The sequence below is a fragment of the Minwuia thermotolerans genome, assembly GCF_002924445.1.
Taxonomy (GTDB): domain Bacteria; phylum Pseudomonadota; class Alphaproteobacteria; order Minwuiales; family Minwuiaceae; genus Minwuia; species Minwuia thermotolerans.
The window spans coordinates 1-56,150 of the sequence record NZ_PIGG01000065.1 but is presented as its reverse complement, the minus strand read 5'-3'; the positions used below and the strand labels follow the sequence as shown (position 1 = coordinate 56,150).

52 protein-coding genes (1 of these 52 running past the window's edge) are annotated in these 56,150 nt (G+C 67.5%); 29 read left to right on the top strand and 23 right to left on the bottom strand.

Annotation, left to right across the window (positions count from 1 at the left end; all coding sequences use genetic code 11):
- The 3 genes from CWC60_RS18525 to CWC60_RS18515 form a co-directional block, all read right to left on the bottom strand.
- Nucleotides 1–669, bottom strand: the 5' portion of a protein-coding gene (locus CWC60_RS18525) for an ABC transporter permease (protein WP_109795413.1). The gene continues 405 nt to the left of window position 1, outside the view; only the first 669 of its 1,074 coding nucleotides appear in the window; it begins with the start codon at nucleotides 667–669; its stop codon lies beyond the left edge, outside the window.
- Entirely contained in the window at nucleotides 666–2,198 is a 1,533-nt protein-coding gene (locus tag CWC60_RS18520; RefSeq protein WP_109795412.1) for an ABC transporter ATP-binding protein, read from the bottom strand. Before CWC60_RS18520 ends, CWC60_RS18525 begins: the two co-directional genes overlap by 4 nt.
- 74 nt (nucleotides 2,199–2,272) lie before the next feature.
- Nucleotides 2,273–3,238 (bottom strand): BMP family protein, encoded by a 966-nt coding sequence (locus tag CWC60_RS18515; protein WP_109795411.1) that lies wholly within the window; start codon nucleotides 3,236–3,238, stop codon nucleotides 2,273–2,275.
- 289 nt (nucleotides 3,239–3,527) lie between these two features.
- On the opposite strand from CWC60_RS18515, the gene modA reads away from it, so the two are divergent.
- The 9 genes from modA (at nucleotide 3,528) to CWC60_RS18470 (ending at nucleotide 11,819) form a co-directional block, all read left to right on the top strand.
- A complete protein-coding gene (gene modA, locus CWC60_RS18510; protein ID WP_109795410.1) occupies nucleotides 3,528–4,310 on the top strand; it encodes a molybdate ABC transporter substrate-binding protein in 783 nt (260 codons plus the stop codon).
- A 9-nt stretch (nucleotides 4,311–4,319) separates the two neighbouring features.
- Entirely contained in the window at nucleotides 4,320–5,015 is a 696-nt protein-coding gene (gene modB / locus CWC60_RS18505) for a molybdate ABC transporter permease subunit (RefSeq protein WP_109795409.1), read from the top strand.
- Complete coding sequence (modC, locus tag CWC60_RS18500) at nucleotides 5,012–6,109, top strand: molybdenum ABC transporter ATP-binding protein (protein ID WP_109795408.1); 1,098 nt, start codon at nucleotides 5,012–5,014, stop codon at nucleotides 6,107–6,109. The genes modB and modC overlap by 4 nt, the downstream gene beginning before the upstream one ends.
- A gap of 21 nt (nucleotides 6,110–6,130) precedes the next feature.
- Nucleotides 6,131–6,931, top strand: coding sequence for an enoyl-CoA hydratase/isomerase family protein (locus CWC60_RS18495; RefSeq protein WP_109795407.1), 801 nt, complete (start codon nucleotides 6,131–6,133; stop codon nucleotides 6,929–6,931).
- Nucleotides 6,932–6,991: 60 nt separating this feature from the next.
- Entirely contained in the window at nucleotides 6,992–7,321 is a 330-nt protein-coding gene (locus tag CWC60_RS18490) for an SHOCT domain-containing protein (RefSeq protein WP_206420024.1), read from the top strand.
- 18 nt (nucleotides 7,322–7,339) lie between these two features.
- On the top strand, nucleotides 7,340–8,194 hold the full coding sequence (locus CWC60_RS18485) for a mechanosensitive ion channel family protein (protein ID WP_109795406.1): 855 nt from the start codon (nucleotides 7,340–7,342) through the stop codon (nucleotides 8,192–8,194).
- A 115-nt stretch (nucleotides 8,195–8,309) separates the two neighbouring features.
- Nucleotides 8,310–9,257: a calcium/sodium antiporter gene (locus CWC60_RS18480; RefSeq protein ID WP_109795534.1), complete on the top strand. Its 948-nt coding sequence runs from the start codon at nucleotides 8,310–8,312 to the stop codon at nucleotides 9,255–9,257.
- A 107-nt stretch (nucleotides 9,258–9,364) separates the two neighbouring features.
- Nucleotides 9,365–10,324 (top strand): alpha/beta hydrolase, encoded by a 960-nt coding sequence (locus tag CWC60_RS18475; RefSeq protein WP_109795405.1) that lies wholly within the window; start codon nucleotides 9,365–9,367, stop codon nucleotides 10,322–10,324.
- 67 nt (nucleotides 10,325–10,391) lie between these two features.
- Complete coding sequence (locus tag CWC60_RS18470; protein WP_109795404.1) at nucleotides 10,392–11,819, top strand: NAD-dependent succinate-semialdehyde dehydrogenase; 1,428 nt, start codon at nucleotides 10,392–10,394, stop codon at nucleotides 11,817–11,819.
- 13 nt (nucleotides 11,820–11,832) lie between these two features.
- Here CWC60_RS18470 and CWC60_RS18465 read toward each other — a convergent pair whose 3' ends face one another.
- A complete protein-coding gene (locus tag CWC60_RS18465; protein WP_109796346.1) occupies nucleotides 11,833–13,011 on the bottom strand; it encodes a bactofilin family protein in 1,179 nt (392 codons plus the stop codon).
- A 213-nt stretch (nucleotides 13,012–13,224) separates the two neighbouring features.
- On the opposite strand from CWC60_RS18465, the gene CWC60_RS18460 reads away from it, so the two are divergent.
- From CWC60_RS18460 to metK, 8 genes are all read left to right on the top strand, one after another.
- Complete coding sequence (locus tag CWC60_RS18460; protein ID WP_109795402.1) at nucleotides 13,225–14,670, top strand: sigma-54 interaction domain-containing protein; 1,446 nt, start codon at nucleotides 13,225–13,227, stop codon at nucleotides 14,668–14,670.
- A 225-nt stretch (nucleotides 14,671–14,895) separates the two neighbouring features.
- Nucleotides 14,896–16,077 carry a substrate-binding domain-containing protein gene (locus CWC60_RS18455; RefSeq protein ID WP_109795401.1) on the top strand — a complete coding sequence of 394 codons (1,182 nt, stop codon included), beginning with the start codon at nucleotides 14,896–14,898 and terminating at the stop codon, nucleotides 16,075–16,077.
- An 80-nt stretch (nucleotides 16,078–16,157) separates the two neighbouring features.
- Nucleotides 16,158–16,934 carry an ABC transporter ATP-binding protein gene (locus CWC60_RS18450; RefSeq protein ID WP_109795400.1) on the top strand — a complete coding sequence of 259 codons (777 nt, stop codon included), beginning with the start codon at nucleotides 16,158–16,160 and terminating at the stop codon, nucleotides 16,932–16,934.
- A complete protein-coding gene (locus CWC60_RS18445; protein WP_109795399.1) occupies nucleotides 16,927–17,652 on the top strand; it encodes an ABC transporter ATP-binding protein in 726 nt (241 codons plus the stop codon). Before CWC60_RS18450 ends, CWC60_RS18445 begins: the two co-directional genes overlap by 8 nt.
- Nucleotides 17,653–17,654: 2 nt before the next feature.
- Nucleotides 17,655–18,686 carry a branched-chain amino acid ABC transporter permease gene (locus CWC60_RS18440; protein WP_109795398.1) on the top strand — a complete coding sequence of 344 codons (1,032 nt, stop codon included), beginning with the start codon at nucleotides 17,655–17,657 and terminating at the stop codon, nucleotides 18,684–18,686.
- Between the two features lie 10 nt (nucleotides 18,687–18,696).
- Nucleotides 18,697–19,755, top strand: coding sequence for a branched-chain amino acid ABC transporter permease (locus CWC60_RS18435; protein ID WP_109795397.1), 1,059 nt, complete (start codon nucleotides 18,697–18,699; stop codon nucleotides 19,753–19,755).
- Nucleotides 19,756–20,120: 365 nt separating this feature from the next.
- Nucleotides 20,121–23,135 (top strand): cation-translocating P-type ATPase, encoded by a 3,015-nt coding sequence (locus CWC60_RS18430; RefSeq protein WP_109795396.1) that lies wholly within the window; start codon nucleotides 20,121–20,123, stop codon nucleotides 23,133–23,135.
- Nucleotides 23,132–24,280 carry a methionine adenosyltransferase gene (gene metK / locus CWC60_RS18425; protein ID WP_109795395.1) on the top strand — a complete coding sequence of 383 codons (1,149 nt, stop codon included), beginning with the start codon at nucleotides 23,132–23,134 and terminating at the stop codon, nucleotides 24,278–24,280. The genes CWC60_RS18430 and metK overlap by 4 nt, the downstream gene beginning before the upstream one ends.
- A 6-nt stretch (nucleotides 24,281–24,286) precedes the next feature.
- Here the strand turns inward: metK and CWC60_RS18420 are convergent, their stop codons facing one another.
- Entirely contained in the window at nucleotides 24,287–24,763 is a 477-nt protein-coding gene (locus tag CWC60_RS18420) for a hypothetical protein (protein WP_109795394.1), read from the bottom strand.
- Nucleotide 24,764: 1 nt separating this feature from the next.
- Nucleotides 24,765–25,067, bottom strand: coding sequence for a DUF5132 domain-containing protein (locus tag CWC60_RS18415; protein ID WP_109795393.1), 303 nt, complete (start codon nucleotides 25,065–25,067; stop codon nucleotides 24,765–24,767).
- Nucleotides 25,068–25,474: 407 nt separating this feature from the next.
- Here CWC60_RS18415 and CWC60_RS18410 point away from each other — a divergent pair, with 407 nt between their 5' ends.
- The gene (locus CWC60_RS18410) at nucleotides 25,475–26,014 is read left to right on the top strand and encodes an Hsp20/alpha crystallin family protein (protein WP_109795392.1); all 540 of its coding nucleotides are present in this window, start codon (nucleotides 25,475–25,477) and stop codon (nucleotides 26,012–26,014) included.
- Nucleotides 26,015–26,100: 86 nt separating this feature from the next.
- On the opposite strand, the gene CWC60_RS18405 is transcribed toward CWC60_RS18410, so the two are convergent.
- From CWC60_RS18405 to CWC60_RS18360, 10 genes are all read right to left on the bottom strand, one after another.
- Nucleotides 26,101–26,580, bottom strand: coding sequence for a DsrE family protein (locus CWC60_RS18405; RefSeq protein WP_109795391.1), 480 nt, complete (start codon nucleotides 26,578–26,580; stop codon nucleotides 26,101–26,103).
- Nucleotides 26,555–27,652, bottom strand: a complete 1,098-nt coding sequence (locus tag CWC60_RS18400) for a c-type cytochrome (protein WP_109795390.1) — start codon at nucleotides 27,650–27,652, stop codon at nucleotides 26,555–26,557. The genes CWC60_RS18405 and CWC60_RS18400 overlap by 26 nt, the downstream gene beginning before the upstream one ends.
- Nucleotides 27,636–28,868, bottom strand: coding sequence for a sulfite dehydrogenase (gene soxC, locus CWC60_RS18395; RefSeq protein ID WP_206420022.1), 1,233 nt, complete (start codon nucleotides 28,866–28,868; stop codon nucleotides 27,636–27,638). Before soxC ends, CWC60_RS18400 begins: the two co-directional genes overlap by 17 nt.
- 118 nt (nucleotides 28,869–28,986) lie before the next feature.
- Nucleotides 28,987–30,681, bottom strand: coding sequence for a thiosulfohydrolase SoxB (soxB, locus tag CWC60_RS18390; protein WP_109795388.1), 1,695 nt, complete (start codon nucleotides 30,679–30,681; stop codon nucleotides 28,987–28,989).
- Between the two features lie 114 nt (nucleotides 30,682–30,795).
- The gene (gene soxA / locus CWC60_RS18385) at nucleotides 30,796–31,629 is read right to left on the bottom strand and encodes a sulfur oxidation c-type cytochrome SoxA (RefSeq protein WP_420891172.1); all 834 of its coding nucleotides are present in this window, start codon (nucleotides 31,627–31,629) and stop codon (nucleotides 30,796–30,798) included.
- A 76-nt stretch (nucleotides 31,630–31,705) separates the two neighbouring features.
- Nucleotides 31,706–32,032 (bottom strand): thiosulfate oxidation carrier complex protein SoxZ, encoded by a 327-nt coding sequence (soxZ, locus tag CWC60_RS18380; protein ID WP_109795386.1) that lies wholly within the window; start codon nucleotides 32,030–32,032, stop codon nucleotides 31,706–31,708.
- Between the two features lie 21 nt (nucleotides 32,033–32,053).
- A complete protein-coding gene (soxY, locus tag CWC60_RS18375; RefSeq protein WP_109795385.1) occupies nucleotides 32,054–32,509 on the bottom strand; it encodes a thiosulfate oxidation carrier protein SoxY in 456 nt (151 codons plus the stop codon).
- Nucleotides 32,510–32,535: 26 nt separating this feature from the next.
- Nucleotides 32,536–32,994 (bottom strand): sulfur oxidation c-type cytochrome SoxX, encoded by a 459-nt coding sequence (gene soxX, locus CWC60_RS18370; protein ID WP_109795384.1) that lies wholly within the window; start codon nucleotides 32,992–32,994, stop codon nucleotides 32,536–32,538.
- 130 nt (nucleotides 32,995–33,124) lie between these two features.
- Nucleotides 33,125–33,709, bottom strand: coding sequence for a thioredoxin family protein (locus tag CWC60_RS18365; protein ID WP_109795383.1), 585 nt, complete (start codon nucleotides 33,707–33,709; stop codon nucleotides 33,125–33,127).
- Between the two features lie 11 nt (nucleotides 33,710–33,720).
- Complete coding sequence (locus CWC60_RS18360; RefSeq protein WP_109795382.1) at nucleotides 33,721–34,455, bottom strand: cytochrome c biogenesis CcdA family protein; 735 nt, start codon at nucleotides 34,453–34,455, stop codon at nucleotides 33,721–33,723.
- A 137-nt stretch (nucleotides 34,456–34,592) separates the two neighbouring features.
- Between CWC60_RS18360 and CWC60_RS18355 the strand changes: the two genes are divergently transcribed.
- The 4 genes from CWC60_RS18355 (at nucleotide 34,593) to CWC60_RS18340 (ending at nucleotide 37,078) form a co-directional block, all read left to right on the top strand.
- Nucleotides 34,593–34,976 carry a thioredoxin domain-containing protein gene (locus CWC60_RS18355; RefSeq protein ID WP_420891171.1) on the top strand — a complete coding sequence of 128 codons (384 nt, stop codon included), beginning with the start codon at nucleotides 34,593–34,595 and terminating at the stop codon, nucleotides 34,974–34,976.
- A gap of 60 nt (nucleotides 34,977–35,036) precedes the next feature.
- Nucleotides 35,037–35,375 (top strand): ArsR/SmtB family transcription factor, encoded by a 339-nt coding sequence (locus CWC60_RS18350; protein WP_206420019.1) that lies wholly within the window; start codon nucleotides 35,037–35,039, stop codon nucleotides 35,373–35,375.
- Nucleotides 35,376–35,441: 66 nt separating this feature from the next.
- Nucleotides 35,442–36,548 (top strand): YeeE/YedE family protein, encoded by a 1,107-nt coding sequence (locus CWC60_RS18345; protein WP_109795380.1) that lies wholly within the window; start codon nucleotides 35,442–35,444, stop codon nucleotides 36,546–36,548.
- Between the two features lie 17 nt (nucleotides 36,549–36,565).
- A complete protein-coding gene (locus CWC60_RS18340) occupies nucleotides 36,566–37,078 on the top strand; it encodes a GlcG/HbpS family heme-binding protein (RefSeq protein ID WP_109795379.1) in 513 nt (170 codons plus the stop codon).
- Here the strand turns inward: CWC60_RS18340 and CWC60_RS18335 are convergent.
- Nucleotides 37,075–37,446 carry a YbaN family protein gene (locus tag CWC60_RS18335; RefSeq protein ID WP_109795378.1) on the bottom strand — a complete coding sequence of 124 codons (372 nt, stop codon included), beginning with the start codon at nucleotides 37,444–37,446 and terminating at the stop codon, nucleotides 37,075–37,077. The genes CWC60_RS18340 and CWC60_RS18335 overlap by 4 nt on opposite strands.
- Nucleotides 37,447–37,689: 243 nt before the next feature.
- Between CWC60_RS18335 and CWC60_RS18330 the strand changes: the two genes are divergently transcribed.
- A complete protein-coding gene (locus CWC60_RS18330; protein ID WP_109795377.1) occupies nucleotides 37,690–39,981 on the top strand; it encodes a nitric-oxide reductase large subunit in 2,292 nt (763 codons plus the stop codon).
- A 77-nt stretch (nucleotides 39,982–40,058) separates the two neighbouring features.
- Nucleotides 40,059–40,529, top strand: coding sequence for a hypothetical protein (locus CWC60_RS18325; protein ID WP_109795376.1), 471 nt, complete (start codon nucleotides 40,059–40,061; stop codon nucleotides 40,527–40,529).
- A gap of 5 nt (nucleotides 40,530–40,534) precedes the next feature.
- Here CWC60_RS18325 and CWC60_RS18320 read toward each other — a convergent pair whose 3' ends face one another.
- Nucleotides 40,535–41,371, bottom strand: coding sequence for an SDR family NAD(P)-dependent oxidoreductase (locus CWC60_RS18320; protein WP_109795375.1), 837 nt, complete (start codon nucleotides 41,369–41,371; stop codon nucleotides 40,535–40,537).
- A gap of 168 nt (nucleotides 41,372–41,539) precedes the next feature.
- Between CWC60_RS18320 and CWC60_RS18315 the strand changes: the two genes are divergently transcribed.
- From CWC60_RS18315 to CWC60_RS18305, 3 genes are all read left to right on the top strand, one after another.
- Nucleotides 41,540–42,145 carry a hemerythrin domain-containing protein gene (locus CWC60_RS18315; protein WP_109796345.1) on the top strand — a complete coding sequence of 202 codons (606 nt, stop codon included), beginning with the start codon at nucleotides 41,540–41,542 and terminating at the stop codon, nucleotides 42,143–42,145.
- A gap of 24 nt (nucleotides 42,146–42,169) precedes the next feature.
- Entirely contained in the window at nucleotides 42,170–43,351 is a 1,182-nt protein-coding gene (locus tag CWC60_RS18310) for an acyl-CoA dehydrogenase family protein (RefSeq protein WP_109795373.1), read from the top strand.
- A gap of 250 nt (nucleotides 43,352–43,601) precedes the next feature.
- Nucleotides 43,602–44,717 (top strand): hypothetical protein, encoded by a 1,116-nt coding sequence (locus CWC60_RS18305; protein WP_109795372.1) that lies wholly within the window; start codon nucleotides 43,602–43,604, stop codon nucleotides 44,715–44,717.
- Between the two features lie 9 nt (nucleotides 44,718–44,726).
- On the opposite strand, the gene CWC60_RS18300 is transcribed toward CWC60_RS18305, so the two are convergent.
- Together CWC60_RS18300 and CWC60_RS18295 are read right to left on the bottom strand one after the other, a co-directional pair.
- A complete protein-coding gene (locus CWC60_RS18300; protein WP_109795371.1) occupies nucleotides 44,727–45,506 on the bottom strand; it encodes an enoyl-CoA hydratase/isomerase family protein in 780 nt (259 codons plus the stop codon).
- Complete coding sequence (locus CWC60_RS18295; protein ID WP_109795370.1) at nucleotides 45,506–46,273, bottom strand: alpha/beta fold hydrolase; 768 nt, start codon at nucleotides 46,271–46,273, stop codon at nucleotides 45,506–45,508. Before CWC60_RS18295 ends, CWC60_RS18300 begins: the two co-directional genes overlap by 1 nt.
- A gap of 215 nt (nucleotides 46,274–46,488) precedes the next feature.
- Here CWC60_RS18295 and CWC60_RS18290 point away from each other — a divergent pair, with 215 nt between their 5' ends.
- On the top strand, nucleotides 46,489–47,178 hold the full coding sequence (locus CWC60_RS18290; RefSeq protein ID WP_109795369.1) for a DUF502 domain-containing protein: 690 nt from the start codon (nucleotides 46,489–46,491) through the stop codon (nucleotides 47,176–47,178).
- 188 nt (nucleotides 47,179–47,366) lie between these two features.
- On the opposite strand, the gene CWC60_RS18285 is transcribed toward CWC60_RS18290, so the two are convergent.
- Both CWC60_RS18285 and CWC60_RS18280 read right to left on the bottom strand, forming a co-directional pair.
- The gene (locus CWC60_RS18285) at nucleotides 47,367–48,338 is read right to left on the bottom strand and encodes a TauD/TfdA dioxygenase family protein (protein WP_206420018.1); all 972 of its coding nucleotides are present in this window, start codon (nucleotides 48,336–48,338) and stop codon (nucleotides 47,367–47,369) included.
- 84 nt (nucleotides 48,339–48,422) lie between these two features.
- Nucleotides 48,423–52,322: a TIR domain-containing protein gene (locus CWC60_RS18280; RefSeq protein ID WP_109795367.1), complete on the bottom strand. Its 3,900-nt coding sequence runs from the start codon at nucleotides 52,320–52,322 to the stop codon at nucleotides 48,423–48,425.
- Between the two features lie 253 nt (nucleotides 52,323–52,575).
- On the opposite strand from CWC60_RS18280, the gene CWC60_RS18275 reads away from it, so the two are divergent.
- Nucleotides 52,576–54,378: a tetratricopeptide repeat-containing protein gene (locus CWC60_RS18275; protein ID WP_109795366.1), complete on the top strand. Its 1,803-nt coding sequence runs from the start codon at nucleotides 52,576–52,578 to the stop codon at nucleotides 54,376–54,378.
- Nucleotides 54,379–54,899: 521 nt separating this feature from the next.
- On the opposite strand, the gene CWC60_RS18270 is transcribed toward CWC60_RS18275, so the two are convergent.
- Complete coding sequence (locus tag CWC60_RS18270; protein ID WP_420891142.1) at nucleotides 54,900–56,057, bottom strand: IS110 family RNA-guided transposase; 1,158 nt, start codon at nucleotides 56,055–56,057, stop codon at nucleotides 54,900–54,902.
- Nucleotides 56,058–56,150: the final 93 nt, after the last annotated feature.

Here is a 56,150-nt window from a genome sequence, read left to right as displayed (position 1 = left end):
CAGCAGGACGGCCGCGACGACGGCGAGGATCAGGGCGATCACCACGCCGACGGTGACCGGCGCGGCGTAGGAGCCTGTCAGCAGCGGCACCATGGTCGATGCCGGCACCGTCGCCGATTCCGGCAGGGTCGCGGCGCTGGTCATGGGCTGACGCAGCAGGTCCGTCGACTGGACGCACCAGTAGACGATCCAGATGGCGATGAAGGAGAGCAGCAGGGTCGAGATGACCTCGTTGGTGCCGGCCCTGACCTTCAGCACGCCCGCCAGCCCGCCCCAGAGGCCGCCGGCCAGCGAAGCGGCCAGCACGGGCAGGATCACCGCGAGACCCAGCGGCAGGCCCGCGACCCCGCCATGCACCGCGACCGCCGTCGCCATGATGCCGCCCATGGCGATCTGTCCCTCGCCGCCGACATTGGTGAGCCCCGCGCGCGCTGCGATGACGAAACCGATGCCGACCAGGGCATAGACGGTGGCCCGGTTCAGCGACACCGAGATGGCGTAGGCCGAACCGAAGGCGCCCTGGCTGAAGGCGGAGATCGCCTGACCCAGCGACGCCCCCGTGGCGACGATCAGCAGGAGCCCCACGGCGAAAGCGGCGAGAACCGCCAGCACGGGGATCGCCGCCGGCGCAGCCAGGATCCGGCCCGAGACGGCCAGCGCGGCGCTCATGCGCCCTGTCCCGCCATCATGGCGCCGATGGCGTCTTTCTCGGACGGGTCGGCGGGGCGCTCGTTGACGATACGGCCGCGGTACATCACCAGCACCCGGTCGGCCACGGCCAGGATCTCGTCCAGTTCCGAGGAGATCAGCAGCACGCCCGCGCCCTTCTCGCAGGCGGCGCGGATCAGGCCGTAGACCGCCTCCACCGCGCCGACGTCGAGGCCGCGGGTCGGCTGCGCGGCCAGCATGAATTTCAGCCCCGGCATGGTCAGTTCCCGCGCCAGCACCGCCTTCTGCTGATTACCGCCCGAGAGGCTGCCGAAGCGGACGTCGGGCCCGGCGGCGCGCACGTCGAAACGCTCGATCAGGTCGGCGGCTTCCGCCCGGACCGAACGCCGGTCGATCAGCCCGAAGCGCGTATGCGCGCCCATCCTGTTGTTCAGCATGGTCTCGGCGAGGCTCATGTCGTCCGCGGCGGCGACCAGGTGGCGGTCCTCGGGCACGATGCCGACGCCGGCGGCCGTGATCCGGGCCGGCGTGGCTCTTGTCAGCTCACTGTCGCCGGCGAACCAGCGCCCCGCGCCCGGCTGCGCCAGACCGGCCAGGATATTGCCCAGTTCGCTCTGGCCATTGCCCTCGACGCCGGCGATGCCGACGATCTCGCCCGGCCGCACGGTCAGCGTCACATTGTCGAGCCGTTGCGCGCCGCCCGCGTCCCTGAAGGAGACGCCATCGACCTGCAGGGCGAGGCCGCCGCCGTCCGACAACCTGCGGCGGACCCTGGGCGAGGCCGTATCGCCGCCCATCCCCAGGGTCGACATCATCGAGGCGTCCAGGCTGTCCGCGTCGCGGCGGATCATCGCCCTGACCAGACGGTCGATCTCGCCGGCCGGGTTGTCGGAAGTTGTTGCGATGCGGCCCGCGCGCAGCACGGAGACGCGGCTGGCCACCTGCTTGATCTCGGCCAGCTTGTGGGTAACCAGAACGACCGCCGTGCCTTCGGCGGCGACCCGGCGGCAGGTTTCGATCAGGGCGGCGATCTCGTCGGGCAGCAGGACGGCGGTCGGCTCGTCCAGGATCAGCAGCCGGGGCTCGCGCATCAGGCATTTCACGATCTCGACGCGCTGGCGCTCGCCGATCGACAGGTCGCCGACGATGCGGAAAGGCTCGAGACCAAGACCGTAGAGCGCCGAGAGCTCCGCCAGCCGCGCGGCATAGGCGGCGCGGTCGACCCGGCCCAGCCCCCGGCCCAGCAGCAGATTGTCCACCACCGACAGCTCGTTCACCAGGCTGAAATGCTGATGAACCATGGCGATGCCGTTCTCCAGCGCCTCGCGCGGTCCGGCCGGCGCATAGGGCGCGCCTTCGAAACGCATCTCTCCTGACGTCGGCTGATGGACGCCGAAGATCAGATTGCAGAGCGTCGACTTGCCGGCGCCGTTTTCGCCCAGCAGGCAGTGGATCTCGCCCGCGCGGAAATCGATGTGGATATCGGTCAGCGCATCGAAACCGCCGAAGCGTTTGCCGACGCCGCGCATCGCGAACCGCGCGTCCCCGGCCACGGCCACAGGGGCCGCCGCCGGAGACGCCGTCACGGTTCCCGCGTCGGGTGTCACCCTTCCAGAACCTTGATCCTGCCGGTCTGGATGTCCGCCTTGATCTGCTCAAGCTTCTCCATCATCTCCGCCGAGCTCTCGCAGACCGCGATATCGGAGGCTTCCGGACCCATGGCGAGGCCGAAGGGCTTGTAGCCGGGCGCCCAGGAGCCGGCCATCAGCTCGTCGATGGCGTAGCTCACCTGGAAGCCGACGCCGGTGATCGAGTAGGCGACGTAAAGGGGATCGGAGCCGCAGCGGTCGGTGTAGCTGCCGATGATGTGGGTGCTCTTCTCCCGGGCCGCCTGCTCCATGCCGCGCAGACCGAGATTGAGGATGTGATAGTGCACGTCGGCGCCTTGGGCGATGGCGGCGAGCGTCGCCTCCTTCGACTTGGCCACATCGTCAAAGTCGCCGGTGTAGTTCTCGAAGTACTTGATATCGGGGTTGATGTAGCGCGCGCCGTTGCCGAACTCGGCGCCGGCGTTGACGATGGAGGGGATCTCCAGACCGCCGACATAGCTGACTGCGCCGTTCGTCGAGAGCATCGCCGCGGCGGCGCCGGCGACGAAGGCGATCTCGGCCTGCTTGACGTCGTAGCTGGCGATGTTGGCCGGGGCCTCGCCCTCGTTGCCGCCGACGATGGAGAAACTCGTGTCGGGGAAACGCGGCGCGATCTTGTAGATCGCCGCCTGGGTCTGGCCGCCGACGCCGATCACCAGTTCGTTGCCGATGGCGAGCTGGGTGATGGCCTGCTCCATGTCGGCGTAGTTGATGTTCTCGATCATCTGGACTTCCAGCCTGTCGCCGTACTTTTCCTGTGCGGCGGCGAGACCGTCATAGCCGGACTCCATCCAGCCCTTGTCCGACTTCGAGCCCGGAATGAGGATTCCGACCTTCTTCGCCTCATCGGCGAGCGCCGGTCCCGCGGACAGCATCGCGGCCGCCGCCGCCGCCATGAACATGCGTCGGGTGAAATTCATCTGATAGCTCCCTCTCAGGCCCTCGGGCGCGCCTGGCGCCGGGCGGTACGGCAACGCAGGAGCAAGACGCACGCCGGATATCAACACATTGAAAACAAGCCGTTTTTCGAGAACTCCAGCAAAAGGAAGGCCGGATTGCATACAATCTGCGCAGAACCCGGCCCCCTTCTGGCCAGAATTTCACCAGTGCCGGGAAATCAGGACCCGCCCCCGCCGCCGCGTTTGACAGCCCGTCACACAGCCCTCGATAGTTCCTGCTGCACTGGGCTGAAAATTCGGGAGGCCATTCATGCGCCCGTTCTCCGGACGCGGGATCGCGCGTGCACTGGCCGCATGCCTGCTGGGGCTGGGTTTCGTGACCACGGTTCGCGCTGCGGAACCGGTCACGGTTTTCGCCGCAGCCAGCCTGCGGAACGCGATGGACGCGGCGATAGCGGCCTGGCGAGCAGACACCGGGCAGCCGGCGATCGCCGCCTATGCCGGCAGTTCCGCTCTCGCCCGGCAGATACAGCAGGGCGCCCCGGCCGACATTTTCGTCTCGGCCAATCCAGACTGGATGGACGTTCTGGAACAGGATGGCCTGCTCCGCGCCGGAACACGTGTCGATCTGCTGACCAACGCCATTGTCCTGGTGGCGCATGGACGGCAGGCGGAATCGGTCGACGTGGGACCATCGCTCGATCTCCCCGCACTGCTCGGCGACAGACGGCTGGCAATGGCGCTGGTCGAGGCGGTGCCCGCAGGCATCTACGGCCGCGCTGCGCTGGAAAATCTCGGCTTGTGGGACAAGGTCGAGGCCCGTGTCGTCCAGGCGCCGAACGTCCGCGCCGCCCTTGCACTGGTCGCCACCGGCGAAGCGCCATACGGCATCGTCTACCGCACCGATGCAGCCGCCAGCGACAACGTCTCGGTCGTCGGAACCTTCGCCGCCGGGACCCACCCGCCCATCGTCTATCCGGCGGCCGTGACGGCGGAGAGCGGCAATCGCCACGCCGCAGCCTTCCTCGCGTTCCTCAAGGGCCCGGCGGCACGCGCGATTTTCGAGCGACACGGTTTCGGCGTGATCAGGTAGAAGGAAGCCATGGACTGGCTTGGACCCGACGCCTGGCAGGCGGTGGCGCTTTCGATCAGGGTCGCCTTCTGGGCGACGCTGGCGAGCCTACCGCTCGCGGTTGCGACGGCGCTGCTGCTGGCGCGGGGCCGGTTTCCCGGCCGCCAGATATTGAACGTCATCGTCCATCTGCCGCTGGTCATGCCGCCCGTGGTGACGGGCTATCTGCTGTTGCTGACCTTCGGCCGAAGGGGTGCGGTCGGCTCGTTCCTGGCCGAGCACTTCGACATCGTCTTCGCCTTCCGCTGGACCGGCGCAGCCCTGGCCGCCGCCGTCATGGGCTTCCCTCTGATGGTGCGGGCAATCCGCATCGCGGTGGAGGCGGTGGACCCGGGTCTGGAGCAGGCGGCCGGTACGCTGGGCGCCAACCGCTGCTGGGTCTTCCTCACCGTGACCCTGCCCATGATCCTGCCCGGCGTCATCGCCGGCGCGCTGCTCACCTTCGCCAAGGCGATGGGCGAGTTCGGCGCGACCATCACCTTCGTTTCCAGCATCCCCGGCGAGACGCAGACCATCGCCTCGGCCGTCTACACCTTCCTGCAGGTGCCGGGCGGGGAGCCGGCGGCGCTCCGGCTGGTCGTCGTCTCCATCGTCATCTCCATGGGCGCACTGCTGGTCTCCGAGACGCTGGCGCAGCGCGCCACGCGGCGGGTGAAGGGCCGATGAGCCTCTCGGTCGCTCTCCGCCACCGCTTCCCGGGCTTCGATCTCGACGTCGCCTTCGAGGCGCCGGCGGGCGTGACGGCCCTGTTCGGACGCTCCGGCGCCGGCAAGACCACCGTGGTCAACGCCGTCGCCGGCCTGCTCAGGCCACAGGCGGGAAGGGTCGCCGTCAATGGCTGGGAGCTGTTCGACACCGAAAGCGGCCACTGGCTGCCGCCGCACCGCCGCCGTGTCGGCTATGTCTTCCAGGACGGGCGGCTGTTCCCTCATCTCAGCGTGGCGCGGAACCTGCGCTACGGCCGCTGGTTCACGGGCAGACGCGCAGAAGACGACAGGTTTGACGATATCGTCGACATGCTGGGGATCGAGCCGCTGCTGGCGCGGCGGCCGGGCGCCCTTTCGGGGGGCGAGAAGCAACGGGTGGCGATCGGAAGGGCGCTGCTGGCCGCGCCGCGTCTGCTGCTGATGGACGAGCCTCTGGCCTCCCTCGACGAGGCGCGCAAGGCCGAAATCCTGCCCTATCTGGAACGCCTGCGGGACCGCACCGAGGTTCCCGTTCTCTATGTGAGCCATTCGGTGCCGGAGGTGGCTCGGCTGGCGACGACGGTGGTCACCCTGCGCGACGGCCGGGTCGCCGCCGCAGGGCCCGCGGCCAAAGTGCTCTCCGACCCCGACAGCATCCCCGACCTCGGTGTGCGGGAGGCGGGCGCGATCATCCCCGCGACCGTCGTCGTCCATCACGCCGATGGGCTGACCGAGTTCGAGGCGGCCGGCGGGCGGCTGCTGCTGCCGCGCATCGAGGCCGAGCCGGGGCGGCGCATCGCCGTCCGCATCCACGCCCAGGATGTGATCCTGTCTCGGACGCGGCCCGAAGGCCTGTCGGCGCTCAACATCCTCGCCGGCCGCGTCGCCGCGGTCCGCCGGGGCGAAGGTCCCGGGGTGATGGTGCAGCTCGACTGCGGCGGAGAGCGTCTGCTGGCGCGGCTGACGCGGCGTTCGGCCGAGGCGCTTGAACTTGCACCCGGCGCCCCGTGCTATGCCATCCTGAAATCCGTCGCCGTCGCGCGCGGGGACGTCTGGACGCCCATGTCCGGCTGAGCGTTTACGAGAGAGGCAAACATGGCGGTGATCGAGGAGACCCGCCGGGACGGCGTGCTGGAATTGCGCCTGAACCGGCCCGAACAGCTCAATGCGTTCAATGACGAGCTCTACAACGCCGCCGCCGCCGCGCTCGCCGCCGCCGCCGAAGACGGTTCGATCGCCTGCGTCCTGCTCACCGGCGCGGGCCGCGCCTTCTCCGCCGGCCAGGATCTGGCCGAACTGGCCGACGACCGCGACCACGAGAGCCGCATGAATGCCGGGTTCCGTCCCTTCATATCGACGGTCGAGTCCTTCCCGAAACCGCTGGTCGCCGCGGTCAACGGCGTCGGCGTCGGAATCGGCCTGACCGTCCTGCCCCATTGCGACATCGTGCTGATGGCGGAAAGCGCGAAGCTGCGCGCGCCCTTCGTCAATCTGGGCGTCACCGCCGAAGCCGCGAGCAGCCTGTTGCTGCCGGAACGGCTGGGCTGGAACCGGGCGGCGGCCCTTCTGTTCACCGGCGGCTGGATGGACGCGCGGGAGGCCGTGGCAAGCGGCCTCGCCCTGCGCGCGCTGCCCGATCACGAACTGATGGACGCGGCGCGCGAACTGGCCGCGCGCATCGCCCGCATGCCCGTCGAGTCCCTGATCGCCACCAAGAAGCTGATGCTGGACGCCCGGCTCGACGCGGTCCGCAATGCGCGCCGGCGCGAGGAGGCGGCGTTCTGCCAGCTGATCGGCGGGCCGGCCAACCTGGAAGCCATCGCCGCCTTCGGCGAGGGCCGGGAGCCGGATTTCGTCGGCCTGCGGAAGACCGGTGAAGGTAGCGCGACTCCTTGACGAATTCCCCGCCTCCGCGGGACATGCGAGAATCAATCCATCGATAGAGGAGGCAGCCTGATGAAGCGAAGATTCGGCTTCTCAGCCGCAACGATAGCCGTGACATTGGCCTGGACCAGTTCCGCCATGGCCCAGGGGTACACCCACGGCCATGGCGACTGGGGCTGGGGCCACATGCTCTTCGGCGGAATCATGATGGTGTTATTCTGGGGCGGCGTGATCGCGCTGATCATCCTTCTGGTTCGCTGGCTCGGCTCCAGCCATGGCCAGTCGTTTGCCGGCGGAAACGGTCAGCGTTCGAGCGCGCGCCATATTCTGGACGAACGCTTCGCCCGGGGCGAGATCGACCGCGAGGAGTACGAGGAACGCCGCCGGGCGCTCGACCAGTAGGCTGAGGCGGAAAATTTGGTGGCTGAGTTCCTGAACGGGCTCTCGGGCTGGGAACGGATCGCCGTCGCGCTCGCCCTGGCGGTGGCGGCGCACATCTTCGTCCGTGCCGTCCGCATGCTCAGCGCACGCGCCATGACCAGCGGCGTGGCCCGACGCTCCACCAAGACGCGGACCCTGATCAGCCTGATCACCAGCAGCGCGGTCTTCGCCCTCTACTTCACCGCCTTCGGTTTCGTCCTGAACGAAATCGGCGTGCCGCTCTCGACCTACCTGGCCAGCGCCTCGATCATCGGCCTGGCCGTGGCCTTCGGCTCCCAGGGCATGGTCCAGGACGTGGTCAGCGGCGTCACCATCGTCTTCACCGACCTGTTCGACATCGGCGACGTCATCGAGGTCAGCGGCCAAGTGGGCATCGTAGAGCGCTTCGGGATGCGCTTCACGGTGCTGCGCAACCCGATGGGGGCCGAGGTCTTCGTGCCCAACCGCAGCATCCTGAACGTCACCACCTACCCCAGGGGCTATGTCCGCTGCTTCATCGACGTCACCCTGCCCGAAGACGCCGAGAAGGGGGAACAACTGGCGCAGGAGGCGTCGCTGCTGGCCGACACGGCGCTCGAGCTCTATCCCGGCATCTTCCGGGCCCAGCCGGAAATCATGGCGCGCCAGACGACACGCACGGGCCGCAGTTTCGTCCGCATCAAGTTCCGCATCTGGCCGGGCCGCGGCGGACCTCTGGAAGGCCCGTTTCGCCAGGAACTGCTGCAGATGGCGAAGCGCATAGATCCCGACTACGCCGACTGGATGATCGCCGTGAACTTCGAGGTCGAGAAATACCGGCCGCCGCCGCGGGGCTATCGCGTGCCGGGCGACTGATTTCCTCGGTCGCCCGACGCGCCCGATTGCACTCCGCCCGGCGAACCACCATGTCTCGCGCCGCGTTCACCACAGCGCGCCCGCCGGGCCGCGCCTTCTTCGAATGGTCCCCTTCATGAGCTTCCTCGAACTCGCCGCCGGCCTCGTTCTTCTCGTTCTGGGCGGCGACATGCTTGTCCGCGGCGCCGTCGGCCTCGCCCGCCGGCTCGGCGTCTCGCCCCTGCTGATCGGCCTCACCCTTGTCGGTTTCGGCACCTCCATGCCGGAACTCGTCACCAGCGTGGAGGCCGCCCTGGTCGGCTCGCCTGGTATCGCCGTCGGCAATGTCGTCGGCAGCAACATCGCCAACATCCTGCTGATCCTGGGTCTCGCCGCGCTGATCCGGCCCGTCCAGGCCAGCCTGAACTCGCTGCGCCGCGATGGCGTGGTCATGACCATCGCCGCCATCGCCTGCGCCGCCGTGGTGCTGTACGGGGAAATGAGCCGACTGGTCGGCGTCGGTCTGATCGCCGGCCTCATCGTCTATCTGATCGTCGCCTATCGCGCCGAGCGCACCGTGCCCGGCCTTGCCGCCGAGATGGACCTGCCGGCGCCGGCGCCGCTCCGATCGGAGCGGTTATGGGTAGCCGGGCCGCTCTTCCTGGGCGGTCTGGCGCTGACGGTCTTCGGCGCGAAGATGCTGGTGGCCGCCGCCATCGACCTGGCGCAGCTGGCAGGCGTCTCGGAGGCGACGATCGGGCTCACCGTCGTGGCGATCGGCACCTCGCTGCCCGAGCTGGTGACCTCCGTCGTCGCGGCCATCCGGCGTCAGGGCGACGTCGCACTCGGCAACATCCTGGGCAGCAACATCTACAACATCTTCGGCATCCTGGGCGTCACCGCGATCCTGCAGCCCATCGCCGTGCCCGAGGTGATCGCGGCGTTCGACATCTGGGTAATGCTCGCTGCGACCGTGGCGATGATGGTCATGGCGGTTACCGGACTCCGGGTGAACCGCTTCGAGGGCGGCGCGCTGCTGGCCGGCTACATGGCCTATATCGGCCTGGTCGTGATCCAGACATAGGTCTGCGTCTCCCGCGCGGGCCCTCCCCGTCCTGACCGGTTTGCGGGACCCCCGGCCTGCGCTAGCCTCGCCTGCGGGGAGAAACCGGCTTCAAGGGGAGAAGAAGCATGTCGGCACTGGACCGGATCGATCCGGAATCGCGGGAGGGCCTGAAGGTCCTGCTGGAGGCGATGCCCGGCGGACTGAACGGCATTGCCGAGATCGGCGCACGGCGGCGGAAGCTGAGCGACACGATGCGGGAGATGACCGCCCACATCGAGCCGAACCCGAACGTCTCGATCGAGGACCGCACCATCCCCGGGCCCCAGGGCGCGCCGGACGTCGCGGTGCGCATCTACCGGCCCGTCGGGGCCGAGGGGCCTCTGCCCGCCGTCTGTTACATCCATGGCGGCGGCATGATCATGGGCGACCTCCAGATGGGCGAACTCTCCGCTATCCGCATGTGCGAGGTCAGCCAGGCCGTCTTCGTCTCGGTCGATTACCGGCTGGCGCCGGAGGATCCCTACCCGGCGGCGGTCGAGGACTGCTACGCCGCGCTGAAATGGATGGCGGGCAACGCCGACGAACTCGGCATCCGGCGCGACCGCCTCGCGATCAACGGCGGCAGCGCCGGCGGCGGACTGACCATCGCGACGGCGCTGATGGCCCGCGACCGCGGCGGTCCGGCACTCTGCTTCATGATGCCGTTCTATCCGATGATCGACGACCGCAACGAGACCCCGTCCAGCCACGAGATCGTCGACCTGGGCGTCTGGGACCGGTCGGGAAATCTCGAGGCCTGGGAATGGTATCTGGGCGGCAGGCCGGCTGACGGCTACGCCGCGCCGGCCCGGATGGAGAATCTCTCCGGCCTGCCGCCGACATACATGGACGTCGGCGACATGGACCTCTTCCGCGACGAGAACATCGCCTTCGCCCAGCGCCTGCTGCAGGCCGGCGTGCCGACGGAGTTCCACGTCTGGCCCGGCGCCTTCCACGCCTCCGAGACATTCGCGCCCGGGGCGAAGCTCAGCCGGCGGATCTGGGCGGCGCGGCTGGACGCACTGAAGCGCGCGCTGGGCGACTGACGGGACTGTCGCGCCGGCGCGGCTTCGGCTAGACAGCGGACATTCCGGACCAAGGGGAGCGAAAGAGATGTTCATTCAGGGCGCATGGACCGAGGCGGCCTCGGGCAAGACCTTCTCCGTCATCAACCCGGCGACGGGCGAGACCATCAAGGAGGTGCCGGACGGCGACCGCGAGGCGGCGAAGCGCGCCATCGACGCCGCCCACGGCGCCTTCCGCGACTGGGCCGGGACCACGGCCTATCACCGCGCCGAAGTCCTGCGCCGGGCCTACGACCTGATGATCGAGCGCAAGGAGCACCTGGCCCGCACCATGACCGAGGAGCAGGGCAAGCCGCTCCGCGCGGCGCGCACCGAGGTCCAGTACGGCGCCGACTTCCTGCTCTGGTTCTCCGAGGAAGCCAAGCGCAACTACGGCGAGACCATCCCCTCGCCGCGGGCCGACCAGCGATTCATCGTCCTGCACCAGCCGGTCGGCGTCGTGGCCGCGATCACGCCGTGGAACTACCCCGTCTCCATGATCACGCGGAAGGTCGGGCCCGCGCTGGCCGCCGGGTGCACGGTCGTGCTGAAACCGGCGGAGGCGACGCCGCTCTGCGCCATCGAGGTCTTCAGGATCCTGACCGAGGCCGGCGTGCCGGACGGCGTGATCAACCTGGTCACGGCCCTGGATCCGAAGCCCATCGGCGAGGAATTCACGACCAATCCGAAGGTGCGGAAGCTGACCTTCACTGGCTCCACCGCGGTTGGCCGCATGCTGGCAGGCCAGGCCGCGGCGAACATGAAGCGCGTCTCCTGCGAACTGGGCGGCCATGCGCCGTTCATCGTCTTCAAGGACGCGGACCCGGTTCACGCCGCCAAGGGGGCGCAGCTGGTGAAGTTCCTCAACACCGGTCAGGCCTGCATCAGCCCCAACCGGCTCTACGTCCACAGCTCCCAGGCCGACGCCTTCACCGAGACGCTGGCGGGTCGCGTAGGCAAGATGAAGGCGGGCTCCGGCTTCGACGAGAGCGTCGCCATCGGCCCGCTGGTCAATGCCGCCGCCGTCGACAAGGTGGCCCGTCAGGTCGACGATGCGAAGGCCAAGGGCGCGGACGTGGTCCTGGGCGGCCACCGTCTGACCGAGGGCGCGCTTGGCGGCGGTTTCTTCTATGCGCCCACGATCCTGCACGGCGTCAACGATACGATGGAGATCTACCGCGAGGAGACCTTCGGCCCCGTCGCGCCGATCATCCCCTTCGATGACGAGGAAGAGGCGCTGAGCCTCGCCAACGACACCCATTACGGCCTCGCCGCCTATGTCTACACCCGCGATATCGGCCGCGCCTTCCGCATGTTCGAAGGGCTGGACTTCGGCATCATCGGGATCAACGACATCAACCCGAGCGCCGCGGCCGCGCCTTTCGGCGGCATGAAGGACTCGGGCCTGGGCCGCGAGGGCGCCCGCGAAGGCATCGCCGAGTACCTGGAGACGAAGCTGGGCGGCTTCTCAATCTGAACGCCAGCGGACGTCAGCCGGCCTCTTCATAGGCCGGCTGTCCTCGCTGCCAGATACGGGACGCGGCCGCGCCGACGCCGGCGGCCACGATCAGGCCGACCACGATCCATCCGAGGAACGGAATCAGGGAAACCAGCGCCAGCGCCACGAGCCCGAGGACCGTCCAGCCCATGCGGCTCCGCGCCGAGACCGGGTCGCTCCGGCGCCGCCAGCGCCGGATGGCGAAGCCGGCCCACTGGGCGGCCACGGTGAGTCCGACAAGGGCGAGCAGGGCCGTAGTGAAGAACAGCGCCGCGCCAAGCGGGACGCCGAGAACGGAAGCGAACAGCAGCCCGGACGCCGCCAGGGCGATCATCAGGGTCGCCACGCCGCGGCCAAGACTGTTCCAGGGCCGCGCGCGCGCTGCGGCGGCGGCTTCACCGACCAGCGAGGGAAAGGCGGCCTGGATCACCACCACCAGCAGCAGGACGGCTACGGCCCAGGCGACGCCGATGACGAGGCCGATGCCGAATATGGTCAGGCCAATCCGCTCGATGTCCGGCAGGTCCATTTCGATGTGCCTCACGTCGCCTTCGATCACGGCGCCTGCGGCGATCTCCGGCGGCTGGTGGCTGCGGTAGATCAGGTCCCCGCCAATGCGGGCCGCCGGGCCGATGACGATCCGCTCGGCGCTGAGATCAGCCTTGCCGCCGACGCTTCCCTCGATCCGGATGGATCGTGCAGCCGCACGGAGGCTGCCGCCGACCACGCCCTCGACCTCGATCGTCTCGCCGACAGCCCGCACGTCGCTCTCGACCGCCCCTTCAGGGGCGATCCGGACCGTACCGCCGGCGGCCACGAGATCGTCGACGACCCGACCGGCGACGCGCACGGTGGAACCTGCAGCGATCATGTCCGCGACCACGCCGCCGTCCAGGGTGACCTCATAGCCGGCGGCGATCACGTTGCGGATATCGGCCCGCGTGAAACTGACATAACGGCCGGCGGCGAAGACATCGTCGGTCACCGTGGCGCTGACCTTCACCCGCCCGCCGACGAGAAACTGCATGTCGCCGTGCTCGCCGGAGAGTTCGACAACCTCCCGGTCGCGATCCGGCTCGGCGGCGGACGGCGCAGCGAGGGCAAGGAAGAGGACGGTCAGCACGAGGCCGGCGAGGGGGATGACCGGGAGGGAACGACTTAGCGGGGACATGGGACTCTCCTTCAAGAGTGGCGCCGCAGGAACCGGATCGTCGCTTCCTGATACCGCTGTCGCGCCACCACGGCCTTGACCTGTGTCAAGCCGGCGTCTCGGCGCCCAGGCGTAGGCCCGCCGCCTTGCCGCCGGATGCGCCGTCGGCGTATATGTCCGGATATCCGGACGCATGTTGACGTCCGGCAGGCCGGACGGCCGGGGGAGGAAGCGATGGCGTTCAAGGCGATCGGAGAGGCCGAGATCCGCCGCCAGGCGGCGCAGGCGATGATTGACCTGTTCGATTCCATGTACGAAGGCGCCTTCGCGGTCGACACCCGCGCCCGCATTTCATGGATGAACGACAAGTTCAAGGCGCTGCTGGGCTGGAACGGCGTCGACCTGGTGGAAGGCAAGCCGGTCGAGGACGTCATCCCCCATTCGGAAATGCGCCGCGTCCTGGATTCAGGACGGGCCGACCTTCTCGACATCATCGACCTCGGCAACCGGCAGCTCACCGTCTCGCGCATTCCGCTCAGGGGCGAGGACGGCCGCCTTCTGGGGGCCATGGGCGTGATCCTGTTCGACCGGCTGCAATCCCTGAAGCCGCTGGTGACGCGCTTCCAGCAGTTGCAGAGCGAACTGGAAATCACGCGACGTGAACTGGCGGAGAGCCGGCGCGCCAAGTACCGCTTCGGCAGTTTCGTCGGCGCGACGGAGGCCGTACGCCAGTTGAAGCGGCACGCCCGCCGGGCGGCAGAGCGCGACGCGGCGGTGCTGCTCTATGGCGAAACCGGCACCGGCAAGGAACTGCTCGCCCACGCCATCCACGCCGCTTCGCCACGGGCGCAGAAGCCCATGGTCCGCGTCAATGTCGCGGCCATTCCGGAAACCCTTCTGGAAGCGGAGCTGTTCGGCGCCGCCCCCGGTGCCTATACCGGCGTCGGCCGCCACGGCCGCGAGGGCAAGATCCAGCTCGCCGACGGCGGCACGCTCTTTCTCGACGAGATCGGCGACATGCCACCGCCGCTGCAGGCAAAGCTGCTGCGCGTCCTGCAGGAACAGGAGATCGAACCGCTGGGCGCCAATCGGGTGGTCGCCGTGGACGTGCGCATCATCAGCGCCACCAGCCGGGATCTGAAGGCCATGGTCGACAAGGGTGAGTTCCGCGCCGACCTCTACTATCGCCTCAACGTGCTGCCGATCACCGTGCCGCCGCTGCGGGAACGGCCGGACGACCTGCCGCTGCTCTGCGAGGCGCTGCTGGAGGACATGGCGCACCGGGCCGGCGGCGCGCCGCGCGAGGTCGCCGCCGACGCGTTCCCCCGCCTGGCCGCCTATGACTGGCCGGGCAATGTCAGGGAACTCCGCAATGTCCTGGAACAGGCCGCGGCCGCCGTCGACACGGATGTTCTCGGCCCCGACGATTTCGACGGCCTGCTGCCCCGGCCCCGATCGGCCGCTCGGCAAGTCTCGGCAAAACCGGCGGGGGAAATTCGCCCGTTACGCGAGGTGCTGGCAGAAGCGGAGGCCGCCGCTATCCGTCACGCGCTGGAACAGACCAACGGCGTCAAGGTCGAAGCGGCCCGGCGCCTCGGCATATCGCGGGCCCAGTTCTACGCCAAGCTCGCCAGCCACAGCATCATGTCCGAAACACCGGACAGATGGAAAACTGTCTGATCCGCCAGACAATCGGCAGCCACTACCTTGATTCCATTAAATGATTTCGCCGCATTTCTTGCATCCGTCTGGCAGAACGGACATCCGCCCTATCGACTTCACCGGGCAATGGCGGACCAAGTCATTGAAAAGATTGGCATCAATGTCATGGCACGCGGCTTGCCAACTGTTGTCCAGCCCCACGCCATGCGCGTGCGGCCGAGGGAGACAAGTGGAGGAAACCCAATGAGACGCTTGCTTGGCGCCGCCGCGATGGCCGCCACAATGGTTGGGGCCGGCATGTCGCTGGCCGACGACACCGTCAAGATCGCCCACATCTACGGCAAGACCGGTCCGCTGGAAGCCTACGCCCAGCAGTCGCACCGGGGACTGATGCTGGGCCTCGAGTACGCCACCGAGGGGACCATGGAGGTCCTGGGCCAGAAGATCGAGGTGATAGAGAAGGACACCCAGCTGAAGCCCGACCAGGGCCGTGCGCTGCTGGCCGAAGCCTATGGCGACGAAGAGGCGGACATCGCCATCGGCCCCGTGAGTTCGGGGGTGGCGCTGGCCATGCTGCCGGTCGCGCAGGAGTACCAGAAGATCCTGCTGGTCGAGCCGGCTGTGGCCGACAGCATCACCGGCAGTGCCTGGAACCGTTATATCTTCCGGACTGGCCGCAATTCTTCGCAGGACGCCATCGCAAATGCGGTCGCCATCGGCAAGCCGGGCGTGAAGATCGCCACCCTGGCGCAGGACTACGCCTTCGGCCGCGACGGCGTCGCCGCCTTCAAGGAAGCGCTGGCCGGTTCCGGGGCCGAGCTGGTGCACGAGGAGTACGCGCCCCAGGACACCACGGACTTCACCTCTCATGCACAGCGCATCTTCGACGCGCTGAAGGACGAGGAAGGCCGCAAGATCATCTGGATGATCTGGGCCGGCAAGGGCAACCCGCTGGGCAAGCTGGCGGCGATGGAGCCCAGCCGTTTCGGCATCGAGCTGGCCACCGGCGGCAATATCCTGCCCGCCCTGGTGGCCTACAGGGTCGTGCCCGGCATGGAAGGCGCCACCTATTACTACTACGAGATCCCGCAGAACCCGGTCAACGACTGGCTGGTGAAGACCCACCAGGAGCGCTTCGACAGCCCGCCGGACTTCTTCACCGCGGGAGGTATGGCGGCCGGCATCGCCATCGTCGAGGCCATCCGCAAGGCCGGCTCGACCGAGACCGAGGCGCTGATCAAGGCCATGGAGGGCATGGAGTTCCAGACGCCCAAGGGCAAGATGATCTTCCGCGCCAAGGACCATCAGGCCCTGCAGGAGATGTATCACTTCAAGATCGCAATCGAGGACGGCGTGGAGTGGGCCGTGCCCAAGCTCGTCGACGTCATCGAGATTGACGAGATGGACGTCCCGGTCCGGAACTAGGATCGCGCCGGGGGACCGGCCACCCCGGGCGCGGCTGCGCCCGGGGTGGCCGGTCCCGCAAGGGGGAGAGACGCCACGCCATGGCGAATGACCAGAAGCCGGTTGTAGAGACCCGCGGCCTGACCATCCGCTTCGGCGGCCACATCGCGGTCAACAACGTGAGCTGCGCCTTCGGGCAGGGCACGCTGACGGCGATCGTCGGACCCAACGGGGCCGGCAAGACCACCTACTTCAACCTGATTTCCGGACAGCTGCGGGCCCATGCAGGCCAGGTGCTGCTGAACGGCGAGGACGTCACCCGCCTGCCCGCCCCGGCGCGGACCCGACGCGGCATGGGCCGCGCGTTCCAGCTCACCAACCTGTTCCCGAACCTGTCCGTCAGGGAGAACGTGCGGCTGGCGGTTCAGGCGCGGAAAGGTCTGGGCTTCGACCTGCTGTCCATGGCCGCGCGCCACACGGAACTGACCGACGAGGCCGAACAGGTGCTCGAGCGCGTCGGCCTGCTGGCGCGCGCCGACGCCGCTGCCGCTTCCCTGCCCCACGGCGACCAGCGCAAGCTGGAGGTTGCCATCCTGATCGCGCTCGACCGCCAGGTGCTGATGTTCGACGAACCCACAGCGGGCATGAGCATGGACGAGGTGCCGGTCATCCTGGATCTGATCCAGCAGATGAAGGTCGACGCATCCCGCACCATCCTTCTGGTGGAGCACAAGATGGACGTGATCCGCACACTGGCCGACCGCATCGTCGTGCTGCATCACGGCTACCTGGTCGCCGATGGCGATCCCGCCGAGGTGATGAATTCGCCGATCGTGCAAGAGGCCTATCTGGGCACGGGGGTGGCCGACCGTGTCTGACGATGCCATCCTCCGTCTCTCCGGCGTCCACACCCACATCGGCCAGTACCACATCCTGCAGGGCGTGGATCTCCAGGTTCCCCGGGGCGGCGTATCGATGCTGCTGGGCCGCAACGGCGCCGGCAAGACGACCACCATGCGCACGATCATGGGTCTGTGGCGCGCCTCCGCCGGCGAAGTGGTCTTCGACGGCCAGCCCATCCATTCCCTGCCGACGCCGGCGATCGCTCGGCTGGGCATCGCCTACGTACCGGAGAACATGGGCATCTTCGCCGGGCTAACCGTGCGCGAGAACATGAGCCTCGCCGCCCGCTCCGGCCCGATGGACTCGGACCGTCTGGACTGGATCTGGGGTGTGTTTCCAGCGCTGAAGAAGTTCTGGGACTGGCCGGCAGGCAATCTCTCAGGCGGCCAGAAGCAGATGCTGGCGGTCGCGCGCGCGGTGATCGAGCCCTGCCGGCTGCTGCTGGTCGACGAACCCACCAAGGGTCTCGCCCCGGCCATCGTCGGCGCTCTGATCGACGCCTTCGGCGAACTGAAGCAGGAGACGACGATCCTGATGGTCGAACAGAGTTTCCACATGGCCGAGCGGATCGGCGACAGCGTCGCGGTGATGGACGACGGTCACATCGTCCATGCCGGGAGCATGGCCGAGCTCGCTTCCGATACGGAACTGCAGGGACGGCTTCTGGGCCTTTCGCTGGAGGGCGCGCTTTGAACATGATCAACCGCAATGACGAGGCGGCGCCGCGCACGCCGCTGATGGACCGTCTGACCGGCGAGGCGCTGCCGGTGCTGGCGCCCATCATCCTCGCGCTCGCCGCGTTCATGGCCATCGGCTCCCTGCCGACCTGGCTGACGCTGACCCTGGCCGGCCTGGCCATGGGCATGATGATCTTCGTCATGGCCTCCGGCCTGACGCTGGTCTTCGGGCTGATGGATGTTCTGAACTTCGGCCACGGGGCCTTCATCGCACTCGGCGCCTTCGTCGGCGTCACTGTGCTGCGAACTGTCTTTCCGGAGTATCTCGGCGCGGATTCGGTGGCACTCAACCTGATCGCGATGGTGGCGGCGATCGTCGCCGCGGCCCTCGTCACCGGGGCGCTGGGCTGGGTCTTCGAGCGGGTGATCGTGATGCCCGTCTACGGCCACCACCTGAAGCAGATCCTGATCACCATGGGCGGCCTGATCGTGGTCGAGCAGCTCATCCACGTGGTCTGGGGCCCGAACGAGATTCCGATCGAACAGCCGGCGACGTTGCGCGGCTCCTTCACCATGGGCGAGTTCGGCTTCGAGAAGTATCGCCTCTTCGCCGCACTGCTTGGCATCGGAATCTTTCTCGGTCTGCGCGCGGTGCTGAAACGCACCAAGATCGGCCTGATCATCCGTGCGGGCGTCGAGAACCGGGAGATGGTGGAGGCGCTGGGCTACCGCGTCACACTGGTCTTCGTCGCCGTCTTCGTGGCCGGCTCGGCGCTCGCCGGCCTGGGCGGCGTGATGTGGGGGCTCTACGACCAGCTCGTCTTCGCCCGGATGGGCATGGACAACATGATTCTGGTTTTCATCGTCGTCATCATTGGCGGGCTGGGCTCGGTCGAGGGCTGCTTCATCGGCGCCCTGCTGGTCGGCCTGGTCGCCAACTACACCGGCTACCTGGCGCCGACAGTCGCGCTGGGTTCCAACATCCTGCTGATGGTGGTGATCCTGATGTGGCGGCCGCAGGGCCTCTATCCCGTCGCCGGCAGCCAGTGAGGAACCAGAGATGCTGACACGACTCCTCTCCGGCGACCTGCCGCGCAGCACCGCCCTGACCGCCGTCCTGCTTGCGATCCTGGCCGGACTCGTCCTGGCGCCGTTCCTCTTCCCCGGCACGCGTTCGCTCGACACCGCCGCGCGCATCGCCATCTTCATCGTGCTGGTCGGCAGCTACGACCTGCTGCTGGGCTATACGGGCATCGTCTCCTTCGCCCACACCATGTTCTTCGGCATCGGCGCCTACGGCGTCGCGCTCTCGCTCACGAATTCGGGACCTGGCTGGGGCGCGGTGGGCGTCGGCGCGGCCGCGGGAATCCTGCTGGCAGTGGCCCTCGCCTTCGTCATCGGGCTCTTCTCGCTCAGGGTGAAAGCGATCTTCTTCGCCATGGTCACCCTCGCCGTGGCCAGCGCCTTCGCCATTCTGGTGTCCCAGACCTACCAGCTCACCGGCGGCGAGGACGGCCTCAGCTACGCCGTCCCGCGCGAACTGACGCCGGGCTTCAAATGGGCGGACGCGCGGCCCTTCGGGGTCCGGCTCGACGGCCGGTTGATCTCCTACTACCTTGTACTGACGGTCTCACTGGCGGCGTTCCTGCTGATGCTGCGCTTCGTCAACTCGCCCTTCGGCAGGGTGCTTCAGGCGATCCGCGAGAACGCCTTCCGCGCCGAGGCGGTGGGCTACCGCACCGTCCACTACCGCACCGCGGCGACCTGCCTCTCGGCCGCCATGGCGGCGCTGGCGGGCGTGCTGATGGCGCTCTGGCTGCGCTATACCGGCCCGCAGACGACGCTCTCCCTCGACATCATGATCGACATCCTTCTGATGGTCGTGATCGGCGGGATGGGGACGATGTACGGCGCGGTGATCGGGGCGACCATTCTCGTGCTGGCGCGCAACTACCTGCAGGGGCTGATGGGCGCAGCCTCCGACCTGACCAGCGGGCTGCCGCTGCTGCCGGAACTCCTGCAGCCGGACCGTTGGTTGCTCTGGTTGGGCGTGCTGTTCATCCTCAGCGTCTATTTCTTCCCGATGGGTATCGTGGGCCGCCTGCGCCAGGCGCGCTAGCCGGCGGTCGCGATCCCGTTCCGGAGCTCCGCGACGACCGCGGCGGTGCCGTCCGCGATTCCAGCGCCCTCTTCCGCGACATGCGGTGGACGAACAGCGCCGAGCACAGGACGAGGCCGACGATGATCGCTTCGGTGAGATCGCCGAAGACGGTGAGCAGGAAGATGGCGAGAAGAACCGCCGCGTGCGTGGCGCCATTTCAAAGAAGCATCTATTGTGTGAAACGCAGCTTCTGATGTCGGAACTGTCAATATCCTTGCATGCCTTCATCCGGGGACGGCGGAGATCGCCCGGTCCTGTTGACCGAGATCAATGCGAGGCGCACCAATCGCTTTTGAAATGCGCGCAACGAGGCGAATTGCGGCATGGAGGGCCTCCCCATCGACGCCGTCGCGGAACAAGCGTCCGACGAGATCGGTCTCATCCACGCCATACCGGGTCGCCTGCGATTCCGGGTGGGCGGTCTGCGCCGCCGGCCGGATCGGGCGGCGGCGCTCGCGCGGCGTCTTCAGGCCCTGCCGGACGTCCGGGAATCCAGCGTATCCGCCCTGACGGGCTCGGTGACGCTTCGCTGCCCGCCCGGCCTCCCGGCAGACGCGTTGCAGCGCCGGATATCGGCCGCCTGGCGCGAAACGCTTGATCCCCCGCCGCGGAGTCTCGGCGCCGCCGCCGCGGCTGAAGATTCGGCGGATGCGCCGCACGCCCCGGCGAACGAGGACGCCCGCACCTGGCATACGCTGTCCGTCGCCGATGTCGTCGCCGCGCTCGGCACCGACGGCGCCAGCGGGCTGACGCCCGAGGAAGCGCGATCCCGCCTTCAACGCCATGGCCAGAACCGGCTGGCCGAGCCACGGCGCGCCTCCCGGTTGGCCATTGCGGGTCGGCAGTTCGCCAATCTGCCCACCGGCCTGCTGGCGGGCTCCGCGGTGGTATCGCTGGCCACGGGCGGCGTGCTTGACGCCGCGGTGACGCTGGCGGTCGTGCTCGCCAATGCCGGACTGGGCTTCGTCACCGAATCGGGCGCCGAGGAGGCCATAGCCCGGATGACCGCGCGGCGACCCTACCGGGTACCGGTGCGCCGCGGCGGCGCCGAGATCGAGATCGATTCCCTGGAGGTCGTGCCTGGCGACCTCCTGAGTCTGCGGCCCGACGTTCTGGTGGCCGCCGACGCCCGGATACTGACGGCGGACAGGCTGACCGCGAACGAAGCCCTCCTGACCGGCGAAAGCGAGGCCCAGCCCAAGAGCGCGGCGGCGCTCGCGGACCCCCGACTGCCGCTCGCCGACCACGACAACATGGTCCACCACGGCTCCTTCATCGTCACCGGTCGCGGGAGCGCCGCGGTGACGGCGACCGGCCAGGCTACCGAGCTGGGCCGGATCGAAGCGATGGCCTCGACCGCAGCCACGCCGGAAACGCCGCTGTCGCGCGATCTCGGCCGGCTGGGGCGCCAACTCGTGCTGCTTTCGCTCACGGTATGCGGCGTGGTCTTCGTCGCGGGGTTCCTGCGTGGCCATGGCCTGTTGCAGATGCTGAAGAGCTCGGTGGCCCTGGCCGTGGCGGCGGTGCCGGAGGGCCTGCCCACGATCGCCACCACGACGCTGGCGATCGGGCTCAGACAGATGCGCGGCCACGGCGTCGCCATCCGGCGGCTGCAGGCGGTGGAAGGCCTGGGCGCGATGCAGGTGCTCTGCCTCGACAAGACGGGGACCATCACGGAGAACCGTATGCAGGCTGCCGCCTTCGCGGTCGGCGGGGAGGCGGCCAGCGAGCATCAGCCGGACGCGCGGGAAATGGACGCCACGGCGCCAGGCCGGCGGCTGCTGGAGGCCGCGGCGCTCTGTTCGGAGGCGGAGCCACCCGGCGCGGGCGGCGGTCCGCGCGGCTCGGCGACCGAATGTGCGCTGCTCGAGGCGGCGCTCGCGGCCGGCCTCGACGTGACGGCCCTGCGGCACTGTTGGCCGACGCGAGATGTCCGCTACCGGGACGAGACGCACCGCTACATGGTCACCCGCCATGAGGGCGACAGCGGGGTTCCCCGGACGGCCATGAAGGGCGACCCGCGACAGGTGCTGGAGCTCTGCGCCAGTCTTGCCCTGCCTGCGGGATCGGAACCGCTCGACGAGGCCGCGCGCGGACGCATCGCCGCCGAAATCGACGCCATGTCCGGCCGCGGTTTCCGGGTTCTCGGCTTCGCCGACGGCGACGGGGACCGTTTCGACTGGCTCGGCTGCATCGGCCTGAAGGATCCGGTTCGGCCGGAAGCGCGCGAGGTCATCGCCGCGCTCCATCGCGCGGGCGTGCGGCCGCTGATGATCACCGGGGACCAGGCCGCCACGGCGGAGGCCGTGGCCCATGAGATCGGCCTCTCCGGCAACGAACCGCTCAACGTGCTGGACGCGCGCGCCATCGACCGGATGGATGCCGAGGTTCTGGTCGGCCTGGCCCGGCGCACGCACGTCTTCGCCCGCGTACCGCCCTCGCGCAAGCTCGACATCGTCCGCGCCCTGCAGCGCTCGGGCCTGGTGGTCGGCATGACCGGGGACGGCTTCAACGACGCGCCGGCCCTGAAGGCGGCGGACATCGCCATCGCCGTGGGCGGCGGCGGCGCGACGGCGGCCCGCGACGTCGCGGACGCCATCATCGAGAACGGCGATCTGCGCGGCATCGTCGAGGGCGTCGAACAGGGCCGGACCATCGCCTCCAACATCCGCAAGGCGGTGCACTTCATGATCTCGACCAATCTCAGCGAGATCCTGGTCGTGCTGGCGGAGACGCTCAATCCCGGCGACCAACTCGAATCGCCGATGGAGATGTTCTGGCTCAACCTGGTAACCGACGTGCTGCCGGGCCTCGGCCTGGCGCTGGAACCGCCGGAGCGCGAGGTCATGTCGCTGCCGCCGCGGGATCCGAAGGAGCCGATCCTGACCATGCGGGAGTTGCGCCATGCCGGCCTGGAATCGTTCGTCCTGAGTGGCGGCACCATGCTGGCACACTTCTATGGCCTGTCGCGCTATGGCCCCGGGCCGCACACGCGCACACTGACCTTGACCAGCCTCGTCACCGCCCAGTTGCTGCACGCTTTCGCCTGCCGCTTCGACCGCTTCGTGCCGCTGGGAGGACGGGCGCTGTTCGGCAACCGGACGCTGAACAGGGCGGTCGGCGCTTCGTTCGCCCTGCAGACGCTGCCGCTGTTCTTCCCGCCCGTGCGCCGCCTGCTCGGTATCGCGCCGGCCCGGCCGATGGACTTCGCCATCGCCGCCCTCGCCGGCGCGGGCGCGTTCCTCGTCAACGAAACGCTGCTGGCCACCTGGAGCCGGCGCGGCGACACCGGCTGGGCGGCACGCCTGCCGGGACAGAGAGGCATCGGCATGCAATGAGAAACTTCGTCCTCACCTCCACTTCGGTCACCGACGGCCACCCCGACAAGCTCTGCGACCGGATCAGCGACGCCGTCGTCGACCGAGCGCTCACACGCGCGCCGGACGCCAGGATCATGTCCGAATGCGCCATCGCCAACGGCCTCGTCTTCATCTCCACCTATGGCGACAGGGCTCTGGGGATCGATCTGCCGGAACTGGTCCGGGAGGTCGTGGGCAGCGTGGGCTACGACGACCCGACCTTCAATCCGGCCAATCTGAGCGTTATCACCAGCACCAACCGTCTTCCCGCCTCGGTCGCCGAGCGGCGATCCGACGTCAATGCCACGGTGTTCGGTTTCGCCTGCCGCCAGACCCCGGAATTCCTGCCCTTGCCCATTGCCCTGGCCCACCGCCTCGCCCGGCGCCTGAGCGACGCGCGGCGCGAAGGGGCGCTGCCCTTCCTCTATCCGGACGGCCAGGTGCAGGTCGCCATCCGCTACCGCGAGCGGCGCGCCGAACGGGTCGACGGCGTGGCCCTGGCGACGGCCCTGACCTGGCAGGCGCCGGAAAGGCTGGAGGTCGAGAGGCTGCTCGAAGCGACGGTTCTCCGGCCGGAGCTGGAGGCGGACGGTCTGCCCGAAGCCGTCGGCGCTACGATCTCGATCAATCCGCCAGGGGCATTTCTCGTCGGCGGCCCGACGCGCCACGCCGGCCTGACGGGCCGGAAGGCCGATATCGATACCTATGGCGGCTATGTGCGCCAGAGCGGCGCGGCGCTGAGCGGCAAGGACCCCGGCCGCGTTGACCGCAGCGGCGCCTACATGGCGCGCCATGTCGCGAAGACGGTGGTCGCCGCCGGCATCGCCGAGGAGTGCGAGGTGCAGCTGAGCTACCGTATCGGCCTGGACTGGCCGGTCAGCCTTGCCGTCGATACGTTCGGCACGGGACGGTCGGGCGACGACGCGCTCGCCGATCGGCTGCTGGAAATGTTCGACTTCACCCCCCGCGGTATCGATGCGGCCTTCGGGCTCAGCGCCCTGCCGCGCCAGCGCGGGGGCCGCTTCTTCTCCGACCTCACGGCCTTCGGGCATATGGGCCGGCTGGACCTCGACCTGCCGTGGGAGCGCACGGATCGGGCCGGCGAACTCGAAGATCTCGCCTGAACCGCCTCAGCGCCGGGGCGTCCGGCGATCGGAAAGCAGCAGCGACAGGCCGTACCAGAGCGCCGTCGTCGCCGGGGTGGCGACGTTGCCGCGCGCGAGTTGCAGCAAGGCCATAGCGACGAGCGCCAGGGAGGATGCGTCGCGCAGATCGATGACGCCTTCCGAATGCCGCTCGATCACCCGGTCGAGCCGTCCGACCAGCCCCTGAGCCAGGAAGTGCAGCGGGATCTCCGGCCTTTCGGCGACCGGCGCCGCGATACGAAAGACGCCGGCAACTTCGGCGGCGGCGGCGAGCGCGCCGAAATCGCCGACATGGATCACCACCAGGCTGGCGCTTTCGGGACGCGGTTCGACATGGACGACATCCTCCAGCGCGCCGGCGCGCGCCGCGAGTTCCTTCAGGAAGGCGGCATCGCCCGCCCGGCCGGGAAATCTCAGCCGCGCGCGGACGCCGAAGCTATGCGCCAGGACGGCGTCCGGCATTTCAGCGTGCCCCGTCACGTCCCTGCTCCGCGCCGGGCGCCGCCGCCGGACCGCCCGCTTGGGCGGCGGAGCTTTCGGCCGCCATTTCCTGCTGCAGTTCCGAGGCCGCTTCGAAATAGGCGTCCTCCGCCGTCTCGCGGAGTTCGGCCATCGCCTCTCGGCTGCGGGCGTAGGACTTGATCCCGGCCTTCATCGCGGCGCGCAGAGCCGGCCGGGCCGAACGCGCGAGGCCGGGCAGAACCAGCGGCGCCACGATGCCGACGCCGATGCCGAACGCCAGTCCGCGCAGGAAATGCGAGTTCATGGTAAACCTCCGTTGCAATTCGGCCCGTTGCGGCGCGTCCGCTCAGGATGCGGAGCGTAATCGAAGACGGCGCCAGCGGGAACTGCCCCTGTTTCGCATAACCCGGTCCGCGAGGTCCGGGGTTGATCCATCTCAAGGATGACAGGTCTTCACGGAAATTCCGTTCCTGCAGAGAGACGTCCCACGAAGGGATTTGAGAGATCGGCCGAAATTCTCGCCCACGGGATCGGCGGTTGATTCAGGTCAAGGCCAGCGCACGCCATCGGGGCTTCAATAGAACTCTCGCGGTGGCGTCCCGAAGCGGAGGACCCGCCCCGCGAGAGGAGGCCGAGGTCCTGGCGGAACGCAAGGAACCACCCGGACGGAAGCGGCCCGTATGTGAAACATGCATCCGAAGGACGAGTGCCATGAACGATACTGCGAGCAAGATCCCGGTCGAGGCCGGAGCCGAGAAGAAGACCCCCGCCGCTGCGCCGACGACCTTCGAGAACCTGCGCAAGGAGATCGACCGCGTGTTCGAGAGCTTCGGCCGCGGCGACTGGCGCTTCCCCTTCGGCAGCCGCTACTTCGATATCGAACTTCCCGCCTTTCGCAAGGAAGCCTGGGGCATCGCCCCGGCAGTCGATATCAGCGAGAAGGACAAGGCCTTCGAGATCACGGTGGAACTGCCGGGCGTCAAGGCTGACGACATCGACGTCAAGGTCGCCGGCGGGCGACTGACCATCAAGGGCGAGAAGAAGGAAGAGAAGGAAGAGCGCGAGAAGGACTACTTCGTCTCCGAGCGCCGTTACGGGGCCTTCACCCGTTCCTTCCAGCTGCCCGAGGGCGTCGACGCCGAGAAGATCGAGGCCGAGAACATCGACGGCGTGCTCAAGCTGACGCTGCCGAAGACCGCCGAGGTCCAGAACAACACCAGGAAGATCAAGGTGAAGTCGAAGTCCAAATGACCGATCCGGGCGGCTGGCGATCCGGAGGGGATCGCCGGCCTCCCCTTCCGGGGCCGGCGGTGATTTTCCCGGCGATCGCAGACCGATCAGGGCCGTACCAGGGTCCAGCCCGTCTCGCTCAGTTCCAGCAGGTGCGCGACACCGGTCTGGACCACGTCGACGCCATCGAGAAGGGAAGGGCGGGCGCCTTCCGCCCGCGCCATGGTGTCCAGCGTATTGCCGCAGGCGACGAACCGGACATTGACCATGGACTGCATGAAGTTTTCCAGGCGCTCCCGGACCGGCGAGGTATCGGGGCGGAACATGTGAACCCCCGGGCCGAAGGCCACGATCTCGATGTCGACCAGTTCGCCGAGCGCGCTGTAGTGCCGGGAGACGTTGGCGGCGACATTCAGGACCGTGGTCATCTTCGCCGGATCCCGGTCGCTGAGCTGCAGCGCCAGAAGGTGCACGCCCTCCTCCGCCGCGGCCGGCCTGGCAAGACCCAGCGCAGCCAGGGCCGCGATCAGCAGGATCGCCTGGCAAAGCGCCGCGAGGGCTCTAGTCGACTGCGCCCGCACCGTCATTCGTCTCATCTCCATCCGGCGTCACGTCGAGAACACGAGCCCGCATGACTACCTTGGCGGGTTCCGGCTTGCAGTTCGTCATGCAGGGTTCCGCCTTCGCCGCATAATGCGCCTCCGCAGCCCTTTCGTCAGCGATGAAGTTGGGCTCGTTGGGCAGGCTGACCGAGGCGAAGTTCTCCCTGGAGAGTTCGAAATCCTCGTCGGTGACGACGTCGTTCAGATAGAGGATATAGGCCGTCAGTGCGTAGACTTCGTCATCAGTCAGCGACTGCGCGTCCCCGAAGGGCATGGCGCGATGGATGTAGTCGTAGACCGTCGAGAGATAGGGCCAGTAGGAACCGACGGTCTTCACCGGCCGCTCGGCCGTCAGCGTGTCGAAACCGCCGGCCAGCACCGGCCAGCGGCCGCGCCCCTCACCGAAGTCGCCATGGCACGAGGCGCAGCGCTCGGTGAAAATCGGCTCGCCATCCGCCACCGTGCCGCGGCCTTCCGGCAGGCCGGTCCCGTCCGGGCGGACATCGATATCCCACGCGGCGATCTCCTCCGCGGTCGCCCGCCGGCCCAGATGGAAGGTTCCATGCTCGGGCAGGGCCGTGTCTCGCGCCAGCGGCCAAGGCGCCTTGTCGGCCGGTGCGGCCTGCCTCGCGGGTTCAGGCTCGGCGGCGGCATCCTGCCCGGCCACCTGCCCCTCGGCCTCGAAAGCGGCCAGATAGGCGATGACGTCGGCACGGTCGGCGGCCTTGGGCAGGCCCGGAAACGCCATGCGGTTGCCCTTGATGAAGTCACGCGGTTTCGTCAGATAGGCTTCGAGGTTCTCGACCGTCCAGGTAACGTCGGCCTTCTGCATCGCGGGCGAGTAGCGGTAGCCCTCGACGGCGCCGGCCTCGCGCCCGACGACCCCGTTCAGATGCGGACCCAGCTTGTTCTTCGCTCCCTCTCCCACCGCGTGGCAGGCGGCGCAGCGCTTGAAAAGCTTCTCGCCCTTCGCCGGGTCACCATCCGCCAGCGCCGGTCCCGCCAGCAGGGCGACACCGAGCGCCGCAGCGGTCATGAACTCAGGAAACTTCGACATTCTCGCTCGTCCCGTCGGCTTTGACATGCCAGGTCTGGATGCCGTTGTTGTGGTAGATGGAGTTCTCGCCGCGGACGGCGCGAAGCTCGTTCTTGGTCGGCTGGACGAAGCCGTGCTCGTCGATGGCCCGCGACTGCAGCAGCAGTTCCGAGCCGTCCCAGTCGAGATCGAGATAGAAGCGGTGCAGGGCCTTGGTGAAGCTTGGCCCGTCGAGACGCGCTGTCCGCCAGTTGCGGCCGCCATCGATGCTCACGTCGACACGGGCGATCCGGCCGCCGCCCGACCAGGCGAGACCGGACACGACCAGCGGCCCGCGACCGTGCGTGACCGGCTTCTGCGGGCTTGGGCTGGTGATGACCGACTTCACGTCCATCTGCCAGGTGAAACGCCGCGCGGTGCCGTCGGCCAGCAGGTCGGTGTACTTGGAGGTCTCCTCGCGCTGATGCCAGGGCTGGTCGCCGACTTCCAGGCGCCGCAGCCATTTCAGCCACATGTTGCCTTCCCAGCCCGGCACGACGAGCCGCAGCGGATAGCCCTGTTCGGGGCGCAGCGCCTCGCCGTTCATGCTGAAGGCAACGAGACAGTCGTCCAGCGCCTTCTCCAGCGGGATCGAGCGCGTCATGGCGGAGGCGTCGGCGCCTTCCGCCAGCAGCCAGCGGGCATTGGTCCTGAGCCCCGCCTCTTCGAGCAGGTGCTGCAGACGGACGCCGGTGTACATCACGCAGTGAACCATGCCGTGGGTGTACTGGCACCCGTTGAGCTGCGCGCCGCGCCATTCCATGCCGGAATTGGCCGCGCATTCCAGAAAATAGACGTGGTTCTCGCGCGGGAAACGCCTGAGGTCTTCCATGGTGAAGACCAGTGGCGTCTCCACCAGCCCGTGAATCATCAGCCGGTGATCGGCCGGGGCGATCTCGGCGATGCCGCCGTGGTGGCGCTCGAAACAGAGGCCGTTGGGCGTGATGATGCCGTCCAGTTCGTGCAGAGGCGTGAAGTTGACGGAAGACTTCGGGTCGGCAGTCAACCAGGCCACGTTGCGGCGGACCACGTGGGACTCGTGGGCCGAAGGCGCGCCGTAGGGCTGCTCGTCCACCCCCGGGCCCAGATAGCGGTTCCAGTCCTGGATCTCAGTGATCAACTTCTCGCCACCGGCCGCCGCCGACCGCGCGGCAAGACCGCCCGCGGCCAGGCCGGCCCCCGCCGCCAGGCCACCCATCAGCAATTGCCGCCTGGACGGACCCGTTTCATCGGTCCCCTTCACGCCGGACCCTTTCGACATACGCGTCACTCCGTCTTCCTGTCGCCGTGTCATGTCTCGTCTCCGGAGCGGCCGCCTATCCGGCCACCTTCACCGAGCGGTTCTCCGGGATGTCGACCGTGGGGTGCCGCTTCAGGTGCGCCTCGATGACGTCCCATACGGGCGGCCCCTCCGTGCCCTCGTTGACCGATGCCCAGCCTGCGACGACGTAGTCGCGGGAAGGGTCGACCGGCTCGCCGGTGGCCAGCATTGTCATCTCGGAAATGCGCGAGCCGACGGGCTTCGAGGGATCGATCCGGTAGCCCATACCGCCGACGCGGACCATGTCACCGCCCTGCTGGTAGTAGGGATCCGGATTGAAGAGATTGTCGGCCACGTCCTCGAGGATGTCCTTGACCAGCTGGCCGCTCATCTTGGAGCGGTAGGCTTCCGGATAGGTCATGGCGCAGGCGTTGTGGACATCCTCCACCGTGATCGGCTGACCGGGCAGCAGCGACGTGCCCCAGCGGAAGCCCGGCGAGAGGGCGATTTCGGCGTCGCGCTCCTCGATCAGCGCACGGCAGATCAGGTCGTCGAAGGTGCCGTTGAAGTTGCCGCGCCGGTAGAGCAGCGTTTCGGTGTGCGCGAGTTCGCGTTTCAGTTCGGCCTCGTACGGGGCCCGCAGCCGGTCAATCAGCGCCGCCATGTCCGGGTCGGCCCCGATGATGTCGGAAAAGACCGGGATGAGCCGATAGCGGAAGTCCTTCACCGCCCCGTCGGCGATGTCGAGGTCGAGACGGGAGACGAACTTGCCGTTGGAACCGGATGCGATGAGCAGCGTGCTCTCGCCCACGTGCACCGCCTCCGGCAGGGCGTCATGGGTGTGACCGCTGAGGACTACGTCGATGCCCTTGACCCGCTGCGCCAGCTTGCGGTCGACGTCGAAGCCGTTGTGGGACAGCAGGACGACGACGTCGGCGCCCTCCGCCCGCGCGGCCTCGACATTGCGCGCGACTTCCTCCTCGCGAATACCGAAGCTCCAGTTGGGAATCATCCAGCGCGGATTGGCGATGGGTGTATAGGGAAACGCCTGCCCCAGGACAGCGACACGCGCGCCGCCGCGCTCGAAGATGCGATAGGCCTCGAAGGCCGGCTCGTTCCATTCCGCGTCGTAGATGTTGCCGGCCAGCAGCGGGAAGTCGAGCTGCTCGATGAGTTCGTTTACCCGGTCGGTGCCGTAGGTGAACTCCCAGTGGCCCGTCATCGCGTCCGGCGAAAGCGCGTTCATCGCCTCCACCATGTCCGCGCCGCGGGTCGCGTTCGCGGTGTAGCTGCCCTGCCAGGTGTCGCCGCCGTCGAGAAACAGCACCTTGCCTTCGCGCTCGGCCCGGAGCCGGTTGACGATCGTCGCCACCCTGTCGAGCCCGCCCATGCGCCCGTATGTCCGGGCCAGCGCGGCGAAATCGACCGACGTCAGAGCATAGGCGTTCGCGCTGCCGGGCGCGATCCCGTAGGCCTCGAGAAAGGCCTTGCCGGTGATGTGGGGGGGAAGGCCCGCGACCTCGCCCACGCCGATATTGACCGAAGGTTCGCGGAAGTAGAGCGGCTTGAGCTGCGCATGGATGTCGGTCACGTGAAGCAGCGTCACATTGCCGAAATCGTCCATGGCGAGCAGGTCGTCTTCGGACAGGGACTGCTGCGCGGCGGCCCTGGTCCACCCGCCGGTGATCCCCGAGCCCGCGATGGCGCCAAGCGCCACGGAGGCCAGCAGGAATTCGCGTCTCGAAACCATTTCTTTCCCCATTTGCCGGCCGCATCGTCCCTCCCCGGACGCGGCCCGCCGAACACTTGCCTGGAACCGGCGGCGTGCCGGCGGTCCAGGGAGCCGCCGGCGCGCCGCCGCGTGCTACTGGCGAACCGCCGGCGTCTCGACCGAAAGCCCGGTGCCACGCCAGGTGACATAGACTTCCAGCGCCATCAGTTCGTCGGAGAAGGCCGCCGGGAATTCCGCGCGGGTATCCCGGATGCAGCCGCGGAACCGGTTGTGCAGCGACACCATGTTGGCCTGCTTCAGACGATAGGTCGGGAAGCCATTGACGTTGCCCTGGCTCAGATGGTCGGCGCGGATGTATTTGCCGTTGTATTGTTCGTGGCAGGATGCGCAGGCGAGGTTCAGCTGGCCGGTCCGCTTGTAGTAGAGATCCTTGCCCTTCTCCCACCAGCCCTGCATGTCGCCAGCGGCGAGGTCGATGCCGAGCGGGTCGCCCAGGGATTGATGCTTGATGAAAGTGGTCAGCGCCTTCTGCTCGGCCGCGTCGAACTTGTAGGGCTCGGCCTTCATGTTCTTCTCGCGGCAGTTGTTGATCTGCAACTCGACATTGATCGGGCGGCCTGCCTCCGCATCCCATTTCGGGTAGCTGGCGCCGACGCCCTTCATGCTCTTGGACGCGTCGCCATGGCAAGAGGCGCAGGACTTCCCGGCCTCCCCCTCCACCTTGTTCCAGAGTTCCTCGCCGCGCTCGACATAGAGCATGCCGGGGTTCTGGAATGAGTCCGCCTCCAGCATGCGGGTCTCGTCGGTTCGGAAGAGCCAGCCGGAAAGCACCTCGTCGAAAGGCATGCCCTCGGCCGCCTTCGTCCGAGTGGTCATGTGAATCTCGCCGTCGATGACCAGATCGTCATTCACAGGCTCTGCGCCCGCCGGCGCCGCCAGCCAGCCGGCGGCGGTGATTGCCGCCACGGCCGCCCAGATGAGCTTCGTCTTCAGCACCTTGGTTTCCTCCTGAGTTGTCCCGGGCGCGATGTGACCCCGCGCCTTACTTGACCGTGATCGGCGCCTCGTGCGTGTAGACGGAGCCATCGTCGTCCACCCAGGTGAACTTGAAGGTGCCGCTTTCCACGACCTTGGCGTTGAACTCGAAATAGGGGTTCGCCGAAATCGCCGGCTCGATATCGCAGGAGAACACCGGCTGGCCGTTGAACTCGCAGCTGAAGCTGTTGATGATCGAGCGCGGGATCGGGTTGCCCTGCTTGTCCTTGCGCTGGCCCGATTCCATCGTGTGGTTGATCAAGGTCTTGATGGTGATGACTTCGCCGGCTTCGGCCGACTTGGGCACCTTCACGCGGGGTTTGGAGTTGGCCATGTCTGTTTCCTTGTCTGCCGGTCAGCCGCCGCAGCCGCCGATGGTCACCTTGACCTGCTTGCGGTCGATGTAGGCGGAGCCGTCGTTCATCCGCGCAACGGCGATCACGTTCTGGGTCTGCGCCAGGCGCATCCGCGTGGTCGCCGCGGCCACGCCGCTCGACGGCGTGAAGTTGAAGGTCGCCACCGCCGGATTGGGGTTGCCGTCGGCCACCAGCATGACCGCTTCGACATAGGAGTCGGGCGTCATTTCGCTGTCGACCGAGACCGAGATCGGAACCGTATTGCCGTTCTCGGCGATTTCCGGCGCGGTGAGAGTGATTCGCCCTTCCTGGGGCGCCTTGCCGCCGGTGAAATCCATGAGCCGCTTCTCGGCCGCCGCCGCGTCGGCGGAGGCCGGGCCGGGGACGAATCCCAGTCCGGCGAAGGCGACGGCGCCGGCGGATAGCGCGAGCGCCTGACGTCGTGTCAGTTCCATTCGATGTCTCCTGATGGAATGGGCGGTCACTTCAGCGTGGCCAGATAGGCGACGATGCTTTCGACCTGCTCGGCAGTGAGGATGGTCTTGCCGACGAGGTCCTTGCGCACGTTCTCGCCGACTTCCAGCGAGTAGAAGCCGGGCATTACCGTGTCCGGACCGAACACGGCCTTGGAATTGGCCACGATCGCCCTGAGCTGCTCCGGGGTCCAGCGCTCGGCGACGCCGTCCAGCGGCGGGCCGACCTCGCCATGGAAGAGCTGTTCGCTCATGTCGCCGTTGACATGGCAGGCCAGGCAGTTGCCCAGCTTGCGGTCGGCGAAATACTTCCGTCCTGCGGCCGGGTCGCCCGCCGCGCTGGTCAGCGAACCGGCGACTTCCCCGTCGACGAACTTCACGGCGCCGGGCGCCACATCGCCCGCGGCGGCTACGGACGCGGCGACGCAGAGACTCGCCGCGGCCAGCATGGTCCTTACCGAAATCATTTCAGGTCGTTTCCTCTCGCTGCAGGTGCAGCCCGTTCCGGGCCGTTCTCTTTCGTTCTTCCACAAGCGTAACGGGCCGCCCCAAGGCCATCAATGCATAAATTGTAATTCTTGCATATATTGTGACGGATCAGTCCGTGTTCTGCACACCAGCGGCCTCGCGCTCGCGGATTCGCCGCGCGTGGAAGCGTTGGAAATCCTCGTCGGTTTGGTATCGTTTCTCGCGGACCCAGGTGAACATGTCGAGGAAGGTGCCCTTGCGGAAGGCGCCGGGCATCGCCGCCACCGCCGCCTGGCTGGCGCTGAGTTCCTCTCCGGCCGTCTCCGGCATGAACAGGATCGTCGGGGTGAAGACGATCCCCCACTTCCGGCCGGCGGTCTTCTCGGTCAGCGTCTCGCCGTCGAGATCGACGACTTCCTCGTCGCCGTACAGGTTGTACTGGACCACCAGGTAGTTGGCCTTGATGTAGTCGCGGACCTGCGGATCGCTGAGCACCTCCTCGTGCACCTTCTTGCAGTAGATGCAGCCGCGCTGCTCGAAGATCAGCGCCAGCCGCTTGCCCTGCGCGGCGGCGTCCGCCATGTCCTCGCGGATGTCGCGGAAGGTAATGGCGAACCAGTCCTCCTTGTGCAGGCCGTCCTCGCCCAGCTTGGCCGCATGCGCGCCTGCCGCCGGCAGGACCAGAGCGAATGCGAGAAAAAGTCGCGTCAACATGGATCGTCTTCTCATCCGAGTTCTCCGAAAGCGGGGAAGGTTTCCAGCAGCCAGGTGGCGATCGCCGCCATCTGGCCGGTCATGAACAGCACGCCCGTGACGATCAGCACGGCGCCCATGACCTGCTCGACGCGGTGCATGTGGCGGCGGAAGCGCGTCACCCAGGCGACGAAACGGCTGGCGAAGACCGCGGCCAGCACGAAGGGGATACCGATACCGATGGAATACGCCGTGAGCAGTCCGGCGCCGCGCAGCGCGGTATCCTCGGTACCGGCGACGAACAGGATAGCCGCCAGCACGGGGCCGACGCAGGGGGTCCAGCCAAAGGCAAAGGCCAGCCCCATCACGTAGGCGCCCAGCATGCCGGCCGGCTTGCGCACCACATCCATCCGCGCCTCCCGGAACAGCAGACCGATCCGGAAGATCCCAAGGAAGTGAAGCCCCATGACAATGATGATGGCTCCGGCGGCGATGGAGAGAACGTCGAAATAGCGCGCGAGGCTCTGCCCGATCAGACTGGCAGTGGCCCCAAGGGCGACGAAGACGGTGGTGAACCCCAGGACGAAGGCGATGGCCGCGGCGATGATCTGACGGGAAGCGGCCGAGGTCCGCGCATCGCCCCGGAACTCCTCGAAGCTCAGACCGGCAAGATAGGCGAGATAGGGCGGCACGATCGGCAGGACACAGGGGGTCACGAAGGACAGCAGTCCGGCCAGCAGCGCGCCGCCGATGGTGGCATCCAGCATTTCGATCCGATTCCTGCCCCAGATTCAGCCGGGTCCACCCACGCTCGCGGCGGCCTAGCCCTTGTCATATTCAATATCCAATATATATTAGAGTTTGAATATATGAAATGCGCAATGGGCCCATGCGGAGATCGTTGATATCCGGCGTGATTGCCGGCCTGCTTGTCTGGGCGTCGCTCGCATGGCCAGCGGCTGCCGGGGCGCTCGAACTGGTCATGCTGGAGCGGCCCGGCTGCGCCTGGTGCAGGCGTTTCGACGCGGAGATCGCGCCGGCCTATCCCCTGACGGCGGAGGGCGCCCGCGCGCCACTCCGGCGCGTCGACGTCACCGGCTCCTGGCCCGGGGACCTGGCCGGGGTCCGCCGCGAACGGTTCACACCGACCTTCGTCCTGGTCCACGAAGGGGTCGAAGTGGACCGTCTGCGCGGCTATCCCGGCGACGAATTCTTCTGGTTTCTGCTGGGCGAAATGCTATCCCGGCTGCCTGACCCGTCTCCCGGCGGCGGCGTCAGGAAGGACTGAGACAGACACCGACGGGACAGCAGCATGGACGAACACTCGACCCCGCCCGACACAGAGGATATGGCGACGCTGATGCAGACGGCGCGGCACGCCAGCGATCTGCTCAAGGCGCTGTCGCACGAGAGCCGCCTGATCATCCTTTGTATCCTTGCTGACGGCGAACGCTCCGTTTCCGAACTCGAGGATCTGCTTGAAATGCCCCAGGCCGCGGTTTCCCAGCAACTGGCGCGCCTGCGCTTCGATAGACTTGTGTCAACGCGGCGCGAGGGGCGCACGATCTATTATTCGCTGGCCGACGATGAAGTCGAACAGCTCGTGGGGATGCTCTACGAGTTCTTCTGCAAGCCGGCCAGAGAGCGGATGCGCCGAGAGGGATATCCGGACCGGCGCCGGCAATGACAATCGGGACGGCCGCCGCGCAAAGAGTTGCGTCGTGTCGGCATGCTGCCCCACGGGGAGGCGAGAATGCTGGATTCGGAATGGTGGCTGCCTGTCGGGGGCGTCGCCGTCGGCGCGATCATCGGTGCGGCGGCGCGCCATGACCGCTTCTGCACCCTGGCGGCGCTGGAGCGGCACTGGTATGCGGCCGACAGCACCGGCGTCAGAACCTGGGTTCTCGCCGCGGCGTTCGCGATCGTGGCCACGCAGGCGCTGGTGCTGGGCGGCGTCATCGATCTCTCCGGCTCCTTCTACCTGACGACGGAGTTCGGCTGGACCGGCGCGATCCTCGGCGGCCTCGCCTTCGGCTTCGGCATGGCCCTTGTCGGCACCTGCGGTTTCGGCGCGCTGGTCCGCCTCGGCGGCGGCAGCCTGCGCTCGCTCATCGTTCTCGTGGCACTCGGCCTGTCGGCGCTGGCGGCACAGCGCGGCATGCTGGCCATCGTGCGGATACATGCCGTCGACGACCTGGCCATCGATCTCGGCTTCGCCGGCGACCAGTCCCTGGGCGCCATCGCCTCGGCCGCAGCGGGCGCGGATCTCCGCCTTCCAGTCGCCGTCGCCGCTGCGGCGCTGCTGTTCGGCTGGGTCTTCGCCGATCCCGGCTACCGCCGCCGGACCGGACATATCCTCACTGCGGCGCTGGTCGGCCTCGGCATCACGGTCGGCTGGGCGATCACGGCGACCGTGTCGGAAAGCGCAATGGCGCCGGTACAGATCGAGTCGGCCTCCTTCGTCGCCCCGCTCGGCGACACGATCCTCCATGTCATCGCCTTCACCGGCGTGTTGCCGGACTACGGCGTAGGTCTCGTCGTGGGCGTAGTGCTCGGCGCCGCGCTGGTCGCCTGGCGCCGCCACGACGTCCGCTGGGAAGCCTGCGACGACGCCCGCGAACTCGGCCGCCACCTTATGGGGGGCGCGCTCATGGGCGTCGGCGGCGTTCTGGCCCTCGGCTGCACCATTGGCCAGGGGATGAGCGCTGCGTCGCTGCTGACGCTGTCGGCGCCGGTGACCATGGCCTCGATCATCATCGGCGCGCGCCTCGGCCTCGCCTATCTGCTCGAAGGTTCGCCATGGCGAGCACTGCCGTTCACTGCGGAGCCTATCGCCGGCCGAGCCCGCCGGCGCAACTGAAGGGAAGGGAAACCCCCATGAAAACTCTTGCCGCCACACTTGCCGCTGCGGCGCTGCTCGCGGCCGCCGCAACCGCGCCCGCCCGCGCCCAGGACGACGGAGCGCTGGTGAGCTTCGAGGTGATGAAGCCGGATGTGGCGTTGCGCCTTGCGCAGGGCGCGCTGGAGCGATGCCGCGACGAGGGTGCCCAGATCGCCGTCGCCGTGGTCGACCGCTTCGGCGTCCTCCAGGTCGTGCTGCGGGACCGCTACGCTGGCGCCCACACGCCCGAGACCGCGCGGCGCAAGGCCTGGACGGCGGTCAGCTTCCGCAACGACACGCTGGCGCTCGCCGAGGTGGCGAAGCCCGGCGGCGAGGCCTATGGCGCCAACTTCATCGAAGACGCCCTGATGCTGGGCGGCGGCGTTCCGGTCGAGGCCGCCGGCAGCATCGTGGGAGGGGTCGGCGTCTCCGGCGCGCCTGGCGGTGCGCTTGACGACGCCTGCGCCCGCGCCGGGATCGAAGCCGTGATGGACGATCTGGCCTTCTAGGCGTCGGTCTGCCCGGCCGGGTGCGGCCGCGTCAGGATGAACAGCGCCACCAGGCCGAGCACAGCGGCCTGGATCGCGATCACCGTGCCCGAAAGCCCGGCCGCCCAGCCTCCGGCGAGCACAGCCAGCATGGCGGCGACCGCGATGACCTTGATCCGGGGCGCGATGCAGCCGCCCTCGCGCCAGTGCGCGATTGGCGGGCCCAGCCTGGGATGCCCGGTCAGCCAGTCGTGCAGACGCGGGCTGGACCGCGCGAAGGCGAAGGCGGCGAGCAGCAGGAAGGGCGTCGTCGGCACCAGCGGCAGGACGATGCCGGCGATGCCGCCGCCGAGCGAGAAGAACCCCAGTCCGAGATAGAACACGCGCATCGCCGACCTTCAGATCCGGAAACGGGCGGCCCCGCCAGGGGCCGCGCCACCGTCCGATTCCATAACTGGTGACTGGCCACGGCATTTGTCCAGCGGCAAATCGCCCGCGGAAACCGGCAGGCACGGGCACCGGCGTCGAGCTCCACCGCATTTGCGCCCGCGCAAATCGCCTCGCCCCCTTGCGTGAAAGCCTGTTCCGGTGAAGGCGGCAATGCGGCCGCCTGGTCAAGGAGGTTCGAAGCCATGCCGACCCGTTCGCTCACGCGTCTCTGGGTGGCCCTCGCGCTCATACTGGTGGCCTCGTTCAGCACGCTGCTGCTGCTCGGACGGGAGATCCACCGGGAGGCGCCGCCCATCCCCGAAGCCGTTCTCAGCCTGGACGGCGCCACGATATACACCAGGGAAGACATCCAGACCGGCCGTCAGGTCTACCAGTCGATGGGCGGCCAGCAGGTCGGCTCGATCTGGGGCCATGGCGGCTATCTCGCCCCCGACTGGTCGGCCGACTGGCTGCACCGGGAGGCGGTGACGCTGCTCGACATGTGGGCGGCGCGTGAATACGGCAAGGCCGGTTTCGATGCGCTCGACGCCTATCAGCAGGGTGCGCTCAAGGAACGCCTGAAGCAGGAACTCAGGGCCAACACCTACGATCCGGAAACCGCATCGATCTACGTATCCGAGGACCGTGCAGCGGCCATCCGGACCGTCGCGGCGCATTACGTCGGCCTGTTCGGCGACGCAGCGGCGCTGGAGGCGCTCAGGGAGGACTACGCCATCCCCAACGGCGCGATTCCGGACCTGGAGCGGCGCCAGAAGCTGGCGGCCTTCTTCCAGTGGGCGGCCTGGGCCACCACGACCGAACGGCCGGACAGCGACGTCACCTACACGGCCAACTGGCCGCACGAGCCGTTGGTCGGGAACGCGCCATCGACGCCGAACATCGTCTGGTCGATCGCCAGCATCATCCTGCTGGTGGCCGGCATCGGCGCACTCTCCTGGTGGCACGCTGCGCGCAAGCACGAGCCCGCGCCCGTACCTCCGACCGAGGATCCGCTCGGACTGCTGAACCCGACGCCCTCCATGCGGGCGACGGCGAAGTATTTCTGGACCGTGATCGCCCTGTTCTGCGCCCAGATCGCGCTCGGCGCGATCACCGCGCACTACGCGGTGGAAGGCCATGATTTCTACGGCTACCCGTTGTCCGAGATCCTGCCCTACGCCGTGACCCGAACCTGGCACACGCAGCTCGCCGTGTTCTGGATCGCCACGGCCTGGTTGGCCACAGGCCTCTACCTGGCCCCTGCGCTGGGCGGACGCGAGCCGCGTTTCCAGAAGCTCGGCGTCGATCTGCTCTACGTGGCGCTGGTGCTGGTCGTCGTCGGATCGATGGCCGGTGAATGGCTGGGCGTGCAGCAGGTCCTCGATCTCGACACCAACTTCTGGTTCGGCCATCAGGGCTGGGAATATGTCGATCTCGGCCGCTTCTGGCAGATCGGACTGTTCACGGGCCTGATGCTCTGGCTGGCGCTGGTGGGCCGGGCGCTCTGGCCGGCGCTCAGCCACAAGGGCGAAGCGCAGCCGCTGATTGTCATCCTGTTCCTGTCGACGGTCGCGATCGGCCTGTTCTACGGGGCCGGCCTGACCTGGGGCAAGCACACCCATCTGTCGATGATCGAGTACTGGCGCTGGTGGGTGGTGCACCTGTGGGTCGAGGGCTTCTTCGAGGTCTTCGCCACCGCCGCCATCGCCCTGCTGACCGTCAAGCTCGGCCTGGTCCGGGCCCGGACGGCCAACGGCGCGGTGCTGTTCGCCACGGTGATCTTCCTCACCGGCGGCGTGCTCGGCACCCTGCACCATCTCTACTTCTCGGGCACCACCACCGGCGTCATCGCCGTCGGCGCGGTGTTCTCCGCCCTGGAAGTGGTGCCGCTGGCGCTGGTCGGCCACGAGGCCTACGAGAACTGGAAGCTGACGAAGTCGGCCCCCTGGGTGGAGACCTACAAGTGGCCGCTCCTGTTCTTCGTCGCGGTCGCCTTCTGGAACCTGGTGGGCGCCGGCCTGTTCGGCTTCCTCATCAACCCGCCGATCTCGCTCTACTACGTACAGGGCCTCAACCTGACGGCGACCCACGCTCACGCCGCCCTGTTCGGGGTCTACGGCCTGCTGGGCATCGGCCTGATGCTGTTCTGCCTGCGCGGGCTGTTCCCGCGCACGGCCTGGAGCGACCGGCCGCTGGCCTGGTCCTTCTGGCTGCTCAACGGCGGCCTGGCGATGATGGTGCTGATGAGCCTGTTCCCCGTCGGCATCGCCCAGGCCTGGGCGAGCGTTTCGGAGGGGCTGTGGTACGCGCGCTCGGCGGAGTTCCTGCAGCAGCCGCTGATCCACTTCCTGGTATGGATGCGGGTGCCCGGCGACATCGTCTTCAGCGCCGGCGCCGGCGTGCTGGCGGTCTTTGCCGCACGGCTCGCCTTCGCCCGGCTGAGACAGCCCCGGCCTGCGGCGACCGTTGACGCCGCAGTCGAACCCGGCGACTGAAGACGAAGAAAGGCGCCAGCGGCGGTTCGGCCGGGGCCCGCGCCCCGGCCGTTCCGCATTTTGCAGGAGAGACGAACATGGACGACCTGACCATCGCCCGCGCCATCCACGTTCTCGCCGTGGTCCACTGGATCGGCGGCGTCTTCATGGTGACGGCGGTGATCCTGCCGGCCGTGCGCCGTTTCGCCGAGCCGTCGCGCCGGATGGAACTGTTCGAAGCGGTCGAGGGCCGGTTCTCGGCGCAGGCGAAGATCTCCGTCGCCCTCGCCGGCCTCTCCGGGTTCTGGATGACCTGGCGGCTGGACGCCTGGCATCGCTTCGCGGAGGCGGGCTTCTGGTGGATGCACGCCATGTTCGCCGTCTGGCTGGTCTTCGCGGTTGTCCTGTTCGTGGCGGAGCCGCTGTTCCTGCACGACTGGTTCCGCCGCCGCGCCCGGACCGCGCCGGAGGCAACCATGGCGCTGGTGCAGCGATTTCACTGGACGCTGCTCACCGTCAGCCTGATCGCCACGGCCGCCGCCGTACTCGGCGCCCATGGCACGATCTGAAGCGGTCAGCCTCTCAGGAATTCGTGCATGGCCTGGCGGCCCGCGTCGGATTCGGAGAACCGCCGCCCCCAGATCATGCCGCCGTCGACCAGGATGTCCTGCGCGTTGATATAGCCCGACTCGTCGGACGCCAGATAGACCGCAGCCCATGCGACGTCGTCGACAAGGCCGGCCCTGGGGATCGGCGTCGCCTTCGCCAGGCGGTCCTTGACCTTCTCCGCCGTCCCTTCGGATGCGGCGTCATCCATACCCGCGAACTTGGCGAAGATGTCGGTCGCGATGGGGCCCGGCGAGATCGAGTTCACCCGCACGAAATCCTCGCCCAGCTCCAGCGCCGCCAGCTTGGTGAAATGCACCACCGCGCCCTTGAACAGGCTGTAGACCATCGAGGAACTGAACCCGGCGCGGTAGCCGGCGACCGAGCCGTTGTTGATGATCGAACCCGCCTGCTGCGCCCGCATGATCGGCGCGGCGTATTTGGTGCAGGCGAAGACGCTGCGCAGCAGCACGTTGTATGCGGCGTCCAGATCGGCCAGGTCGATGTCCTGCACCCGCCCCAGTGCGGCGGGTCCGCCGGCATTGCTGAACAACACGTCCAGCCTGCCGTGCCGTTCGGCCGTGCCCTCGATCAACGCCCTGACGTCCGCTTCGTCGGTGACGTCGCAGCGCACGAAACTGGCGCCGTGGCCGATCTGCGCCGCCGCCTGTTCCCCCAGATCGGCTCGACGCCCCGACAACACCACCGTCGCGCCCTCCGCCGCATAGAGTTGCGCGGTGCGAAGTCCCATGCCGCTGGTCGCGCCGGTCACGATCGCCACCTTGTTCTTCAGTCTGTCCGCCATCCCGTATTCCTCCCCGGTCCCCGTCGATGGTGCGGTCGCCAGTCTGGCCGGCGGCGCGGCGCGAAAACATCCGAAAATTTGTTCTGGCTCAAATCGCCTGCGGATGGCGCCGCTAGGCTGGATATCGATGGCGGCCGGCAAGTCCGCCTCGAGCCATGGGAGACGGCCATGAACGCGATCACGATAATCCAGGACGAGCACAGGCGCATGGGGGCGGTGCTGACCTGCCTGACGCAGCTCTCGCGCGAGCTGCTGGACCCGGAGGTGCAGCCCGATCTGGCACCGTTCGAAGCCATTCTCGCCTATCTCGAGGCCTTTCCCGCGCGCTTCCACCACCCGAAGGAAGAAACCTACCTGTTCAGGGCGCTGGACGCCCGCGCGCCCGACCTGAAGCCGGTTCTCGACACCCTGCGCGACGAGCACGACCAGGGCGAGCGGCGGCTGGTCGATCTGGAGCGCGCGCTGGAGCGGCTCAGGACCCGGCCCACCGAGGAGGCCGGGAACTTCTGCAAGGCCGTGGACGACTATGTCGCCTTCGAGAAGGCGCATATCCGCCTGGAGGAAACGGAAATCCTGCCCCAGGCGGCCAGCCGGCTGACCGCCGAAGAACTTGCGGTGCTGGAGGACGCCTTCCTCGGCAACGAGGATCCGCTGTTCAGCGCCGGCCGGCAGCGGAAGTACAGGGACCTGTACTCCTATGTCCTGGCCGCCGTACCGCAGCCCCACGGGTTCGCCGACCCCTGGAAGCGCCAAGCTGCACCGCTCCGCGCCTGAGAGAGCATCGGAAGGAGAGTGAACATGGCGCGCCATGGCGACAGATCGGAAGGCGAACGGGCCTTCACCGCCTCGGTGCGCCGCTTTCTGGACGAGAACCTGACCCCCGACCTGCAGGCCGCCGGCCGCGCGACGGTCGGGACACATTCGGAGATCGGCGCCTGCCGCGCGTGGCATCAGCGGCTGCATCGCCGAGGCTGGATCGCGCCGGCATGGCCCATCGAGTACGGTGGCACGGGCTGGCCGGCGCGCCAGCGACTGATCTTCGAACATGAATGCGCCGAGCGCGACGCGCCGGTGCTGTTCGCGGGCGGGCTGCGCAATGTCGGCCCGATCCTGATCGCGCGGGGCGACGCGGACCAGAGGCGCCGCTACCTGCCGCGCATCCTCTCCGGCGCCGACCTCTGGTGCCAGGGCTATTCCGAGCCGGGCGCGGGCTCCGATCTCGCTGCCCTCGACACCCGCGCTGTCCGCGACGGCGACCGCTACATCGTCACCGGCCGCAAGGTCTGGACGACCGGCGCGCAGCACGCCAACCGCATGTTCGCCCTGGTCCGCACCTCGAGGCAGGGCAAGCCGCAGGAAGGCATCACCTTCCTGCTGATCGACATGGCCGCGCCCGGGATCGAGGTCCGTCCGATCCCGACCATGTACGGCGAGGCCGAGTTCAACGAAGTCACCTTCGATGGCGTCGCAGTACCGGCCGCCGACCGCGTCGGGCCCGAGAACGGCGGCTGGGGCGTGGCCAAGGACCTGATGAACTTCGCCCGCGCCAGCAACACGACCACCGGCCTGCTGCGCCGGACCTTCCGGCGGGTCCGGGCGATCGCGGAGACCGTGGACGCCGACGGCGAAGAACAAGTCCGCCTGGCGGCTCTGGCAGCGGAACTGACGGCGCTCGAGCAGATCGAACGCCACGCCGCCTCCCGCGCGCCCGGCGCGCCGGCGCCAGAGGCCGAGGCTTCGCTTATGAAGCTCACGGCGACGGAACTGCATCAGCGGATCACCGCGCTTGGCGTGGCGCTCGCGGGACCGTCGGCCTTTGTCTGTCTCGACCCTGAGAGCGCCGGCGCGCAGCCTTTCGCCGAGGCCGGCGTCCGGTATCTCGCCACGCGCGCGGCCACGATCTATTCCGGAACCAGCGAGATCCACCGCAACGTCATGGCGCGGCATCTGCTGGATTTCCGGCCCAACGCCCCCGCCTGAGAGGCGGTCGGGCGCGCAGGACCCGGCGGCGGCTTCTCCGCCCCTCTCCTCCTCACCGGAGACCGCCGCCGGCGTCTGTTCCCACCAATGAACCCGATGCCAGGGGTTGCGGCGCGCCCGCAACAGTCCACCTGTCGGGGCAAAGAAACAAAGCCCGGCGACGGCGCCATTCCGTCCCAACCGGGCAGAAAGCGCCCTGTAATTGCCTCGTCGCACCAAAGAAACCGCTGCCGCGACGGCGGCCCGGATCATGGAGGGTTTTGCCGACAGGACGGGCCTCGGACACGGCTCGGAAGCGGCGACCCGATATCTCTGGACCGATGCCTTCGCCCTCTGCGCCTTCCTGGAACTGCACGCGCGCACCGGGAATGGGCGCTATCGGGACCTGTCCTGCCGGCTGATCGATCAGGTGCATGCGACACTGGGGCGGTTCCGCGCCGATGACCCGCGCAATGGCTGGATCAGCGGCCTGGACGACGCAGAGGGACAGCGCAGCCCGACGGCCGGCGGCCTGCGCATCGGAAAACCCCTGCCGGAGCGCCGCCCGGAAGAGCCCTTCGACGACCGCCTCGAGTGGGAACGGGACGGGCAGTACTTCCACTATCTGACCAGATGGATGCATGCTCTCGCGCGCGCGGCCCGGGCCCTCGATCAGCCGGTCTATCTGCGCTGGGCCATGGAACTGGCCGCCGTGACCTTCGACGGCTTCGCCCGCCGGGATGCCGACGGGGAGGTCGCCGGCCTCTACTGGAAGATGAACACCGACCTCTCCCGGCCGCAGGTTCCTTCCATGGGCCTGCACGACGCCCTGGATGGGCTGCTGAGCTTCAGCGACCTGCAGCGTATCGCCGACGAATTCCAGGAGATGACGGCCGCGCCGCCACTGGGCGACCGCACCGACGCGCTCGCGCGACTTTGCCGCGGCCGCGACTGGACCACCGACGACCCTCTCGGCCTCGGCGGATTGCTCTGCGACGCCGCGCGGGCCGCCCACCTTTCCGAATGGGGCGCGCCGCTCGAACCGGAATTGCTGCCCGGATTGCTGGACGGCTGCGCCAGGGGCCTGCGCCTGTACCGGGCCGGCCGTCCGCTGGAACAGCCGGCCGCCCATCGCCTCGCCTTCCGCGAACTGGGTCTAGCCATCGGCCTGAGCGCCCTGCCGCTGATCGCGCGCCGGCTCGAAGACGGCCCGGCGCGCCAGCGCGATGCGTTGCCGGTTCTGGACGGCGACAGCAAACTCGCCGACGACATCGTCGGCTTCTGGCTCTCGGACGCCGCCCAGCGGGCGGCGTCGTGGGACGCGCATCGCGAGATCAACGAGGTGATGCTCGCCACCGCGCTGGTCCCCGACACCTATCTGAACTGAAAGCCTGCGTCAGCGACCCTTGAAGTCCGGAACGCGGCGTTCCGAGACCGCCCTGATACCCTCCTGGAAGTCCTCGGTCTGACGCAGGCGGTCCTGGATCGCCAGTTCGTGGTCCGTCGCCCGTTTGACCCGGTCGGCCAGGTCGCCGCGCAGGGTCGCGCGGGTCTCGACCACGCCCAGCGGCGAGTTCTCGGCGATTTCCGCGGCCAGGGCATGGGCCGTTTCGCGCAGCTTGTCCTGAGGCGCCAGCACGTCGACCAGACCCATCTCGTGCGCTTCCTCGCCCTTGATGCGGCGCGAGGTGTAGAACATCAGCGCCGCTTGGCTCTTGCCGATGACCTCCGGCAGGGTCACGGTCAGGCCGAAGCCCGGATGGAAACCGAGGCGGGTGAAATTGGCGGAGAAGCGCGCTTCCGGGCTGGCAACGCGGAAATCCGGCATCAGGGCAAGCCCCAGCCCGCCGCCGATGGCCGCGCCCTGGATGGCGCCGACGACCGGCTTCGGCGTCCGGAACAGCCGCACGGCTTCCTGGTAGAGATGACCCGAGTTGCGGTCGAGTTCCTGCTCGCCGCCGCCGCCGAAGTTCGCGCCGGCGCAGAAGGCCTTGCCCTGGGCGCACAGCATGATCGCGCGGCAGGCGTCGTCGCGGCCCAGATCCTCGAAGGCGCTGGCGAGACTTGCGATCAGTTCGAAGTCGAAGAAATTGTGCGGCGGGCGCTGGATCTCCACCACCGCCACGTGATCGTCCAGGGTGACCCCCAGGTCCTTGTAGTCGCCATAGCTGGCCATCAGTTGCTCCCCTTCAGCTTGTCCAGAAATCCGATCACGGCGGCGTTGAAGGCCGCCGGCTGATCCACGTTCGCAGCATGCCCGGCATCGGCGATCACCGCCTTCGACGCGCCGGGAATCTTCGCCGCCATGTAGTCGCTGGCGGCCAGGAACGGTTCGTCGCGGTCGCCGACCACCACCAGCGTCGGCACGGCGATGCCCGGCAGCGAAGTGATGGCGTCCGCGGTCCGCTGGGTCAACATGCCGTAGGCCGCATTCCGCAGCCCCTGGTAGTTCTGCTTCTGCAGCCGCGTCTCCGCGCTGGCCGAGAGCGCCGCCTCGCCCTTCGCCGCCAGCTCGTCGCCGCGGCCGCGGGCATAGGCGTTCCATTTCTCCCGCGCCTCGTCGTTCCTGAAGCCCGGGCCCGTGTCGATCAGCAGAAGCGCCCGCACCCGGGCGCCATGCGCCAGGTTGTAGGCCAGCGACATGTAGCCGCCGAGCGACATGCCGCCGACCACCGCCGTCTCCGCGCCCGCGGCGTCCAGCAGGGCGTCGATGTCGGCCACCGTCAGGTCGGCGGTGTAGAGCGCCGGATCGTCGGGCGAATCGCTCCGCCCGTGGCCGCGCATGTCCCAGGTCACGACCTTCCAGCCGGCATCGGCCAGCGCGGGCGCGTTCTCCCGCCACATCGCCGAGGAGGCGCAGAAGCCATGCGTCAGCAGCAGCACCGGCCCCTCGCCGGTGACCTCGTAGTGGATGTTCACGCCATCGCGCGCGAGTTCCGGCATCGGGCCGTCCTCCCCTGATTGTCGCGGTCTTCTCCCGTCGCTCGACGCCATTATGGACGCCACCGCCCCCGGATGGCGATGGCTTTGCGCGCCAGGCCGGGTCCCGGGATTTGGGAAGCCGCACCGGCATCCTATCTGATAGGAGGAACAATGCTCGGGCGAAGGGGTGACGGCATGCGGCGACCCGCCGGCAGGGACAGGCGAGGGAAACGGACATGAAGGTCCCCCGCCGGCAGCCCCATATCGTGCGCTATCTGCTCAGCGGCATCCTCGCCATCGTGCCGCTGTGGCTGACATGGATCATCTTCGACTTCATCCTGGGCCAGCTCGCCCGGATCGGCATGCCGGGGCTCAGGCTGACGGCGCGGCGGCTGGAGGAAAACTATCCCGACCTTGCCGAGTGGATACTGCAGTCCTGGATCGACGACGTGCTGGCGGCTCTGATCACGCTGCTGGGCCTCTATCTGATCGGCTGGGTCGTCAACCAGGTGATCGGGCGGCGGCTGTTCACCCTGTTCGAGAACCTGCTCCGCCGCCTGCCGCTGGTGGAAACCATCTATGGCAGCATCCAGCAGGCCATAACGGCACTGAAGACCAAGCCGGAGGGCACGCAGCGCGTGGTGCTGATCAACTTCCCTTCCCCGGAAATGCAGGCGGTCGGCTTCGTCACCAAGATCATCACCGAAGAAAGCACCGGTCGCCAGCTCGCCGCGGTCTATGTGCCGACCACGCCGAACCCGACCTCGGGCTATCTGGAGCTGGTTCCCGTCGAGAACCTGACGCCCACCGACTGGACCCTGGACGAGGCGATGAACTTCGTTATTTCGGCCGGGTCGGCCGGCCCGTCCCGGCTCAACACCACCACCCTGGCCGCCGCTCTGGAAGACGCGCCGCCGCGGGCGTGACGGGAGCGAACAATCGGAAACGAAAAACGCCGCCAACCCATCGGGTCGACGGCGTCTGGTCGGGTTGCGGGGGCAGGATCACCCACGTACCCAAGGTCGCGGTATCTGTCTGAATTGCTGGCGGCGCGACCACAATCCTGTTCCAACGCGCACTCATCGACGGGCGGAGCTGATCGGCAGGAAGCGGCTCAATTCTGCATGGGAACGCCGTCATCCCAGCGGAAGCCGACGCCGCCACCCTGCCAGACGCCTTCCCCGAGCGGATTGGGTCCATGGATATTCACCTGGAGTGGCAGTCCGAAGTCCGGAGCGAAATTCCCGGTGCCGCGGACGGTGCTGCGATGCAGGATCCGCAACCCCTGTTGTTCGACCGGCAGGTGGGCCTCCGGCGAAGCTCGATGCGCGACCGCCAGATTATCGACGAACACGCAGTCCCCTTTCCGGTATTCGTGGGAAATGGCGTACCCGTCATCCAGTCCGGCGTTCAGGATCCGGTTGTACTCATGACAGAGCTGCGTCAATTCAGCAGAACCGAGCAGGCGGAAGCCATCCTCTTCGGCTGCCTTTTCGATGACCGCACCGGTCATCCCCAGATGCAGCCAGATCGATTTTCGTTCCGATATGGGGTGCACGTGAACCAGCGGATGGACAACGCCTGAAGCGGAATTCACCGACGAAAGCCGGCTCCAGAACGCCTTCGTTTCGTCCGGCAGGGCATCATATGCGGCGCCCTGATGGGCGAAACTCGTGCCGCCACCTTTCTCGGCGGGGCGGATGATGTGGTAGCCAGCATGGGAAAAGGTGTCCGGAACGAAGCTGCCATCATTGTGCCATTGGGGGCCGACACCCGGGATCCCGTGACGCTGATCGTTCGAGAGGCGGAAGATATGGCGGTTGCCACCGGGAGTGGCGGGGTGGACGCCATGGGTGCTGTGCAATTGCCTGCCGCCCCACCAACAGCTGGCACGGAGAAAGTCCTCGACTTCCAGTTCCTTCTCGTTCCTGAATACGAGAAATCCGCGATGAGCCATTTCCGTTTCAAGCGCGTCCAGGACGTGGTCTGGCGGCAGTTCCCGGGATGCCAGGTCAATGCCCTGAACCTGCGCGCCTATCGGATCGAGCGGAGTGATTTCTCCGCCGAATTTCTCGATCGCAGCCACGCGCGCCGGATCGGGCGGGCAGAGTCTCGAAGATTTTGTATTCAATGCCGGCCTCCATTCCTTGTGTACAGATGGGAATGAACCTCAGCGCCGTGAACGGCGGGCATAGGCTGCACTGCGTTCCAGAAGGTTTCCGGCGGCGGTCGACTGATGGCGCGACAGATAAGCCTCTGCCGCGCGTCTCGCCACCGCCGCCGCTGCACGGAAATCATTGCCATCGCGTGCAAGCGCCCGGGCCCGATGCTCGAGCACAGCCGGCAGACCGGCGTCCACGCCTCTCTGCAGCAGATCGCGCGAAGGTTCATCGAGATGACCCGCGTCTGCCATCCGGGAGAGGACAATCCAGGCAATACCGGCCCCGCCCTCGGCCGCTTCCCGCAAACGCCGGATCAGCGCCTGCTTGTCACCGGGCGCACGCCCCTGAAGCATCAGCACGGCCAGCGTGTACCCGGCGGCTGCGTAACCTTGATCGGCGAGGCCGGCGAGCAGCTTTGCCGTCTCGCCATCCCGTTGCGGCGCATGCAGCGTGGCGGCACGGGCAAGCTGGAACAACGTGACCGGGTCCGGGTCTGCCGCGCCCGCCGCTTCCCCGCACACGACCAGGGCCTCGGGCGGGATCCGGTCGTAGGCGACCCCGTCTGTTCTTGCCTCAGGGTCGTTTACGAAAGCCGCCAGACGGTCGCACTCATCGGCGGTGTCAGCTTCCCTTGTTTCGACTTCTTCCGGAAAACGCATCCGGATAGCGGTGAGGAGGCCATCCGGACCAAGCATCGCATCTGAAAGATCGACCACTGCCGGCCGGGCGACATCGGATACCGTCACCGCCGAAAAATCGGCAGAAGGTCTGAACACACCGCCGAGACTTTCACGCCGTGGCACCGATGCCCGGACCTCACCGGTTGCAGTATCGATCAGCCGGAACATGTCGGCGCCGCCGTTCACCCCGATCATCCAGTGTTCCTCCGCACCGAGGAAAGGACGTGCGGGAACTGGCGTCGAGCCGCCATCGCCGGGGATCCGGTGGAGAACCCGACCGGTCTGCGCGTTCCGGACCGCGACTTCGCCCCGCGCGTCTTCGGAGACGATGATCCGGTCCTGCGCACCCATTGCGTAGGCCGCCCCCCAGTCGAGGTCGAAGCGCTTCTCACCGGTTTCGAGATCGATCAACCAGGACGTGCGCGTCTCGTCCCCGAATCTGTGCAGCACAGCCGAATGGGGGCCTGCCGCCACTATGCGGACCGTTCCGTCCTGTTCGCCGAAGGGCACAGTCGTCCCGGTCTCCGTGTCATGCCGCCACAGACCCTTCCGGTGAACCAGAAGAGCCGATTTACCGCTGCCCGAGAAATACATGTCCGACGCTTCCGACGGCAGAGTTCGGGTCGCATCGAGCCCGCCTTTCTCAATGCTCGCCAGAAGGAGCCGGGCATCATCGGTCAGCACTGCAAGACGCCCTTCCGGCAGGAATGACATCTTGCGGACATGCCGTGCCCCCGCCCCTGACTCCGCATCGATCATTGCCAGCCGCTCGCCGCTCGACGTCCTGAAGATTCCAATACCGTCATTCGAAACCAGGGCCAGAAGGCCGTAAGACCCCCAGGCGACCCGGCTGCTTTCGAAGCGCTCGCCGCCCTCCAGCGGCACAGGTGCAATGCCGTCTCTGGACAGAACGGCCATACGAAACCCGGAGAGCCGAAGCAGTTCCCTGCCGGATGCCGGATCGGCGCTCAGCTGGACAGCATCGTCGATCGTGCGCACTGCACTGGCAGAGGCCATGTCCCAGTAAGTCAGCGGTTCGCCATAGCGGCCATTGACCGCGACCGTATCCCCGCGCGGCGCGGCGGTGGCAGAGAGTCCCCCGCCGAAGGTCAGGTCAAATGGCTCGATCCGCCACAGGCCCAACCGCCCCTTGCCGTCATGGACGGCCAGAACGGGGCCGGCGGGCCGCTCCAGTATCTGTATCCAGCTTGCGCCGCCGTCCGGATTCACGGCCAGCACATCGCGCCCGTTCCCGGTCGACCATACCGAAACGAAGCCGTCCTGATGCACGATGGCCAGGTAGCGCCCATCGCCGGAAAGATGAAATCCACCCGCAGGCGGCGCATTCCTGCCGATCCTGTGAACAAGCTCGCCGCTCTGCCCATCCAGCACCGAGAACTGCTGCTCATGGCGCAGGATGAATCGCTCGCCGCCGTTCGCCACGCCAGCCAGGCCGAACACGGTGGAGACCGAAAGAGGCGTCCCGGAAGCCGGATCGGCCGCGCTGGTCAGGCTCACGCTGTTCTGATCAGCGCGCGCCACAAGCCGGCCGTCGCCAAGCAAGAGCATATCTTCGGCCGGCTCGCCGCCGCTGAATATCCGGACAGGTGACTGGCCGGCCGCCCAGAGCCACCAGGAATCCTGCGCCTTGAAGGCCAGTTGTCTATCGGCGGGCACGAACACCAGCCCACCGGCCCTGGCCACGTGTTCGTCAACCAGTGAGCCCCGCCTGTCACGCAGTTCCACTCTGTCGGGGTTTCGATAGGCCAGCGCGACGAATTCTCCGTCCCCGGAAACCGCTACGGCCTCGAATTGAGCCGGGGCCGCCAGATCGAACATCACCGAACCGTCGGAAAGGCGAAGCGCCAGCGTCCTGTGGTCACCATCCCGGTACTCGCTGGCAATGACGATATCCTGTGCCGGATGAATGACGGCGTCTGCGAACTGCCGGTCATAGTCCGTCTCGGCAACCACCTCGCCGGTACCGGGATCGAAGACCGTCAGGCTGCCCCACGCGCCCGGCTGACGCTTGCTGCGGACCGCTGCGAGTTGGCCGTTGTCCAACCAGGCGATGGCTTCGACATCGGGTACCGCCAACGGCGTGACGTCCCCTGTCCGGAACGACCAGACCTTCAGGTCAAGCAGGTGACGGGTTGCGATGAACGAACCCTTGGGACCCATGCTGGTCTCTGCAAAGCCGATGGGAGGCGCAGGCGCGGTTTCGAGATAGCCGAGGAAGCGGTCTGTGAAGAGGAGCTGGCGGGCGACAGCCGCGCCATTCTTCAACAGCGGCGCATCATCCAGGGATTGCGCCGTTTCCAGCGCGTCGCGCACCATCGGCGCGGCCCGGGTATGCGCACCATCGCCGATCAGCGCAGTGGCGTCTGAAAGGTTCCGCCGGGTCCGTTGGACCAAGGCTTCCCGAAGGCGCCGTTCGGCAAGGTCTCTCTGCTCCTCTGCCCGTTGCCGTTCGGCTTCCGCGCGGTCCCGCTCGGATTCCGCCGTGGCGCGTTGCCGTTCCGCCTCGGCGCGCTGGATATCGGCTTCGACCCGCTGGCTTTCGGCTTCGATGGATTGCAGCCAGGCGAAAACCGAGAGGCCCGCGGTTATCAGCGCGACGGCGATCGAACCGGCAATCCAGCCCCTTTGCCGCGCCTGTGATGCCCGTCGGCTCTCCCGGATCAGGGCGATGTGGGCTTCGGTGATGTCAGGCGAATCCTTCGGCCGGCTGTCGCGCCAGGCTTCGGCGTCCGCAATGTCCTGCCCGCGGAGCAACAACCGTTTCGGGCGGCCTGCGTCCTGCCATCGACGCGCAAGACCGGAGAGCCGGGTATGTTCACGCACCCAGTCGATGTCCGTGCTGAGCGCCGATGACAAGGTGTCGATGGCATTCTCGAACGGATCGCGTTCGGTGCAGAAGATGAAATTCAGCCGCGAAAGCAGCGGCGGAATGGCGCTCCCCTCCACCTCCTCGATGACGATGGGCGCGATCCGCTTGTTCAGACTGGTTGCGTACTCGACCTCCCAGGCACAGACCTCGGAAGCTATGGATTGCGGGCTCATCAGGAAGACGATCGTATCGGCTTCCTCGATCAGCTGTTGCAGCCGCTCCCGCCACTCCTCGGTCGGCAAGATGTCCTCGGTATCGCGAAAGACGCCGAAATGCCGGCTGCGCAGCGCATCGGCGATCCCCTGTGCCCGTTCCCGGTCCTTCCGCGAATAGGACAGGAATACCTTCGGCTCGTCCTACGGCAGGTCTTCGTCAATGGGTGCAACGGAATCGGTCATGGCGCCGATGGAAGCTTAGGGGCTGCCGGGCCACCGCCCAACAGTCCATTGCCTGTTCCCCGGAACCGGACGACGCCCGCAATGGTCAGGGCCAATCCGATTTACGCTGAGACGGGCCACGTGACATCATCGAAAGCGGTTACGCGGACTGCCATGACAAGAGGCCGCAAGGCCCGCAAACAGAGGGACCGAGATGGATTTGGACCAGGCCGCTACAGGCCATCAGGCCTGGGCGGCGGCGAAGGCCGAACTGTCCAGAGGGGAAAACCTGCACGCCCACGACCTGGCGGCGCGCGCGCGCGAGCAGTGGCCCGACCATGAGGGCCTGAAACATCTCGCCGTCCTCGCTCTCGCCCGTTCCGGAGCGGTCGATCTGGCTCGAAGACGGTTCGGCGAATATGGCCTGGACGAAGCCCGGAGCGAGGAGTCGTTCTCTCTGGACGCGCGCCTGCACAAGGATCGGGCATTGGCCGATCCGGACCGCCCCGACCACGAAGCGCTCGATCAATCCATCGCGGCCTATGAAAGCGGGTATAATGTCGATCGCGGCTATTATCCCGCGATCAACATCGCGACGCTCTCGTTGCTGGCAGGATATGCGGAGAAGGCCCACCACTGGGCCACTGCGGCGCTGACCGATGCCGAGGCAAAACTGGAGCGCGACGGCTACTACGCCGAGGCCACGCGCGCCGAAGCGCTTCTGCTGCTCGACCGGACCGAGGAGGCGGCGGCCTCGGCGGCGCAGGCCGCGGCGCTGGCAGGCGCCAACTACGCCGAATGCGCGACAACCTTGCGGCAACTGCAGATGATATGCCGCCACAAGGGGTTGCAAGCGTCCCTGTTGGAAAGTCTCCGACCGCCACCGGTCATCCATTTCTGTGGCCATATCATCGCCCCTCCCGGCGCCGCCGGTCGGTTCCCCGCCGACCAGGAAGGTGATGTCCGGGAGGCACTGCGAGAAACATTCGCCGCCCTTTCCTGCAGCTACGCGATCGGCAGCCTCGCCGCTGGCGCCGATATCCTGGCGGCAGAGACGGCACTGGACGCCGGTGTGGCGCTGGATGTGGTCATGCCTTTCGACCGGGACGAGTTCGTCGAACTGTCCGTCGCCCCCGCCGGCCGGCATTGGGTGGCGCGGTTCGAGCGCTGCTACGCGCGGGCGCACAAGATCCACCATGTCACCAGGGATGCCTATCTGGGTGACGACGAGCTGTTCGGATATGCGTCCGAATATGCGCTCGGCCTCGCCAGGCTTCGTGCGCAATGGCTGTCCGCAGAGTTGAATCAGATCGCCATCTGGGACGGCGAGCGCGGTTCGTCTGCGGCCGGCACATATCACGACCTCGAGCTCGGCCGCCGGGCCGGCTGTTCCCAACATGTCATTCGTGTCCACCCGGAAACTTCCGCAGCACCGGCTCCGGCGTCCGCTTCAGAAAGCTCGGGCGAGCAGCCCGGTCAGCTGAAGCGCACACGGAATACCCTGATCTTCGGCGACTTGAAGGGCTTCAGCAGATTGTCGGACGCCCAGATGCCGTCCTTCGTGGAACATGTCCTGGGGGCCATCGCGCAGGTTCTCGAAGCACAGGGCGACCAGCTGATCCTGCAGAATACCTGGGGCGATGGCATCTTCCTGGTATTCAGGGATCCGGGCAATGCAGCCGCATGCGCCTTTGCGCTGCAGGAAGCCATGGCCGCCATCGACTACTCGAAAGCGGGACTTCCCGGCGATCTCGGGCTCCGGCTGGGCTGCCATTACGGGCCGGTCTATGTGACGCGCGATCCGATCCTGCAGCACGACAACTGTTTCGGCTTCCACGTCACCCGCGCCGCCCGCATCGAGCCGATTACACCCGAAGGCTCCGTCTACGTGACCGAACAGATGGCCGCCGCCCTTGCCCTGTCCTATCCCGACCAATATCGAGCGGACTATGTCGGCCAACAGCCACTTGCAAAGAACTACGGCTCGTTCGGAATGTATCATCTCAATCAGTGTTGATCGAGCTGGGCAGAAAAGTCACCGAAGCAGCGTAATGGCGGCTTCCCACCGAGCGGTGCTGTCGGAGCTCGATAGCACCACACCCCGGGACACCAGGCGACGGCAGAACAATCGGGCCGAAAGCGTCCGTCAGCCGTTCCGACGAAGAGCGTATTCCGTGCGGCTGTTCCAGCGCCCGGTCATGCTGCAGAAGCTCATCATTATCCACAATCCCTCACATGGGGAATGGTTGGTCAAGGCACGGTTCAGTTTGCTTCGTGCATAGCACTCCTTCCAGGCTGTTGGGATCCAGGTCCGAGCCCTTTCCAATGACTCGGCCCGTTTCCGGACCGATCAAACTCACATCCGGTCGCCGGTCGAGCCGGCTGCACCAATATCCCGCTTTCTGCGGTGGAGGCTCAGGAGGACGGAGCCACTCTTCAACACGGCTATTTCAGCCAAATGATTGTTCGGTCCGTCCACCTGGATCCGGCAAGGCTGATCAGGCCCTGCGGAACAGGATCAGAGGGTAAAGCGGCTTGCTAGGTTGCGCTCATGATCGCGCCCTCTGGAACAACGCCCGTAGTCACAAACTTCCACAGCGCGACGAGCAGCTTGCGCGCCAGAGCCACGATCATGACGCGTCTGTTGCGGCCGCCGACGGCCTTGGCTCGCTCGTGAAACCACAACGTCAAGGCGGACTTCGGCTGGTGCCTCAGCCATAGCCAACTGAGCTGGATCATTGTTGTACGAAGTCGCGCGTTTCCGGCCTTCGAGACGCCCTGCTCCCGGGCAATGGTTCCGCTCTGCCAGGGCGTTGGAGCCAGCCCGGCGTAAGAGGCGAGTTGCCTTCGGTTGGCGAAGTGCCGGAAGAGCCCTTCGGACCACAGGACCATGGCGAATTCCGGACCGATGCCCCTCAACGCCTGGAGGACCGCCGGCGGTGACTGCGATACCTTGGCCTGTGCTGCGAGAAGCGCATCACGCTGCGTCTCCACCATCCTGATCTGTTCCAGAATGAGCTCCAGTCGGTCTAGTTCCCGGCTGAGACGCTGCTTCAGGCAGGCCGGGAGCGGACGTCTATCGCCAGTTCCAAGTGCCTCCAGGCGTTGACGCCGGTCCTGCCGAACCGGCTCGTAGTCCCTGATGCCCTGCGCGAAGAGCAGCCCCTTGATGCGGTTGACGTGCTCGACCCGTTCGGCGATCAGGGACCGGCGCTCACGGCTAATCTGCCGACGGTCCTCTGCCTCTGGCGTGGGCGCCTTCACTATGGCGCAGACCCGCGGCTCGCCGCGTTTGTAGGCGAGCAAGGCTCTGACGAGAGCCTCGCCGTCGATCCCATCCGTCTTGGCACGTCGCCGACGGCGCGAAGTGGCTATGGAAGCCGGGTCCACGACATGGCTCTCGATGCCGGCGTTCCGAAGAGTGCGATGGATCCAGAACCCGTCCAGGCCAGCCTCATGGATCACGATCAGGCGGTACGATTGTCCGGTACGCGCCATGCTCTTCGCCTGCAGCTGGGAGAATCTCGCGAGTAGGCCTGCGATATCCCCGCTCCGTACCTGGTGTCTGGACATCTTCTCCCCGCCGCCGGGCGACAACGACGTGATCAGCCAGGTTGATCGGCTGAGTTCCAGCGACACGAAAACTGCACTCAGATCAGTGCGGACCGCAGCCCGCTCTTCGGAAAGGTGTTCGATCGATGACATGGTTGCCCCCTACAGAGTCATGTTGCGACACCACTCTGAAGGGGTGGGTCGCGACCTACCCCATGGGATCTTCAACCTCGATCG

Excerpts from the sequence above, each read along its gene's own strand:
- CWC60_RS18310 (WP_109795373.1), top strand. The coding sequence starts at position 42,170 with ATGGCGCGCCATGGCGACAGATCGGAAGGCGAACGGGCCTTCACCGCC.
- CWC60_RS18305 (WP_109795372.1), top strand. The coding sequence starts at position 43,602 with ATGGAGGGTTTTGCCGACAGGACGGGCCTCGGACACGGCTCGGAAGCG.
- modA (WP_109795410.1), top strand. The coding sequence starts at position 3,528 with ATGCGCCCGTTCTCCGGACGCGGGATCGCGCGTGCACTGGCCGCATGC.
- CWC60_RS18325 (WP_109795376.1), top strand. The coding sequence starts at position 40,059 with ATGGACGACCTGACCATCGCCCGCGCCATCCACGTTCTCGCCGTGGTC.
- CWC60_RS18465 (WP_109796346.1), bottom strand. The coding sequence starts at position 13,011 with ATGTCCCCGCTAAGTCGTTCCCTCCCGGTCATCCCCCTCGCCGGCCTC.
- soxC (WP_206420022.1), bottom strand. The coding sequence starts at position 28,868 with ATGGGTGGCCTGGCGGCGGGGGCCGGCCTGGCCGCGGGCGGTCTTGCC.
- CWC60_RS18335 (WP_109795378.1), bottom strand. The coding sequence starts at position 37,446 with ATGCGCGTGTTCTATCTCGGACTGGGGTTCTTCTCGCTCGGCGGCGGC.
- soxB (WP_109795388.1), bottom strand. The coding sequence starts at position 30,681 with ATGGTTTCGAGACGCGAATTCCTGCTGGCCTCCGTGGCGCTTGGCGCC.
- modB (WP_109795409.1), top strand. The coding sequence starts at position 4,320 with ATGGACTGGCTTGGACCCGACGCCTGGCAGGCGGTGGCGCTTTCGATC.
- soxZ (WP_109795386.1), bottom strand. The coding sequence starts at position 32,032 with ATGGCCAACTCCAAACCCCGCGTGAAGGTGCCCAAGTCGGCCGAAGCC.
- CWC60_RS18455 (WP_109795401.1), top strand. The coding sequence starts at position 14,896 with ATGAGACGCTTGCTTGGCGCCGCCGCGATGGCCGCCACAATGGTTGGG.
- CWC60_RS18440 (WP_109795398.1), top strand. The coding sequence starts at position 17,655 with ATGATCAACCGCAATGACGAGGCGGCGCCGCGCACGCCGCTGATGGAC.
- CWC60_RS18410 (WP_109795392.1), top strand. The coding sequence starts at position 25,475 with ATGAACGATACTGCGAGCAAGATCCCGGTCGAGGCCGGAGCCGAGAAG.
- CWC60_RS18470 (WP_109795404.1), top strand. The coding sequence starts at position 10,392 with ATGTTCATTCAGGGCGCATGGACCGAGGCGGCCTCGGGCAAGACCTTC.
- CWC60_RS18275 (WP_109795366.1), top strand. The coding sequence starts at position 52,576 with ATGGATTTGGACCAGGCCGCTACAGGCCATCAGGCCTGGGCGGCGGCG.
- CWC60_RS18340 (WP_109795379.1), top strand. The coding sequence starts at position 36,566 with ATGAAAACTCTTGCCGCCACACTTGCCGCTGCGGCGCTGCTCGCGGCC.
- CWC60_RS18520 (WP_109795412.1), bottom strand. The coding sequence starts at position 2,198 with ATGCGCGGCGTCGGCAAACGCTTCGGCGGTTTCGATGCGCTGACCGAT.
- CWC60_RS18290 (WP_109795369.1), top strand. The coding sequence starts at position 46,489 with ATGAAGGTCCCCCGCCGGCAGCCCCATATCGTGCGCTATCTGCTCAGC.
- CWC60_RS18300 (WP_109795371.1), bottom strand. The coding sequence starts at position 45,506 with ATGGCCAGCTATGGCGACTACAAGGACCTGGGGGTCACCCTGGACGAT.
- CWC60_RS18435 (WP_109795397.1), top strand. The coding sequence starts at position 18,697 with ATGCTGACACGACTCCTCTCCGGCGACCTGCCGCGCAGCACCGCCCTG.
- CWC60_RS18480 (WP_109795534.1), top strand. The coding sequence starts at position 8,310 with ATGAGCTTCCTCGAACTCGCCGCCGGCCTCGTTCTTCTCGTTCTGGGC.
- CWC60_RS18330 (WP_109795377.1), top strand. The coding sequence starts at position 37,690 with ATGCCGACCCGTTCGCTCACGCGTCTCTGGGTGGCCCTCGCGCTCATA.
- CWC60_RS18360 (WP_109795382.1), bottom strand. The coding sequence starts at position 34,455 with ATGCTGGATGCCACCATCGGCGGCGCGCTGCTGGCCGGACTGCTGTCC.
- CWC60_RS18295 (WP_109795370.1), bottom strand. The coding sequence starts at position 46,273 with ATGCCGGAACTCGCGCGCGATGGCGTGAACATCCACTACGAGGTCACC.
- CWC60_RS18460 (WP_109795402.1), top strand. The coding sequence starts at position 13,225 with ATGGCGTTCAAGGCGATCGGAGAGGCCGAGATCCGCCGCCAGGCGGCG.
- CWC60_RS18475 (WP_109795405.1), top strand. The coding sequence starts at position 9,365 with ATGTCGGCACTGGACCGGATCGATCCGGAATCGCGGGAGGGCCTGAAG.
- CWC60_RS18450 (WP_109795400.1), top strand. The coding sequence starts at position 16,158 with ATGGCGAATGACCAGAAGCCGGTTGTAGAGACCCGCGGCCTGACCATC.
- CWC60_RS18315 (WP_109796345.1), top strand. The coding sequence starts at position 41,540 with ATGAACGCGATCACGATAATCCAGGACGAGCACAGGCGCATGGGGGCG.
- CWC60_RS18350 (WP_206420019.1), top strand. The coding sequence starts at position 35,037 with ATGGCGACGCTGATGCAGACGGCGCGGCACGCCAGCGATCTGCTCAAG.
- soxX (WP_109795384.1), bottom strand. The coding sequence starts at position 32,994 with ATGATTTCGGTAAGGACCATGCTGGCCGCGGCGAGTCTCTGCGTCGCC.
- soxY (WP_109795385.1), bottom strand. The coding sequence starts at position 32,509 with ATGGAACTGACACGACGTCAGGCGCTCGCGCTATCCGCCGGCGCCGTC.
- metK (WP_109795395.1), top strand. The coding sequence starts at position 23,132 with ATGAGAAACTTCGTCCTCACCTCCACTTCGGTCACCGACGGCCACCCC.
- CWC60_RS18515 (WP_109795411.1), bottom strand. The coding sequence starts at position 3,238 with ATGAATTTCACCCGACGCATGTTCATGGCGGCGGCGGCGGCCGCGATG.
- CWC60_RS18365 (WP_109795383.1), bottom strand. The coding sequence starts at position 33,709 with ATGTTGACGCGACTTTTTCTCGCATTCGCTCTGGTCCTGCCGGCGGCA.
- CWC60_RS18415 (WP_109795393.1), bottom strand. The coding sequence starts at position 25,067 with ATGAACTCGCATTTCCTGCGCGGACTGGCGTTCGGCATCGGCGTCGGC.
- CWC60_RS18400 (WP_109795390.1), bottom strand. The coding sequence starts at position 27,652 with ATGTCGAAGTTTCCTGAGTTCATGACCGCTGCGGCGCTCGGTGTCGCC.
- CWC60_RS18345 (WP_109795380.1), top strand. The coding sequence starts at position 35,442 with ATGCTGGATTCGGAATGGTGGCTGCCTGTCGGGGGCGTCGCCGTCGGC.
- CWC60_RS18320 (WP_109795375.1), bottom strand. The coding sequence starts at position 41,371 with ATGGCGGACAGACTGAAGAACAAGGTGGCGATCGTGACCGGCGCGACC.
- CWC60_RS18495 (WP_109795407.1), top strand. The coding sequence starts at position 6,131 with ATGGCGGTGATCGAGGAGACCCGCCGGGACGGCGTGCTGGAATTGCGC.
- CWC60_RS18405 (WP_109795391.1), bottom strand. The coding sequence starts at position 26,580 with ATGACGGTGCGGGCGCAGTCGACTAGAGCCCTCGCGGCGCTTTGCCAG.
- CWC60_RS18420 (WP_109795394.1), bottom strand. The coding sequence starts at position 24,763 with ATGCCGGACGCCGTCCTGGCGCATAGCTTCGGCGTCCGCGCGCGGCTG.
- CWC60_RS18490 (WP_206420024.1), top strand. The coding sequence starts at position 6,992 with ATGAAGCGAAGATTCGGCTTCTCAGCCGCAACGATAGCCGTGACATTG.
- CWC60_RS18430 (WP_109795396.1), top strand. The coding sequence starts at position 20,121 with ATGGAGGGCCTCCCCATCGACGCCGTCGCGGAACAAGCGTCCGACGAG.
- modC (WP_109795408.1), top strand. The coding sequence starts at position 5,012 with ATGAGCCTCTCGGTCGCTCTCCGCCACCGCTTCCCGGGCTTCGATCTC.